The following is a 40,836-nucleotide window of genomic DNA, read 5'->3' as shown; positions in this document are numbered from 1 at the left end:
CGTCGATGGCTGGCAACCGGGCACCCCCACACATGAGCACTGCATGGCCGAGACATGACACAGCAGCGGCACGGCCGACCGCCGTTGCGATCATTCCTCTCGACACCGGGGTGAGAGGCTCGATGCCAGAAACTGATCGACCATGATCGACAGAAGACCATTCAAAGCGCGATTTCGATCATCCAAATCAGCGGAAGTGTACGAATCAGCCGCGTCCAGCGGGGCACTCGAGGGCGCGGGCCGGCCCGGGCGACAGCGTTCCGCGCCGCGCGGCGGTCGCCCGGGCGGCCCAGCGCAGCGCGCGAAGGCGCCGGGCGGCTGCGATCTTCGGAGCACACGGCGGTGTACCGCCGTGCCTGGTGTCGAGACCTGGAGGCCCGGATGTGGCAGGCTCCCCCCGCGCCCGCTCCCTCGGACAGCGAGTGGCTGCCGGTGCTGGACATGTCCCCGCCGGGCCCGCAGAACCGGCTCACCGTGCTGGTGCGGATCCTGTTGCTGATCCCGCAGTTCATCGTGGTCTGGGCGCTGTCGGTGGTGGCGTTCTTCGTCACCGTGATCGGCTGGTTCGGTGCGCTGTTCCTCGGCCGGCTACCGGGCTTCGCCGCCGACTACCTGTCGGGGTACGTCCCCTACGAGACCCGGGTGAACGCGTACCTGCTGCTCACCCACGACCGCTACCCGCCCTTCGCGTTCCGGACCCCGGGCTACCCGGTACAGGTCGAACTGCGGCCCGGTGAGCTCAACCGGCTCGCGGTGTTCTTCCGGATCATCCTGGCCATCCCCGCGATGATCATCCAGGCCGTGCTGTACAGCGGCTGGTGGACGGTCGCCTTCATCAGCTGGCTGGTGGTCCTGATCCTGGGCCGGATGCCGCAGGCCCTGTTCGAGGCCACCGCGGCGATCCTGCGCTACCGGATGCGGTACCTGGCGTATCTGCTGATGCTCACCTCCGCCTATCCGAAGCGGCTGTTCGGCGACGAGCCGACCACCGCGCCGAGCGGGCCGGTGTCGGGGACCCACCCCCTGGTGCTGAGCAGCGGCGGGCGCGGCCTGCTGGTGGCGTTCCTCGTGATCGGCGTGCTCTCCTCGGCCGCGGGCTCGATCACGTCGACGTTCACGGACGACGACGATGACACCAAGAGCGTCACCGGCCCTCCGGTGCCGGGCCCACTCGCCCCCGGCCCCGGCTCCCCCGCCGTCCACCACGCCCGGCTCCTTCCCTGACCCGGCCCACGCCGCCGGCCACGTACGGAGAAGCGGCCGGCACGCGGGCGGGCCCGACCAGGGGCCGGCACGACACGCTGCGGCAGTCGGGGCGGGACGGTCCGCGGCCGGGTGCCCTGGACCGGCCCGCTGGGGTCGCCGACCTCGACGAACTCGTTGCCACGGGAGCGCCACCCGCACCGGTGCGTTGCCGGGCCGCGCCCCGCGCATCGCCGCACTGTGGACCTGCAACTGCGATCAGGTGCCGACGAGCGAGCGCCTGACAGATCGACGGAGACATGGGAGACACCGATGATCGCGAGGATCCAGGGCGAGGGCCAGGTGAAGCTGGCGGACAGCGTCTTCACCGAGCTGAACCGGCTGGACGATGAGCTTCTCAACGAGATCGAGAGCGGGGACGACGAGGGATTCCGGCGCGCGCTCGGCGAACTGCTGGACGCTGTACGAAGGCTTGGCACACCGTTGCCGGACGATGCCCTGGAGCCGTCGGAGCTGATCCTGCCCGCTTCCGACGCCTCGATCGACGAAGTGAGGGCGATGCTCTCCGACGACGGCTTCATCCCGGGATAGCACCCCGCCCGGCGGTTTCCTCTTCGGGCCGGGTAGGCGATCGAGGAGTGGCGGGCCGCGGTGGAGGCGACCCCTGGGAAACGGGCAGGGCGGGCCCGGCCTGCCGGCCACCGGCGCCTCCGGCCACTGGCTCTGGACCCTTCGGTCCGCGGCACGGGCCTGAGCGCTACGACGCGCCGCTCGCCCCCAGGTACTCGGCCGCGACCTTCTTCGGGACGACCATCCGCCAGGCCTCGACGACCAGTTCACGCATCTCGGCCGCGTCGACGGCGTCCGTGCGGACCTGCGCCCAGTTGAACCGCTCGTCCGCCGGCTCCGGCATCAGGAACTTCTGCGGCTCGGCCGCGACCAGGGCCGCCCGCTCCTCCTTGGGGAAGGCGAAGCCCATGACCGTCTCGTCCCGCGAGAACGCCAGGTAGACGATCCCCCGGACCCGGAACTTGACCCGGTCCCTGACCAGCGCCTCCTCGGTACGCGGCAGGGACCGGGCCAGGGTGCGCACCTCTTCGACCGTGATCGCCATGCGGCGAGCCTCTCACGCCGCGCTGACAGCGGCCGGGACCACACCGCCGGGACCACACGCCGGCCCAGGTGTCCGGTTCAGGCGCGGGACCGGGCCCGCTGCCAGAGCGCGGGATCCGTGAAGTGCACGTCGTAGCGGTCCTGTTCGGGGAGGAGCCGGTCGAAGGTGTCCAGCCCGGCGGCGACCCGGCCGAGATGGCGGAAGTATCCGAAGCGCTCCACCGCGGGTGCCATCACCACGAGCAGGGCGGCCGTCCGGCCGGGCGCCGCGCCGAACGCGTGCGGCAGCCCGGGTGGGACGACGACGAGGTCGCCCACGGCGGCGATCCTGGACCGGTCACCCAGCAGGAACTCCGCGACGCCGCCGAGCACGTAGAACAGCTCGGAGGACCGCGCGTGGTAGTGCGGCCGGGCGCCGTCCGCCCCCTCCGCCAGGACGAGGCGGTTGACGCCGAACGCACCGCCGCCCGGCGCGTCGGCACCACCGTCGCCGCCGTCGGCCAGCAGGTGGAAGGCGCTGCGCGCGGCCAGGGCGACGCGCTCGGCGTCGGCCGCCCGGACGAGCAGCGGCTCGCGGATCGGTTCGGAGGTGGTGGAGTACGGGGTCGGCATCGGTACGTCCTTCGTGGGTAAGCGACTGATCGGATCCATTCGAACGCGGGAATAGCGGGTGAACCAGGAGCAGTTGGCGATGACACCGATCAGTGATCGTGATCGGTCGGGGACGCGGCGGACGACGACGGACGGGGAGCATGGAACTCCGGCAACTGGCCTACGCGGTGGCGGTGGCCGACGAGGGCGGGTTCGGGCGCGCCGCCGATCGGCTGGGCATCGTGCAGTCGGCCGTCAGCCAGCAGGTCATGCGGCTGGAGCGCGAGCTGGGGGTGATCCTCTTCGACCGTTCGACCCGGCGCGTCCGGCCGACCGCCGCCGGTGAGCGCCTGCTGCCGGAGGCCCGCGCCGTCCTCGCGGCGGCCGACCGCACCCGCCGGGTGGCGGCCGAGATCGCCGCCGGGGCCGAGGGCGTACTCCGGCTCGGCGCCGTCCACGGGCCCGGCGACCGGCTCTACGACGTCCTGTCCGCGCTGTCGGACCTCGCGCCGCAGCTCCGCGTCCGGCTCACCCGGGCCGCCCCGCCGGAACGGCTCGCCCAAGTCCGCTCGGGCACGCTGGACGCCGCCTTCGTACGCGGCCCGGCCGCCGTCCCCGGGCTGGAGCTGCTCCCGCTCTGGAGCGACCCGCTGTACGCCGCCCTGCCGGCCGACCACCCGGCGGCCGCGCTCGATCCGCTCCGCCCGGCCGACCTGCGCGACCTGCCGCTGCGCCTGGCCCCGCGCGCGCGGAACCCGCCCTTCCACGACCTGATCACCGCCGCCTGGCAGGCGGCCGACCTCGGCACACCGGTCACCGGGCCGCCGTTCACCACGCTGCGCGAGACGCTCACCGAGATCGCCGACGACGCGCCCTCGTGGACGGTCCTCTACCGGGTGTCCGGCCTGCCCCCGGTCCCCCGGATCGCCTACCGCCCACTCGCGGGCCTCACCGTCACCACGTCACTCGCGGTCCGCAGCGGCCCGCCTCCCCCGGCACTGCGCCGGCTCCTTGAGGCGGTCCACCGCAGTTCGGCCCCGACGAAGCCGTCAGCCGCCACGAGGACCGGCCGTTAGGCGAAGCCGGACAGGTCCGCCAGCACCACGGCCACCAGCTCGCGGCGACTGCGCACACCGAACTTGTCGAAGACGGCGGTCAGGTGCTCCTGCACGGTGTTGGCGGAGATGTGGAGTTCGTCGACCAGCTGGCGGGTGGACCGCCCCCGGATGACCAGGGCGGCGACCCGGGTCTGGGCGTCGGTGAGTCCGTGGGCGCTGAGCAGGACCGCGCCGAGTTCCGCCGGTCGGGCCGGTTCCACCACCACGCCGATCTGCGCGCCCAGGCGACTGGTGTGCAGGGCGAGCCACCGGCCGGAACGCCCTCGGACGCGGACGGTCGAGGGCACCGGCCCGGCGGCGGCCGCGAGCACGCTGACCGGGAGCAGACCCGCGTCCTGCCGGTCGCCGTCGGGGAAGTCGGTCAGCCACTGCTCGGCCTCGGGGCTCATGGACACCGTCCTGAGCGCGGAGTCGAGCAGGATGAGACCCACCCCGTCCGGGCCGGTGGTGGCGTTCGGAGGCGGTAGCGCGGTCACCGCCGTGCGCAGACCGGCCGCCAGAACCGGCGCGACGCGTCGGACCAGGGCGATCTCCTCGTCGGTGAAGCCCGGGGAGGAGGCCTCCCGGTGCAGGCAGAGCACTCCCCAGCAGCGGTGCCCGGTGACCAGCGCGGCGCGCAGTTCGTCGCCGAGCCCCAGCGGGGCCATGATCTCCCGGTAGCGGGCGCTGTCCGTCCGGCTGCCCTCGGTAGCCCGGTCCAGCGACCCGACCGGATCCGCCGCCCCGGCGAGGCCCGCGAACTTGTTGACGTCCGCCTGCCCGAACTCGTTGTCGAGGAACAGCGCCGTCGCGGGGCCGAGCGGGTCCTCGGCGGTCGCCGAGGTGAACAGCAGCGTCACCGGATCGACGGTCGCGGAGAAGGCCGCCTCCGCCGGCACCACCCGGCGCAGACGGCCGACGATCTCCGAGCCCAGCGCGGCGGTGTCCAGCCCGCTGCGGCACCGTCGCTCGATGTCGGCGAGTCGGCGTTCCACGACCGCGCCTGCCACCACGTACATCAGCGTACGCCGCCCGACTACCCCGGGCCCGGGACGAGCCCGAGCTGGCGCAGCAGCCCCAGCTCGTCGAGCCGGCCCCAGCGCTCGACGATGCGGCCCTCCCGGAGCCGGAAGATGTTGATCCCCCGCAGCGTGACGGTACGGCCGGTGGGCGGCGCGCCGAAGATCTCGCCGCGCTGGGTGCCACTGGCGCTGAAGTGCTCCACGACCATGTCACCCTCGGCGACGAGGAAGTCGGGCATGGCGTGCCAGTCGGGGAACGCGCCGCGGAACAGCACGGCGGCCGCGCGCATGCCCTCACGGCTGGTGTCGGTCCCGACCGGCGGGTCGTGGTTGAGGAAGTCCTCGGCGAGGTACTCGTCGACCGCCGCGAGGTCGCCCTGGGTGAACAGTGCGTCGATGAAGGCACGCACGATCTCCCGGTTGTCGGTGATTCGGGTCTGCTCGATGGTGTCCATAGCCACAGTCTTGGACGCCGCCAAGGCCCCCGGTACCCCAAGAACCTGGGGTTTCACCCCGACCGGGATGCGGCCGAGACCGAAACCGGCCTCGTCCTCCCCCTGCGCAGCATCCTCGCCACCGACTACACCGACGCCCGACTCCTCCCCGAAGCCATCGACTTCGTCTACTGGGGCGGCCGCCTCACCCGCGCCCAACAAGCCACCACCACCCACCACCGCCCCCCGGCACCACATCAGCGGCCTCCACGTCATCCACACCGACCACCTCGCCGACACCATGGGCCCCGACCAGCACCACCGCGCCACCCACGCCCTCGACGCCCTCACCCGCGGCGCCCACCTCCCCTTCCTCCTCCGCGGCATCCCCGCCGAACAGCAACCGCCGAATCAGGCCCCGGCGACTAGCGACTGGAGCACGGGTCCCGGTAGGAGACTTCGGGCACGTACTTCTCCCACTGCGAGCGGCTGATGGCGCCCGTGCTGTAGGAGCAGAGCCGGGCGGCGAGTTCGGCGGGGTCGGTGTCGAGCAGCGAGACGCGTTGGTTGGAGGCGACCAGGAGTGTCGGGCCGGCCGCCACCAGCGCGACCGCACGGATCGATCCGCCGCTCGGGTTGGCGACGGGAGCCGTCAGGACGGGAGCGGTGGGGTCTCGGACGTCCCAGAGTTCGAGGGCCGTGCTGTTCCAGACGGTCATGAGCTCGCCGTTCTCGGCGAACTCGATGCCCTCGACGTCCTGCAGTGTCTGGACGGAGGTCCGGGGTCGGGGGTGCTGCGGATCGGTGATGTCCCAGAGGGTGACCGTGCTGCCGCTGTTACCGGCCGCGGCGAGCAACCGGTTGTCCCTGCTCAGGCCGAGCGCGTTGCCGAAGGCCCCGGGCAGGGTGACCCGTGAGGCCGGTTCGCCTCCCCCGGTGAACCGGAACAGTTCCAGGGAGGAGCACTTGCAGGTGAGGTCCGGGGTGCTCGTGACGGCCATGACCGCCCCGGCCGCGGTGCCCCGGGACACCGCGGAGCCCATGTTCCACCCGTCGCCGGAGTCGCCCGCGGCGTCCGGCGGCTTGATCGTCGAGGAGCCGGCGCGCCTCGGCTTCGCCGGGTCGCCGATGTCCCACCATTCGAACCCGCTCTTGCTCGCCAGGTAGGCCGTGCGTCCGTGGTCCAGGACGCCGGCGTCGTAGCCCCCGGAGTCGGGGGCGGGGATCGAACCGACCTCCACCGCGTCGAGCGCGTCGCCGACCCGCCACAGGTGGAGGGCCCCGCCGCCGATCACCGCCATGACGGCGCCCGGGGCGGACCAGGTGACTCCGACCGTCAGGATCATTCCCAAGGAGGTAGCGGGGAACTCGGCGGTGCCCAGGGAGCCGGCCTTGACCGGATGGTGCGGATCGCTCACGTTCCAGAGCTGGACCTCGCCCTCCCACCCGATGGTCAACAGTCCGCGCTCACGGATGAACGCGGTGCCCCGCGCCGAGACCGGCAGGGTCGCGACGAGGGCGGGGCCCTCTGAGTCGGAGATGTCCCAGATCCCGACGGACTGCGTCTGCAGGGGCGGCATCTGCATGGGGGGCTGCTGGGGCGCGGCCATCAGGTGTCCGTCCGGACTGAACGACCAGGAGTCGGGGCCGCCGGGCTGCCGGGCCTGGTCGACCTGCCGCCCCGGTGAACGCCACCGGCGCACCACACCGTCGGCGCCGGCGGTCAGCAGCCCGCCCGCCCCGCCGGTGGCCATGGCGTAGACGCCGAAGGCGGTCTTGGTGCAACTCGACTTCGTGGAACCCAGGTCCCTGTCCTGCGGGGACAGGGAGGCGAAGCAGAGGTCCCCCTTGGGATCCTTGACGTCCGTCCCGCCGTAGGCGAGGAGGTCGCTGTCCCGGCCGAAGGCCACCCCGCTGACGTTCGCGGAGCCGTCCATGCCGACCCTGATCGGATCGGGAGCGCTCGGATCCGTTACTCGCCAGAGACCGACCTCCCGCTGGCTGCCGGCGGCCAGCAGGGTGCCGTCGGGGCTGAACGCGATCGACTTGTACCCGGTCTCCAGGGCGGAGAGGCCGGCCGGGGCCGCCGGGTCCGCGAGGCCCCAGACCTGGGTCCTGCCGCCCTGGACGGTGGAGGCGAGCAGGTTGCCCCGCGGTGCGAAGGCGACGGCCGCGAGGGCGGTCGTCCCCTCCTCGGTGGGATTGCGCAGCCGGGTGAGCCCCTTGGGGGCGGAGCGGTCGGCGATCGACCAGAGCAGGGTGTCGCCGTTCCCGCCGGCCGCCGCCAGCAGAGTGCCGTCCGCGCTGGTGGCCATGGCCGGGACGGTCACCCGCTGGTCCGACGGGTCGAACAGCCTGGGCAGCCGGGCCACGATCACGGGCTTGCCGAGGTCGGTGAGGCTCCACAGGCACAGGCCCTCGCCGCCGCAGCCGCCCGCCAGGTGGGACCCGTCCGGGGTGAGGGCGATGCCCACCATGCCGGTGTCGACGGTCGACCGGAGGGCCGGGGCGGACGGATCGGCGAGGTCCCAGATCCGCACCGCTCCGTCCTCGTTCAGCGCGGCGGCCAGCGTCCCGTGCAGGGCGGTCGCCAGGATGAGGACCGGGCCGCCGGCCTCGCCGACGACACTGTTCAGCAGGCTGCCGCTCAGGTCGAACAGCTGGGCGGAGGCCTCCGGCGTGGGGGAGGCGCGGTAGGCGGCGACCGCGAGCTGGGCGGCCAGCCCGGGATCGGTGCTGCCGAGCGTCTGCGCGCGTGCTGCCAGGCCCTTGGAATGGACGATCGCGGCCTGCCGGGCGGCGGCGTCCGACTGCCGCTCGGCCAGCACTCCCCCGGCCGTGGCGGCCACCAGCAGGACGCACAGCAGCGCGGCCGTCCACCGCCACCGCCGTTTGCGCGACCGCCGGTGGACCCGCCCGCGTTCCAGGTAGTCCCGTTCGGCCTCGTTCAGGTACCCGGGCCGGCCGCGCAGCCACGGCTGGGCGCCCGCCAGTGCCGTCGTGGTCGGCAGCAGGTCGCGGGGCCGCCCGCTGCGCTCCCAGCGGTCCCGGTCGTGCCGCAGGACCTCCCGCCAGGCGAGGAAGGCCCGGTCCTCCTCGACCCAGCCCCGGAGCTTGTCCCAGGCGTTGATCAACGCCTCGTGCGCGAGTTCCACCGTCTCGACGCCCTCGGCGCTGCGGCCGGTGACCAGCAGGCGGTCGGCGGCGAGGGCCTGGGCGATGCGCCACTCGTCCTCGCCGAGGTCGGTGCGAAGCGCGGTCCGCCGGGTGGCCGACACGGCGCCCATCGGCACCCGGACGAGCTGGGTGAACAGGCGGCGGGCCACCTGCTCGTCCGCCGGGGGCACCTCCCGCCGGAGGACGCCGGCGGCGTAGCCGCCCAGGGCGCCCTTCACCCCGCCGAGCCCCTCGTACGCCTCGTGGGTCAGCAGTCCGGCGCTCTGGTCGCGCCAGAGCAGGTCCAGGGTGAAGCCCAGCAGCGGCAGGGCGCCCGGCTCGGCTCCGGTGTCGTCGAGCAGGCGCTCGGCCAGGTTCGGCGCGTAGCGGACCCCCGGGACGGCCTCGACCGGAGCGGTGACGACCTCGGAGAGCTGCTCGCGGCTCATCGGCCCCAGTGCGTAGACCTGCCGGCTGATCACCGGGCCGAGCCGCGGATGGGCGAGGGCCGCCTCCAGGAAGTCGGCCCGCAGGGTCGTCAGGATCCGGACGGTGCCCGGCAGGGCGTCGGTGAACAGCGCTGCGGCCAGGTCGTCGACGGCGGCCCGGTCGAACGCCAGGAGTTCCTCGAACTGGTCGAGCACCAGCAGCAGTTGGCGGGCACCGTGCCGTTCCAGGAGCCGGGGCGCGAGATCGGCGATGCCCTGGGGCCGGGCCAGCACGGCGGCCAGGTCGGGGATCCGCAGCAGGCGCTCCGTCTCCGACAGCTCCGGCTCCAGCAGCGGCAGCAGCGCGGCGGCGAGCGCCGTCAGCGGGGTGCTGCCGGAGTCCGGCCGCAGGATCACCGCCAGCGCGCCGGCGGCACGACGACGGGGCACCACGCCGGCCATGGCCAGCGACGACTTCCCGGAGCCGGACGGGCCGACCACGGTGACCCAGCGCTCGCGGGCCGACAGGAGGGCCACCTCCTCGCTCTCGGCCCGCCGGCCGTGGAACACGTGCGCGTCCGACTCCCTGAACGAGGTCAGGCTGCGGAACGGCGACGGCGCCAGCGCGACGGCCCGCAGTTCCGGCCAGGCCGCGATCAGGCCGTCGGTGGGGATCAGGTAGCTCGCCGCAGGGTCCCCCGCCTCGGCCACCACCACCATGCCGACCACTCCGCCGAGCCGGTCGTCCCACACCGGGCTCCCGCTGAACCCTCCGGAGACCCGGTAGCCGCCCGCGGCGAGGTCGACCTGCATCAACCCGCCGCCCTGCCGGTCCCGCAGCACGCCCGAGTGCCAGACCCCGTCCGACCGGCCGACCGGGAACCCGAACACCCGCACCGGGTTGCCCCAGACGTCCTCGGACCTGGTCTCCACCGGCCGGACCGGACGGGCGCCGGCCAACGGGGCGGCCAGGCGCAGCAGTGCGACGTCCCCGCTGCCGTCCGAGGCGCGCGGCACCCAGTGCACGACGACCGCCATCGCTCCCGCCACGGCGGGCCCGTCGGGGCCCTCCGGGCCGGGGGAACCGTCCGGGCCGGGCGACCCGGGCGGGCCGTCCGACCTGGGCGACCCGTCCGGCGCGGGCCTCGCCGGTGACCTGGGCAGCAGCGGCAGGTCCACGAAGACCCAGGATCCGACACCCGCCTCCACGCCCTGACCGGCGAGCGCCGCCGAGACCACGTGCGCGCAGGTGAGCGCCAGCTCGGGGGTGACCAGGAAGCCCGCACCGACCGGTCGGGCCAGCGCGTCGTGCACCCGCAGCACCGCCGCGTCCAGCGCCTTCGCCCCGCTCCCCGGTCCCGTTCGCTTTCCCGGTCCCGTGCCCGGCACCGGTCCCGTTCCCGGTCCCGTTCCTCCGACGGGGCCGGTGCCCGGCCCGGGGCCCGGCCCGGTCACGACGCGGGCTCCGCCGCCGGCTCGACACCCCCGCCCGGTTCGTCGACCGGGGACCGGTGCCAGGTCAGCGAGACCTTGAAGTTGGCCTGGGCCGAGGTACTGGAGATGATCACGTCCGCCTCGGCGGACAACGACAGTCCGAACTCGATGCCGATCTCGTCCGGCGCGTGGACCATGCCCCGGAACCCGTCGACGAAGTCCTGCGCCACCGGCCGCACCCCGGCCAGCAGCTCGCCCAGGGACCGGGTGGCACGGGCCACCACCTGCCCCGGCCGGGCGACCTGCACCAGGCCCTCCGCGGCCTGCTCGATCTCGACCTTCACGATGTCCGACCGGCCGTCCGCCGCACCGACCGGCAGCTCGACGAGATATGCCATGTCTCCCCCTCGGGACCTCGGCGGCCCCCACGCGTGGCTGTCCCCCACCCGGTCTACCCCGCCCCGCTCCGGCTGACCCGGCATCCACCGAATCCGCCCGAACCGCACCGGCCCGGGGGTCCGGGCACGGGCACCCGGCACGGCAAGGGCGGGCGGTTCACCCGGCGCCGCACCCCCGCCGCGGGCTCCTCGTCCCGGCCACTGCGGGCTCCTCGCGCACACACCGGCGGGCGGGGGGATGATGTGCTTCAGGATGCGCGAGGAGGTTCCGGCCCATGGACATCTCGCTGACCACCGACCGGCTGATCATCCGGGACTGGTCCCCGGACGACGCCGAGGCCGCTCTGGCGATCTACGGCTCGCCGGACGTCGCCCACTGGCTGACCCCGGCGATGGACCGCGTCGCCGATGTGGCGGCGATGCGGTCGGTGCTGCAGGCCTGGCAGGAGGCGCAGCCGAACCTGCCGCCCCCTCGGGGCCGGTGGGCCGTGCAGCGCAAGGAGGACGGGGCTGTCGTCGGCGGTCTCGGCATCCGGCTGCTGCCGCCGTTCGAGGACGACCTGGAGATGAACTGGCAGCTCGCCCCCGACGCCTGGGGCAAGGGCTACGCCACCGAGGCCGGCCGCGCCCTGATCGCCTGGGCGTTCACGCAGGAGGCCGAGGAACTGTTCGCCGTCGCCCGGCCGAACAACACCCGCGCCATCGCGATGGCGAAGCGGCTGGGCATGGAGTGGGTCGGCGAGACCGGTAAGTACTACGGGCTGAACCTCCAGGTCTACCGCGTCCGCCCGAGCGACTTCCACGACTGACGGGGCGCACCCGACGCCCGGAGGATCGCCCGCCTGACCGTCTGCCTACCCGTCCGCCCCCTCGCCCGCCTACCCGCCCGTCGTGGCCGGGCCCGTCGTGGCCGGGCCGGTCGTCGTCGGGCCGGGCGTCGTCGGGCCCGCCGTGGCCGGACCGGCCGACGTCGGGATCGGCGGGGCGGCCGGGGCCGGGCCGAGGGTCGTGGTGCCCGGGGCGGCGCGGTGGCCGAGGCCGGTCCGGTAGACGTCCAGGGCGCGCTCCACCCGGCCGGTGCGGCGCAGCAGGTCGCCCAGGAGGCGGCAGAGGTCGGCGAGGTCGCCCGCCGCGCCCGCCCGTTCGAGCAGGGCGAGGGCGTCGACGTAGTGCCGCTCGGCGGTGTCCGGGTCGTCCCGGTCCTCGGCGATGAGTCCGAGCAGCCGGTGCGCCCCGGCGGCGTGGACGGTGCCGCGGTCCGGGCCGATCCGGTCGAGGAGGCTGCGCAGCAGGTCGTCGGCCTGCTCGTGCCGGCCGCGGCGGCGCAGGACGTCGGCGAGTTCGACGTCCACCTGGTGCGTGAACAGCTCCGCCTGCCGGGAGGCCAGCATGGCGCGGGCGGTGCGCAGTTCGTCCTCCGCGCGGGCCAGGTCGCCGGCCTGGGCGTGCACGTAGCCGCGCATCCAGTGGCACTTGGCCAGGTCGGAGGTGAGGCGCAGGCGCTGGTAGAGCGCCTGCGCCTTGGCGAGGGAGGCGTCGGCCTCGGCCGCCCGGCCGTCGGCGATCAGGGTGCGGGCCACGCTGCGGTGCAGCCCGGCGACCAGTGCGGGGTCGGTGGCGTCGGGGGCCAGCGCGAGGGCGAGTTCGGCGGCCTGGGCGGCGCGGGCGTGGGCGCCCATGTCCATGTAGGGGCCGATGGCGGCCGAGTACAGCAGGAGCAGCGCGTCCGGGTCGTGCAGGCCGCCGGCGTTGAGCCGGTCGATGGCGGTCTCCAGCAGGTAGCAGGCGTACCGCAGTTCGCCGGCCAGCAGGTGGGCGACGGCCCGGCCGCGGATCGCGGCGGCGCGGCGCGGCAGCGGCTCGTCGGCCAGGAGGCGCTCGGCCTGCTCGAAGTGCTCCCTGGCGTCGTCGAGGCGGCCGGCCTCCAGTGCGCAGTCGCCGAGGCCGAGCAGGGCGGCGGGGCGGACGGACTCGACGCCGTAGTGGTCGGCGCGGTCCCGGACGGCGGTGAAGCGGCGGGCCGCCTCGGCGGTGTCGCCGTCGGCCAGGGCGCTCTGGGCGTCCGCCAGGGCGATGCCCAGCTCGGTGGCCAGGTGGGCCGGCCGGCCGGTGGCGAGTTCGTCGAAGGTGACGCCGAGGCGCTCGGCCAGATGGCGCAGCGCCGCCTCCGAGGGGTGTACCCGGCCGGCCTCGACGGTGGAGACGTAGGCGGCGGTGTAGGCGGGCTCGGCGAGCATGCGCTGTGTCAAGTGCCGTTCCCTGCGCAGTTGTCGGACGCGTCGGCCGATGTCGGCCGGGTCCTGTTCCGAGGTCATGTGCGCCCCTTCCGTCGGGTGTCGGCCGGTTCTCGTCCCGCCCTATTGTCGTGGACGTGACAGTGGCTTAGATTAACTCCCTGTTTCAGTCCGATTATCTCGACACTTAAGCACCCCCGCCGGCGTTCCGCCGCACCGTGCCCCAGCACCGCCCACCCCCGCCCCTCCCGGAGGTCCCCGTGCGTCACCGCAGGCTCGCCACCACCGCCCTGGCCGGCGTCACGGCCCTGGCAGCCCTCTGCTCCTGGGCCGTCCCGGCCACCGCCGCCCCGGCCACCCCGCCGGCCACCGGCGCGCCCGTGACCGGCGCGCGACCCGGCGCCCACCAGGTCGAGGCGTTCGCCGAGGACGGCAGCATCAGCCGCGCCCGGGTGCCCGCCGCCTCGCCGTTCGTCGCCCCGCAGTCGCTGGCCGGGCCCCCCGCGGGCGACGGCACCGTCACCCCGCTGGTCAGCAACGGCAGCACCGACAGCAAGCTCGACGTGGTGGTGATCGGTGACGGCTACACGGCCGCCGAACAGCAGAAGTTCCTCGCCGACGCCGCCACCAAGTGGCAGGAGATCACCGGCGTCGAGCCCTACACGACCTACCGCTCACTCTTCAACGTCTGGGCCGTGCAGGCCGTCTCCACCGAGTCCGGCATCACGGGCGACCCGGACCGGGCCACCGTGCGGCAGACCGCCCTCGGCTCCTACTTCTGGTGCGAGGACGTCGAACGCCTGCTCTGCGTCGACACAACCGCCGTCGACCGCTACGCCGCCAAGGCGCCGAAGGCGGACCTCGTCCTCGTGGTCGCCAACAGCGCCAAGTACGGCGGCGCCGGCTACAACGACGTGGTCTCCCCGCTCGGGTACTCCGGCATCGCCACGGTCTCGGGCGGCAACGACCGCTCCGGGCAGGTCGCCGTGCACGAGACCGGCCACTCCCTGGGCCTCCTCGCCGACGAGTACTCCTACGAGGGCCAGGGCAGCTACGAGGGCGACGAACCGACCGAGGCCAACATCACCACGCTGACCGCCGACCAGCTGCGCCGCACCCGCGCCAAGTGGTACCGCTGGCTCGGCCGGACCTCCCCCGACGGCGGCACCGTCGGCGCGTACGAGGGCGGCGGCTACTACCCGACCGGCCTCTACCGGCCCACCGACAACTCGATCATGCGATCGCTCGGCCGCGAGTTCAACCTCCCCGGCCGCGAGGCCATGATCGCCGGATTCTACCGCTACGCGACCACCCTCAGCAGCCCGACCCCCACCACCACCCCGCTCACCCCCGCCGACCGGCTCGCCGTCGAGCTGCCCGCCCCCGGCACCCGGCTGCGCTGGTACCTCGACGGCTTCGAGCTGATCACCTGGCGCGACCGCACCGCGGTCACCCTCGCCGACCTGCCCCTCTTCGGCCCGAAGGGCCTGCGCCACCGGCTCTCCGCCGTCGCCACCGACCCGACGACGGCCGTGATCGACCCCAAGCTCCGGGCCACCCTGACCGACACCCTCTCCTGGGGCGTCCACCGCTGACGCGCCGTACGCCGTGGAGTGGGAAGTCGACCGGGCCGACTTCCCACTCCACGGCCCCTGGGGGCCGCTGCCGTTACGCGGGCCGACGGCCTGCGGCGGCCGGGTGTCGTTGGCACGGGGTTCGATGAGCGCATGACCGTTCATGACGTGGCGCGCCGCCTCCCCGCCGGCGCCGACCTTCGGGACCTGTGCCGTTCGCTGGCGATGCTGGACGCGATCCTCAGCCCGGACTGGGAGGGCCGGTACCACTCCTTCGACGGCGGCTGGGCGGACGGCGAGGAGATGGCCTCGATGCGCGACGGGTCCGGGGACGAGTACTCCATCGTGTTCTCGGCGGCCGGCGTCTACCTGCGCGGCTTCGCCCACGAATCGCCGATGAGCCCGTACGGCAACGACGGCGAGCCCTGGCCGGGAGTGGTCGACGGCGTCCCCGAGCCCTTCGGGCGCTTCGTCGAGGAGCCCGCGTTCACCGACGAGGACGGCGTGCCCGTGGTGACCGCCTGCCTGTGGCGGGGACCGGCGGACGACCGGTGGCACCACGGGTCGATCGACTTCCCCGGGGACACCGCCGATCCCGACGGGTCGACGGGCCTGTTCGCCCTCCTGCTCGACCGTTCGCCGGAGGCCTACCAGCGGTTCGCCGAGGACTACTACGAGACCGCGGTGGACCTGGAGGCGGTGAGCCGGGTGTTCGCGCTGCGACCGCTGAGCCAGGACCTCGTGTCCCTGCTCAACCCCGAGGTCGAGCTGGGCGAGCTGGCCGAGGACATCGCCGAGATCGGGTATCCCCAGCCGGACCACCAGCCCGCCTGAACCCGGTCCGGGACCCGGGCCCCGGACGAGGGCCGTGCGGAACGGGACCTCCCCGTCACCCTCGGAGTGGGAAGTCGGCCGGGCCGACTACCCACTCCGGGGCCGCAGCACGACCGCCGGACGGACCGGACCCGGGCCGCTGTGTCAGAGTGGCCCGTGCCCCGGGGCGGGGCGGGGGCGTAGGACGGTGGGGTCGGTGGACGACGGGCAGGAGCGGTGGCGCGCCGCGCAGGCGGTACAACTGCTGGTCTGGGTCGCCTCGTTGCTGCCACCGGAGGCGCACCGCCGGGCGATCGCCGAACTGGGCGGCGCCGAGCACGTGGCCGCCGAGGCCGCGCGGGTGCGGGGGCCGGGCCACCGTCCGGCCCGCACCGACGGCGGCCCCGTGGCCGCCGGGACGGGCGATCCGACGGCCGGGCTGCGCGCGGCCCGGTCGGTGCTGGAGTGCGACGCGGTGCTGGCCGCCGCCCCCGTGGACTGGCCGGCGCTCGCCGCCGCCCATCGCCGGGAGCCGTTCGAGCGCCGCCAGCGGCGCGCCCTGATCGCGCGCCGGGACTGCCCCGACGCGTTCACCGCCGAGCTGCTCACCCCCTGGGAGCCGGCGGTGGCGAACCGTCTGGTGGCCCGGCAGCAGGAACTGCCACCCTGGGCCTGGCGACCGGGGCTCGCCCGGATCGGCGAGCTGCGGCCGTCACTGCTGCGCCACGTGCTGACCGGGGAGAACGCGGCCGACCTGCTGCACGCCACCCCGAGGGTCGACCTGCTGGTCGCGGCCGTCGACGGCTACGACCACAACCACTGGCAGGTCCACGGCTTCTGGGAGGCCGTCGGCGCGGCGCTGCGGGCCGGGACCGGCGCCGATCCCGGGGCCTGGCGCACCGCCGCGGAGCGGTTCCCCGGCCACCGCGGCAGCCTGCGCGGCCTGCTCCGGGGCCTCGGCCGCCCGGCAGTCGGGGCCACCGGGCGGCCCGACCTGCGGGTTCTCGTGCAGGCGCCGCCGGAGGTGCTGGCCGCGCTGGTCGGGCAGCTCGGCGACGACGAACTGGCCGCGATGGCCGAGCACCCGTTGCGCCGGCTCCGGACCAGGGAGTACTTCGCCCGGACCGTCCTCGACCGGCTCCACCGGGCGGGAGTGCCGCCCCGGGCGCTCTTCGCCCGCTGGGCCCTGGGCGTGTACGGCGACGGGGACGCGACCGCGATCCGGGCCTGGCTCCACGGCCTGGACGACCGGTTGGACCAGTTCATCGACCATCTCGCCCACACGGACGCCGAGTTGCGCCGCCTGCTGGCCGAGCGCCGGCCGCCGGAGCCACCCGCCGCGGACCTGCCGGCCCGGCTCCGGCGGTGCGCCGGGCCGGTCGAGGCACAGGCGGTGCTGGACGGCAGCCGCCACGCCTGCGGCGGCCCGCCGTGGGCGGAACTGGTGCGGGCCCACGCGCGGACCCCGCTGCCCGAGCCGGTGCTGTGCGTGCTCGCCGACCGCACCGGGTTCCCCGACGAACTGGCCCGTGCCCTGCCCCGCGAGCGGCTGACCCGACTGGCCCCGCACGGGCCCGCGACCGCCCGGGCCGCACTCGCCGACCTGCGGACGACCTCCACCGCGTCGGACCTGATCGAACGCGTCCGCCGGGCGGCGGTGCTCGACGACCGTGAACTGCTCGCCGCGATCCGGCCCGCGCGGGAAGCCCTGCGCCACGGCCACCACCTCCCCCGGCGGGCCCCCGGACGCGACGCCTGGGCCACTCGCTGCGCCGAACTGGTCGGGCAGGCCGCCGAAGCGGCGGGCCCCGGTTTCTGGCGGGCGGCGGCCGAGCTTCTGCCCGGCCACGACGGGTCGCTCCCCGAGTTCCTCGCCGCTGTGGGATCACTGCCGCGCACCTGATGCGCGCCGCCGGAGAGTCAACTGCTCGACGGTTCAACGTTTGAGACCGCAGTCCTTGCCCGCGGGCGGTATCCCCCGGGGGCCACCCCGTCTGTGGCAGAGTGGAAGGGTCGGGAGACCGACCTGGTCGTGGGTGGCCTCCTGGCGGAGCCGGTGACGAGGTGTCCCATGGCTGAGCTGAGCGAGGTCCTCTCCATCGCGCCGGCGGCCCTGGCGGCCGCGGGTCTGATGGGTGGGGAGGGTGCGGGCCCGACCGGCGGAGCACTCGGGGCGCTCGGCGTGCCGGAGCGGGGGCCGTGGGCGTGGCGACTGCCGCCTGGGATCCGCACCCGGATCGCCGGGGATACCGGGCTCCAGGACGAGCTGACCCGCGCCTGGGACGAGGCCGTCGCGGGCACCGCCCCCGTCCGGCTGGCCCTGCACGACGTACCGCCCAGCCACCGGCGCCCGCTCGTCGAACGGTTATCCGCCCTGCGCCCCGCCGTCGGCGCGGTATACGTCGCGGACGTGAGCCTGGCACCGGATCCGCCCTGGCACCGGCCCCTACGGGTCGGCGCCGTGGGGGCCGACCCGGCCGAGGAAATCTTCGACGGCCTGAGTTCCGATCCGAGAATCGCGGACACCTACACCCCCGGTGAGCCGGACGACCTCCTGGTGGTCTCCGGTGCGACCGGGCTCACCCTGCTGGAGCAGCACCGCGACGGCGTTCGCGCCACCTGCGTGCTGTGGTACGCCCCCCAGCCGCCCGGGCAGGCCGAACTGGTCCGGCTCGACGGCGCGGCGCGCGGGCTCGGGGCCTCCGGCTGGATCGTCGCCGACCTCGCCGGGACCGGTGCCGCCGACTGGCTCCGCCTGCTGGTCCACGGGCTGCTCGACGACCGCCCACTGGACGAGGCAGCGGCCCGGGCGGGCTCCTGGCTGACGGTGGCCCGCCCCGGGCTGGTCGAGCGCCGCGCGCTGTCCGACGCACTGCCATACCGGGCCGGGTCCGGGGGAGCCAGTGAGGCGGTCTACCAGGCAGACAACATCCCACTACCCTCGCTGCCCGCACCGGCGGAGCGGGTGACGATCCGCCCTGTCACGCGGGCCGGCGCCCTCCGACACCTCGGAGGCCGGTTCAAGCGCGCCGTCACCCCCGGCCTGCGGGTGCCCCGCCGGGCCGGGCCGGCACCCGTCCGGCCCGATGCCCGCTTCCTCCAGGCGCTCGTCGCCGTCCGAGCGACGGGCGAACCGCGCCGGCAGGCGTTCCTGCCCGGCGCCGTGCACGACATCCACCTCCGCGTCGGGCCCGGCAGCCCCGAATGGCACGCGGCCGCCGAGGAGTTCCCGGAGGAGGGGCTGTCGTTCCGAGGAACCGGGGCGCGTCTCGTCGTCGAGTTCTACGAGGAGCGGAGCAGCGCGAGCCGCCACACCTCCAAGGCAATCGTCCTGCCGGACCGGGGTGCGTCCAGCGAGGCCGTGTTCCCGGTCGCGGTGGGGCCGGACGAGCGGGAGATCCGCTGCGGCGCCCGCGTCTACCACCGGGACCGGCTGTTGCAGCGGCTGGAGCTGACCGGTCCGGTCGGCGCGGCCGACCGACCCGTCGCCGGTCGGGAGATCACCGTGCACGGCGAGGTGTTCAGCTCCCTCAGCGACAACTCCGACAGCACTGACAGCACCGACAGCTCCGACAGCACCGACACCGCAGACACCGCCGGTTCCGCGGGCACCGGTGACCGCCGGGCGGCGGTCATCCGCATCGACAGCGACGACCGGGCCGACATCCGCCTGAACGGGACGAGCACCCCCGTCCGGCTCGCCGACCTCGACCGGTTCAGGGCTCTGATCCAGCAGCTCCTCACCGACGACCTCGACCGGCAGCTCGGCGCGCCGGCGACGGAACTCCCGCCGCCGGACGCCCTGCTGCGCGGCCTCGCCCAGCAGGGCAGCACCCTGTTCGACCAGTTGGCGACGCTCGGCCTGGGGAGCCTGAAGGACGTCACCTTCCTCCAGGTGGTCTCGGCCGAGGCGGCCGAACTGTGGCCGGTGGAGTTCGTCTACGACTACGGCTACCCGCGGGACGGCGCCACGCTCTGCGCCCACTGGCGCGAGGCCCTGGCGGCCGGCACCTGCTCCTGTCGCCGCGGCGCCGGCAGTACCGACGGCACCGGCCGCCGGACGATCTGCCCCCTCGGGTTCTGGGGCCTGCGCATGGAGATCGAGCGGCGGGTGGAGCGGGACCGGCTCACCGGCACGGTCGTCGAGCCGGACGCCACGGGGCGCGGCCGGGCGCTGCGGCCGGTCGACAGCGTGCTCTTCGCGGCGAGCGACAAGGTCCGGGCGCAGGACCGCACGGCCACGGCGGCGGTGCTCCGCACCTCGTTCGGCGCCGACGGGCTGCACACGGCGACGAGTTGGCGGGCCTGGCGGCAGGTGGTCAGGGCCCAGGGCCCGCCCCTGCTGGTGGCCCTGCCGCACAACGCGAGCGACGAGGGCAGCACCGCCGTGCTGGAGATCGGCAAGACGAACCGGCCGAGCAGGCTCGCCGCCGTGCTGATCGACCGCCGGTACATCCTGTCCGACCGGCACGACGGCGGCACCGGCCCGGTCGTCATGCTGCTCGGCTGCACCATGGCACAGGCCGAGGTGCGCTGGCAGAACGTCGCGGCGAAGTTCCTCCAGGAGAGCGCCCCCGTGGTGGTCGCGACCCTCGTACCGACCCTGGGCCGGCAGGCCGCCGTGATGGCGGGCATCGGGGCCGCGACGCTCGCCGACCGGGCCAGCGACGGGAAGAGCATCGGCGAGCTGGTGCGTGACATCCGCCGGCTGCTGCTCGCCCGGGGGTTCACCCTCGCCATGTCGATCGTGGCCTTCGGCGACGCCCGCTGGCTCGTCGAGAGCCCGGCCGGGAACACGGCCATCAGCACGACCGCGAACGCGAACGCGGCCGGAACCCCTGTGGGAGGCACGCCGTGATCACCGTGCAACTGCTGCCCGCCGCACACGGCGACGCGCTGTGGATCGAGTGGCCCGGGCCGGGCGGCGAGGTCCACCGGATGCTCGTCGACGGCGGACCGAACACCACCTACCGGGCCGTCTTCGACCGCGTCTCGGCGCTGCCGAAGCCGGACCGGCACCTGGACGTGCTGGTGGTGACGCACGTGGACGCCGACCACATCGAGGGCGTCGTACGCCTCCTCCAGGACCGGACCGCGCTCGGCCTGTCGATCGGCGACGTCTGGTTCAACGGCTGGCCGCAGCTCACCCAGGACGCCGACCTGCTCGGCGCGGACCAGGGCGAGATGCTCCAGGCCCTGATCGGCAGCCAGCACCTCGCCTGGAACGCGGCGTTCCGCACGGCCCGGGTGGAGGCGCCCGCCGTCCGGGTCCCGGCCCGCGGGCCGCTGCCCTCGGCCGTGCTGCCGGGCGGCGCCCGCGTCACCGTGGTGTCCCCGGGCGGGGCGGAGCTGCTCGCGCTGCGCAAGGAATGGACCAAGGTCCTCAAGGGCCTCGGGGTGACCCCCGGACGCCCCGGGGAGGCGCTGGAACGGCTGGCCCGCCGCAAGGATCTGCGCGGCCTGGCCGACGACCTCCTCGGCGGCGAGCGGGTGGACGGCTCGGTCCCCAACGGATCGAGCATCGCGTTCCTGCTGGAGGTCGGCGACCACCGCGTCCTGCTCACCGGCGACGGCCACGGCGACGTCCTGGCGCGCGGTCTGACCCGGCTCCTGGCGGAGCGCGGTCCGGAGCGCGGTCCGGAGCCCGGCATGGACCGGCTGGCGGTGGACGCCCTCAAGGTGCCGCACCACGGCAGCGCCGCCAACACCACGGACGAGCTGCTGGCGCTGCTCGCCACCCGCCGCTTCCTGATCTCGACGAACGGCGACAAGTTCAAGCACCCGGACCGGGCCGCCGTGCTGCGCCTGATCGGCACCCCGGAGCGGACCCCGGGGCCGCCGGAGCTGGTGTTCAACTACCGCAGCCCCACGACGGATCCGTGGGCCGACCCCGACCGGCAGCGGACGCTCGGCTACACCGCCGTCTACCCGCCGGGCCCGCCGGGCCCGCCGACCCCGGCAGGCCCGGGAGGCCCGGCAGGCCCGGCGACGCCGGCAGCTCCGGCGGCGGGCACGACCGTGGAGGTCTGACATGGCGAAGATCGGTGTGGCCCTCTCCGGTGGCGGCTACCGCGCCACCATGTGGGGCATCGGAGCCCTCATCTACCTGGCCGACGTCGGCCGGCACCGCGAGGTGGTGGCGATCTCCTCGGTGTCCGGCGGCTCGGTCGCGAACGGCGTGGTCGCCCACGAGACCGACTACCGCGACGGCCCCGGCGCGGAGTTCGCCGACCGCGTCCGCCCGTTGATCCGCCACTGCGCCCACACCGGCCTGTTCTTCTGGGGCCCGTCGACCAACGCGTACGTGCGCTCGCTGTTCGTGCTCGGCGGCGCGGCCGCCGCGGTCACGCTCACCGGGGTGGTCGTCGCGGCGGTCGACGGCGTCCGGCTCCTCTCCGGCCTCCTGCTGGTGGCCGGTCTGCTGCTGTCCGCCGGTGCGCTGCTGTTCTTCGAACGGCGCAGCGCCGTCGTGGACACGGCCCTGGCGCGCGAGTTGTTCAACCGGGACGGCGTCGCCACCGGGCTGCGCGACGTGCGGCGCTCGGTCGACCACGTCTTCTGCGCCACGGAACTGCAGAGCGGCGACCACTTCTACCTCTCGCCCGCCTTCACCTACGGGTACCGCTTCGGCACCGGCGGCCCGGGCGACCTCGCGCTGTCCACCGCGGTGCAGGTCTCGGCCTGCCTGCCGGGCGCCTTCGCCGTCCGGCGTCTCCCCGCCGCCCGGCACTACGCGGCGGCCGGTCCGAACGGGTCCGCCGCCGGTCCGGGCGGCGGCGATCCCGCCGCGACCGCCGCCGAGCTGGTGCTGACGGACGGCGGGGTCTACGACAACATGGCCGACCAGTGGCTCACCGCGCTCGCGGACCGGGCCCGGCGCGCCGACCGGCCGCCCGCGCAGTACGAGGTCGACGAGATCGTCGTGGTCAACGCCTCCGCCGGGATGACCTGGCGCCCGCTCCCCCGGTCCCGGATCCCGCTGGTCGGCGAACTGGCCGCCCTGCTGCGGATCAAGAGCGTGCTGTACGACGTCACCACCAGCCATCGGCGCAACACCCTGGTGCGGTGGTCCGAGCGCCCCGCACCCGAGGGCGCCCCGGTGAGCGCGCTGGTCCACATCGCGCAGTCCCCGTACCGGGTGGCCGACGCGTACGCCGCCGCCGGGGACCGCTGGCCGGAGCGCGCCACCCGCGCCAAGGAGGTGCTGGACGCCCTCGGCGACGACCCGCGGAGCCGGGCCGCCTGGCAGGACCTGGCCCGCCGCAGCAGCGGCACCCCGACCGTCCTGCGCAAGCTGGGCGCCGACACCACCACGGACCTGCTCTTCCACGCCTACACCCTCGCCGCGTGCAACCTGCACGTCCTGCTCGGCCACCCGCTGCCCCCGGCCCTGCGGGACCGCCAGTACTTCGCCGACCTCGTCGGCCGCCGCGCCGGGCCGTGACCGGACGCCCAGCCGCCCGACCGAGCGCCCGGCAGATCGGCGGCGGGCCCGCACGAGGGGTTGCGGGCCCACCGCCGGGCGCGGAGGGCAGCGAGTGCGCGGAGGGTCAGCAGCCGCCGGCCGGCCGGTCGCGGACCACCAGGTCGCTGCGGCCGGCGGTGGCGTCCACCCAGACCACCCGGGTGGCCGACGCGTACGCCGCCGCCGGGGACCGCTGGCCGGAGCGCGCCACCCGCGCCAAGGAGGTGCTGGATGCCCTCGGCGACGACCCGCGGAGCCGGGCCGCCTGGCAGGACCTGGCCCGCCGCAGCAGCGGCACCCCGACCGTCCTGCGCAAGCTGGGCGCCGACACCACCACGGACCTGCTCTTCCACGCCTACACCCTCGCCGCGTGCAACCTGCACGTCCTGCTCGGCCACCCGCTGCCCCCGGCCCTGCGGGACCGCCAGTACTTCGCCGACCTCGTCGGCCGCCGCGCCGGGCCGTGACCGGCCCAGCCGCCCGACCGAGCGCCCGGCAGATCGGCGGCGGGCCCGCACGAGGGGTGCGGGCCCGCCGGGCGCGGAGGGCAGCGAGTGCGCGGAGGGTCAGCAGCCGCCGGCCGGCCGGTCGCGGACCACCAGGTCGCTGCGGCCGGCGGTGGCGTCCACCCAGACCACCCGGGTGCCCTGCTCGGCGGCGGGCCGGTACTGGCCGCCGCGGTTGCAGGAGACCCGCTCGGGCGTGCCGCCGGCGAGCGGCACCTGCCAGAGCTTGGGCAGCGCGGCGTTGCTCCACTCGCCCCGCTGCTCGTCCGTGCCCACCTGGTAGGTGACGGCCCGGTCGGAGGCGGTGAGGGTCCCGTTCGACGGGGCGTTCGGCCCGTCACCGGACACCACGTCGGTCACCCCGGAGCCGTCCACCGCGCCGGAGCGGATCGAGGTGCGCCTGCCGCCGTCGCCGGAGGCCTCCGTCCAGACCAGCCGCCCGCCCGTGAGCAGGGCCGGTCCGACCTTCGCCTTCGAGGCCGGCACCACGTACTGGGCGGTGACCTTGCCGAGCGCGATCGAGTAGACGGTCGGCGCGTAGACGTCGGTTCCCTGGTCGCCCACCCAGCGCTCGGTCCAGCCGAGGACGCCGTCCTTGAGCGTCACGCTCAGCACGTCGTGGCCGGCGGGCAGCGGCAGCGGCACCGCCGGTCCGCCGTCGTGGGAGAGGAACACCCGGTTCAGGTTGACGCTCGGGTCGCTCGCCCGGAACGCGATGTCGCCGCCGGACACCCTGACGTCGGCGGGGAGCCGCGACGGGGAGGAGTAGAGGGTACGGACCGGGCCGCCGGCCAGCGAGCGGGTCAGCACCTCCATCTTCCAGCTGTCCTGGCCCTGGCCGCCGAGCGAGATCCACGCGGCGGACGTGCCGTCGGTGGCGGGGTAGCCGTGCGCGCGCCCGTCCTCCGGGCTGAGCCGGGTCGGGCTGCCGCCTCCGGTGATCGGGCCCGTGTACAGCGCCTCGGTGGCACCGGGCCGCTCGGCGCTGGCCATCACCCAGCGGCCGGCCGCCACCGCCGGGGCGCCCGTCCCGGTGATGCCGCGCAGCAGCGTGCGGCTGTCCGTGCCGATCCGGCTCTGCCAGCCGGCCCGGATCCCGTGGGCGTCGAACGCCCCGGCCACCGTCCGCAGTTGGGCCCGGCTGAGCCCGAGGTCCTGGCCCGCGGCGAGGACGGCGTTGCGTCCCGCGACGAAGTCGTCCAGCGGGGTGAGGTAGGCGGCGAGCGCGCGGTAGACCACCCGGTCGGCGGTGAGCGGGTCCAGGGTGCGCCGGATGTCCCAGAGCGCGCCGCTGAAGATGGTGGAGTTGAGGTGCACCCCGCCGCTGTCGACGTCGGTCGGCACGCCGAGGTAGTCGTCGACGGTGGTCCGGTGGTTGTCCAGCCGCCGGTTCCCCGCGCAGGCCTCCGGGGTACCGGTCCGGCAGAGGTTCTCGCCGAGCAGGCCCGCCTTCGGGTCGGTCATCGGGATGCCCCGGGCGGTCACCTCGATGGCGTTGCCGAAGTAGTCCGCCAGCGCCTCGTCCATGGCGCCGGTCTGGCCGGCCATCAGCAGCCCGGCGGTGTTCTCGACGACACCGTGGGTCATCTCGTGGCCGACCACGTCGAGCGCGACGGAGAACGGGCGGAACTTGTCGTTGCCACCGCCGTAGACCATCTTGGTGCCGTCCCAGGACGCGTTGGCGAGCGGCTCGCCCCACGCGGTCGCGTTGACCACCGAGATGATCGGTCCGGCCTTGCCGTCCAGCCCGTCCCGGCCGAGCCGGTCGCGGTAGAAGTCGTAGACGATACCGGCGTTGACGTGCGCGTCGGTGGCGCCGACGGTGCCGGTGGCGGCGGGGAAGTCCGGACCGGGCGCGTGGACCACGGCGAGGTCGGTGGGCAGGCCCGGCCCGACCCCCTCGCCGGCCGCGTCGTAGGTGGTGACGGCGGCCGGCCGGGTGAGGTCGCTGAACTGGTAACTCCCGTCCGGGAGGCGGCCGATGCCCACCTTGACCGGGCGGCCGAAGAAGTCCGGCGCGGTGCCGGTGGCGGGCTCGACCCCGGCCGCCGCCCCGGTGGCGGCGCCCTGGGCGGCGCCGCTACCCGGGGTGCCCGCCGGGGCCGAGGAGCGGGAGTCGTGGACGAGGGCGACCACCCCGAGGTTCGCGTCCACGTAGATCTCGCGGGCCTGCCCGCCGCCCGCCGGGTCCGCGGCCCGCACGGTGAAGTGCTGGGCCAGCCGGCCGGTGCCACCGGGCACGACCACCGCGCCGTGGTCCTCCACGGTGGCACCGGCCCGGGCACCCTGGTCCTTGATCTCGCCGAGCGCCAGGTCGCGCAGCACGGCGGCCGGGACGGTGGCCGTCGTCGGCGCGGTGAGCCCGGTGAAGTACTTGCCGCCCACGGACTCGACCCGCTGGCCGGCGCCGTCACCGGTCAGGCGGACCAGGTACTGCGCGCCCAGCACGGGCACACCGCCGTGGTACTGCTGGAACCTGACGGTGCTCCGGCCGTCGGCGCCGCGCTCGGCGGCGACCTCGGTGAGCTGCCCCGGGTCGATCCGGTAGCGCTCCGGGTGCGCCGCGAGGTGGGCCCGGGCGGCGTCGGCCGGGCTGCCCGGCGCCGGCTCATGGAGACCGGTGACCAGTTGCGGGGTGGCGGTCTCCTGGCCGTCCACCAGGGTGGGGACGGGATCGGTGTCGGCGGCCGGCGCGGCCGGAACGGCCAGCGCGGCCGGTGCGGCGAGGCCGAGGCTCAGAACGGCGGCCAGGCCGGCGCCGAGCGCCTTGGGCGTGCGAGAGCGTTGGTGCACTGCGGTCCTCCCGTGAACAGCGGAACGGATGCCCGTGACACCTACGCGTGCCACGGCCGATGACGGCTCGTCAGTCGCCCACGGACTGTTCGCCGTCGCAGAGTTGACGGCAGGTCGGAGGGCGCGCGGGTCACGCGGACCGCGCGGCTGACGATCACCACGAGAACCATAAGTCGCCGGACGCGATATGTCGATAGACGGTATATGCAGTCCTCCAGAGGGACGCGTACGCATTCGCGTTCACCCCGCTGTTCCTGGCGGTGCCATCGGCGGGGAGCCCTCGATCGATCCCGCCCAGGTCCTCTCCGACCGGGCGTACCGGCTCTGGCCGCAGGCCCGGCACCGCTCCCGCGTGCCCGAGCTCGAACCCCGGAAGTCGCTGGGCGTGCACTTCGCCACCATCGACCACGACACCGCGGCCCTCACCGGCTGGGTCGGCGACCGCTTCGACGAGGCCTGACGCCGGCCGCCCGGGGTCAGCCCCGCCGGAGCACGCCGCGGACGAAGGCCGCCTGGCCGATGTGCTGGAGGTCGTCGGAGATGACGCTGACCAGGCGCACGCCCAGGGTCACGGGCGGGCTCCAGGCCTCGTCCACGACCCGGTCCAGCGCGGGGCCGGTCAGACCGCGGACGAAGGACAGCGTCCGCTCGTGCACCGCGTCGTGGTAGCCGGTGAGCAGCTCCGGGGAGTCCACGCGGACGGCCGCGACATCGCGGGCGCGGTGACCGTAGCCGGTGGCGGCGGCGGGGAAGCCGAGGGCGAAGCGGTCGAACCAGCCGTCCGCGGTCCAGATCTGTTCGGTCCCGGCGGCATCGGCGATGTGGTCGTCCTGGATGCGGGTCAGGTGCCAGACCAGCCAGACGATCGAGTTGGCCTTCGGGTCGACGCGCTCGGCCAACTCGTCGGCGGTGAGGCCGTCCACCACGTCGTGGACGGCCTCGTGGATCCGGCCGAAGGCATCGGCGAGCAGATCGGCGCTCTTCATGGGGCTCCCCCGTCCGGGCGCACCGCCCGTCGGCATCGGTGAATGCCAGCATTGTGGACCAGCGGAGTCCGCCCGGCCCGGACCGACAGGCCCGGGGCGGGCGCGTGCGGCCTCGGGCGCGGGGCGGGCGCGGGGCGGCGGAGCACGGACGGCGGGTGCGCGGCCCGGGCCGGTGCTTACCGAAGCATGACGCGATGCCCTGCCTCGCTCCCCCGGCCGTCACCGGCCGGTAGCGTCGCCGGGCATGAGGATTCTGGTCACCGGCGGCGCCGGGTTCATCGGTTCGGCCGTGGCGCGAGCCCTGGTCACGGCGGGTCACGAGGTCCGCGTGCTGGACGCGTTGCTGCCCGCCGTCCATCCGTCGGGGGCCGCGCCCGACCTGCCGGCCGGCGTGGAGTTCCGCCACGGTGACGTCCGCGACGCGTCGACGGTCGAACGGGCGCTGGCCGGGGTGGACGCGGTCTGCCACCAGGCGGCGATGGTCGGTCTCGGCCTCGACCTCGACGACGCGCCCGAGTACGTCGGCTGCAACGACCTCGGCACCGCCGTCCTGCTCTCCGCGATGGCCCGGGCCGGCCTGCGGCGCCTGGTCCTGGCCGGGTCGATGGTGGTCTACGGCGAGGGCCGGTACACGTGTCCGGCGCACGGCGAGGTGGCACCCGGCCCACGGCGGCCGGAGGACCTCGACGCCGGCCGGTTCGAACCGCCGTGCCCGGTGTGCGGCGCCGCGCTGCGGCCGGGCCTGGTCACCGAGGACGCGCCGGGCGACCCGCGCAACGTGTACGCCGTCACCAAGCTCGCCCAGGAGCAGCTGGCCGCCGCCTGGGCCCGCGCGAGCGGCGGGTCGGTGCTGGCGCTGCGCTACCACAACGTCTACGGCCCGGGCATGCCGCGGAACACCCCGTACGCCGGGGTGGCCTCGCTGTTCCGTTCCGCGCTCGCCCGGGGCGAGGCTCCCCGGGTCTTCGAGGACGGCGGCCAGCGCCGGGACTTCGTCCATGTCGACGATGTCGCGGCGGCCAATCTGGCGGCCCTCGGGTCCGTCGGCGACCGCCCGCCGGGCAGTACCCGGGCGTACAACGTCGGCAGCGGCGAGGTGCGCACGGTCGGCGAGACGGCCCGGGCACTGGCCGACGCCCACGGCGGCCCGGCGCCGGTGGTAACCGGCCAGTACCGGCTCGGGGACGTCCGGCACATCACCGCCGACTCCTCCCGGCTCCGGGCCGAGCTGGGCTGGCGGGCCCGGGTGCCGTTCCGGGCGGGCATGGCCGAGTTCGCGGCGGCGCCCCTGCGGGTCTGACCGGGTCTGCCCCGGACCTGCCCGACCGGCCCGACCGGGCCGTTCGGGGCCCCCCGAGAACGGCGCCGAGAACGGCCCGGCCCGGGCGGTCAGCCGCGCGCCGCCGGGAGCGCGATCTCGAAGCAGCAGCCCCCGGTGACGTTGTGCACCCGGGCCCGGCCGGCGTGCGCCTCGACGATGCCGCGGACGATGGCCAGCCCCAGTCCGGCGCCGCTGTCCCCGCCCTCGCCGCCCTCACCGCGATCGCGCCGCGGCGTGCGGGCGGCGCTGCCGCGCCAGCCGGTCTCGAAGACCCGCGAGAGGTCCTGCTCCGGGATGCCGCCGCAGCCGTCGGTGACCGAGAGCACCACCTCGTCCACCTCGCGGCGGGCGGAGACGGCGACCACACCGTCCTCGGGCGTCGAGCGGATCGCGTTGACCAGCAGGTTGCCGAGCACCCGGGTGATCTCACCGCTGTCCACCTCGACCGGCTCGGCGGCGACCTGCCGGCCCTCCAGGCGGACGCCGCGCTGCCGGGCCAGCGGGTGGGCGCCGGCCAGCGCGTCGTCGACCAGGTCGTAGACCGACACCCGGGCGAGCGACAGGGACAGCGCGCCGGCCTGGATCCGGGAGAGTTCGAAGAGGTCGTCGACCATCCCGGTGAGCCGCTCGACCTCGGAGCGGATCCGCTTGAGGTACTGGTCCGGCCTTTCGGCCACGCCGTCCTCCAGCGCCTCGGCCATGGCGCGCAGCCCGGCCAGCGGGGTGCGCAGGTCGTGGGAGATCCAGGCGATCAGCTCGCGCCGCGAGGCGTCCAGCGCCTGCGCCCGGGCGCGCGACTCCGGCGAGCCGGGCGCTGGTGGCGGCGAGTTCCTCGCTGAGCTGGGCCAGTTCGAGGCCGAGCGGGTGCGCCGGCGCGGTGAAGCCGGCGTCGCTCCCGACGGTGCGGGCGGCTTCGGTGAGCGCCCGGCTGCCGGCCACCACCTGGCGGCCGAGCAGCGCGGCCGTGAGCAGTGAGACCACGGAGGCCATCCCGAGGACGGTGATCACCACCCCGAGGTCGTGTCCGGAGAGGAACATCGCCTGGGCGACGGCGAACGTCCCGGAGGTGACCGCGAGGACGGTGACGACGGCGACGCAGAAGAGCGAGAGCGCCATCGAGCGGCGGCGCAGCAGTCGCACCGCCACCCAGCCGAGCAGACCGGCACCGGTGGCGCCGAGCCCCGCGAACAGGGCGATCAGCAGCAGGTCCTTCACTCCGAGCCGTCCTCGCGGTCCGTGCCGTGTTCCGTCGTCGCCCCTGGCGCGTCCGCCGTCACCGGGTCGTAGCGGTAGCCGACGCCCCAGACGGTGGTGATCAGGGTCGGTGCGGCGGGGTCGTCCTCGATCTTCTCGCGCAGCCGGCGGACGTGGACGGTGACGGTGGACAGGTCGCCGAAGTCCCAGCCCCAGACCCGCTGCATCAGCTCCTGCCGGGCGAAGACCGTCCGGGGGTGCCGGAGGAGGAACGCGAGCAGGTCGAACTCCCGGAGTGTGAGGAGGAGTTCACTCCCCCTGCGGTGGGCGCGGCGGGCCTGCGGGTCGAGCGTGATGTCCCCGGACACCAGCGGCCCGGGGGCCGTGAGGGCGGGCGCGGCGGCCCGGGAGCGGCGCAGCACGGACTGGACCCGCAGCACGAGTTCACGCGGGCTGAACGGCTTGGTGACGTAGTCGTCCGCGCCCAGTTCCAGACCGAGGATGCGGTCCGCCTCGTCGCCCTTGGCGGTGAGCATGACCACCGGCAGGTCGGCGCCGGCCTCGGTGGCGCGCAGCCTGCGCAGCAGTTCGAGGCCGTCGATCCCGGGCAGCATGAGGTCCAGGACCAGCAGGTCGGGGCGGTGCCGGCGCGCCAGGTCGAGGCCCTGGTTCCCGTCGCTCGCCCGGTCGACCCGGTGGCCGGCCCGGGTGAGGTAGCCGGCGACGACCTCGGCCACGGTGAGGTCGTCGTCGATCACCAGGATGCGGGCGGGGTCGGGTGGTCCGCCGGAGGCGGGGCTCTCGTTCACCTCGCCGAGGATACGAGCTGCGGGCGGGGCCGGACGGGTCGCGCCGGCGCACGTTCGGGTTCCGTAAGATCGCGGGCGCGGCCGGGCCGGGGCGGTGCCCGCCGTTGGACTTTCGTAAGGGCGCGGTTCGGCCGCCGCCGGGCTGCCCGCCCTTAGCGTGGCCGACGTGATCTCTCCGACTCCCCCCGTACCGTCCGCCGGACCACCGTCCGCCGATGTGATCCTGCCCTGCCTCGACGAGGCCGCGGCGCTGCCCTGGGTGCTGGGTCGGATCCCCGCGGGCTGGCGGGCGATCGTCGTCGACAACGGCTCCCGCGACGGCTCCGCCGACCTGGCGCGCTCGCTGGGCGCGACCGTCGTCGAGGAGCCGCGGCGCGGCTTCGGCGCCGCCTGCCACGCCGGACTGCTCGCCGCCACCGCCGAGCTGGTCTGCTTCCTGGACTGTGACGGTTCGCTGGATCCCGCCCAGCTGCCGCGGGTCGCCGCGCCGGTCCTGGACGGTTCGGCGGACCTCGTGCTGGGCCGGCGCGTCCCGGCGGCCGCCGGGGCCTGGCCGCCGCACGCCCGGCTGGCCAACGCCGTGCTGGCCCGCCGGCTGCGGGCGCGGACGGGGGCGCCGCTGCACGACCTCGGGCCGATGCGGGCCGCCCGCCGTGAGCGGCTGCTGGCGCTGGGCCTGGGCGACCGCCGCTCCGGCTACCCGCTGGAGATGGTGCTCGCCGCCTCGGCGGCGGGGATGCGGATCGCCGAGACGCCCGTCGACTACCTGCCGCGCACCGGTCGCTCCAAGGTCACCGGTACCGTGCGCGGCACCCGGCAGGCCGTCCGCGACATGCGGGCCGTGCTGGCCGCGCCGCCGGCCACCCTGCTGGTGATCGCCAAGTCGCCCGTCCCGGGGCGGGTGAAGACCCGGCTCACCCCGCCCTGCACACCCGAGCAGGCCGCGGCGCTGGCCGAGGCCGCGCTCGCCGACACCCTGGCCACCCTCGGCCGGGTGCCGGCCGGGCGGCGGCTGCTCGTGCTGGACGGCGAGGCCGGGCGCTGGCTCCCGCCCGGCTGGCAGGTCGTGCCGCAGCGGGGCGGCGGGCTGGACGAACGGCTGGCGGCCGCCTTCACGCACGCCGCCGAGGCCGCCCCGGAGGCGCCGGCGCTGCTGGTCGGCATGGACACCCCGCAGGTGGACGCGGCGCTGCTCGCGGAGCCGCTGTCGCCCGCCCGGCGCGGGGGCGCCGACGCCTGGTACGGGCCGGCCGCCGACGGCGGGTTCTGGGCGCTCGGGCTGGCCCGGCCGACCGGGGAGCTGGCCCGGCGGCTGCTGCTGGGGCTGCCGATGTCCACCCCGGAGACCGGGCGCGCCCTGCTCGACCGTCTGACCGCCGAGCGGCTCGCCGTCCACCACCTCCCGGTGCTCACCGACGTGGACACCGTCGCCGACGCGCGGCTGGTCGCCGCCGAGGCTCCGCACAGCGGCTTCGCGGCCCGCCTGCGCGCGATGAGGCTCCCCGACGCGGTCGAGGCCCACGACGCGGTCGAGGCGGCCGGCGCGCTCGGGACCGGCAGCCCGGAGCAGGCCGACGGCGCGCTCGGGACCACCTCGGAGGTGACGCGATGACCGTCGCCGCCGGAGCGTGGGTGGACGACCCGTTCGCCGAGGCCGTCCGCGCCGGGCGGGGCCCGCTCTGGCTGCGCGGCGAGGACGGCCACCGGATCCCGCTCGACGTCGAGCGCTGGTGCGCACCCGCCGCCGGGGCGGACCACGGGCTGCTGGAGCGCTGCCGCCGGCTGACCGCGCCGGTGGTGGACCTCGGCTGCGGACCCGGCCGGCTGGTCGCGGCCCTGCTGGAGCTGGGAGTGCCGGCGCTCGGCGTCGACATCACCGGAGCGGCGGTGGACCGCACCCGGCGCCTCGGCGGCCCGGCCCTGTGCCGCTCGGTGTTCGACCGGCTGCCCGCCGAGGGCCGCTGGGGCGGGGCGCTCCTCGCCGACGGCAACCTCGGCATCGGCGGCGACCCGGGGCTGCTGCTGCGCCGCGGCGCCGAACTCCTCGCACCGGGAGGCGTGCTGCTGGTCGAGGTGGATCCGCGGGAGATCGACGAACGGATCACCGTTCGGGTGGAGGGCTACGACGGGCGGCTCGGGCCGCCGTTCGCCTGGGCCCGCTGCGGCGCGGCGGCCACCGCCCGCCGGGCCGAGCGCGCCGGGCTGGCCGAGACCGAGCGCTGGTCCGCCCTCGGCCGCCGGTTCCTCGCCTTCAGGAGGGCGGACCGTCCCCGCTGACGGGCACCGCTTCGGCGTCCGCCGCCGGGCGCTCCGCCGGCCACAGCGGGTGCTCGCGCTCGGCCCAGCGCCGGTCGACCAGCCCGGTCCGCATGCCGCGCCGGGCCTCCGGATCCCGGACGGCCATCCAGACGTGCCCGGCGGTCACCACGGCGATGGCCGCCGCGAGCCAGTCGTGGACGAAGGTCGCGCCGGTCCGCCAGGCCGTCGGCGCCAGGTGGGTGAGCCACATCAGCAGGCCCGTCCCGAGGATCACCAGCATCGCGCCCAGCGTCCACTGGGCGTAGAGCTTCTGCCCGGCGTTGAACTTCCCCGCCGGGCGGTACGAGGCGCGGGCCCGGGTCGCCCGGAGCCAGACCCAGTCCACCGGGTGGAAGCGGCTCAGCCTCGACACGTCCGCCCGCACCGCCCGGAAGGCGAGCCCGAGCAGCAGCGGTACCGGCAGGGCCAGTCCGCACCAGACGTGCACGGTGACCACTAGGCGCCGGCGGCCGACCAGTTCGGCCAGCGGCGGCAGGTAGAGGCAGGCGGCGGTGGCCAGGCAGACCAGCATCAGGGCCGCGGTGGTGCGGTGCACCCAGCGCTCGGCGCGGGCGAAGCGGAGCAGGAGGTCAGGCGGTCGGGGCATCGTCACGTCCGTTCGAGCGGCCGACCCAGGCGTCGACGTCGTAGCCGTTGCGCTCCCAGTACCCGGGCTCCACGGTGTCGGTCACGGTGATGCCCGACAGCCACTTGGCCGACTTGTAGAAGTACATCGGCGCCACGTACAGGCGCACCGGTCCGCCGTGGGAGTGGGAGATCGGGGCGTCCTGGAGCTTGAGCGCGACCACCACGTCGTCCCGCCGGGCCTGCTCCAGGGTGAGGCTCTCGGTGTACTCGCCGTCGAAGCAGCTGAACCGGACCGCCCGGGCGCCCGCCGAGACGCCGGCGGCGTCCAGCAGGTGTGCCAGCGGCACTCCCTCGAACGGGGTGTTCGGCACCCGCCAGCCGGTCACGCACTGCACGTCGCGCACGATCCGGCGCTGCGGCATCGCCTGGAGGTCGGCCAGCCGGTAGCTGCCGGGGCGCTCCACCAGGCCGTCCACCGTGAGGCTGTAGGTGTCGGGGCCCCGGGAGGGCACCGAGGCCACCACGGAGTAGTACCGGAAGCCGCCGCCGCCCGGCAGCAGGCCGGTGAGCCCGGTCGGGTCCTGGCCGGCCAGGGCGTCCTGGGCGCGTTGGAGAAAGGGTCCGGCCGCCACGCCGGCGGCGCCGAGGCCGACCAGGCCGAGCACCACCCGCCGGCCCACCGGGGTGCCCCGGGATCGCTTCGCTCTACTGTCCACGGCTCGATTGGAACAGCCGGCCCGTACCCGCGACCAGCCCCGACGCCGAGCCGTCAGGCTTTCGTCATCTCCCGCGCGCCCGCCGAGGCCCGTTCCCCGGCCGCGCACCGCCGGGCGCGCAGGAGCCCGCGCACCGCCGGCACCCCGAGCACGCAGGCCAGCGCGGCCCCGTACGCGGCCTGCTGCGCCGGCCCGCCGCCGACCAGGTAGAGCACCTGCCCGGCAGCCGGGACGGCCAGCCACTCCCAGCCGCCGTCGAGCGCGACCAGGGCCACCACCAGCAGGCCGTACCAGGGGTAGGCCGGCGCGACGAGCAGCAGGGCCGTGCCGGTCACCAGCAGCGCGCCCCGCCACGGGCGGCGGGGGTCGCCGTGCCGCAGCACCCGCCACACCACCGCCGCCAGCACCAGGGCCGCCGCCCACGGCGCCCAGCGGTCGGGCACCGCCAGGCGCAGCAGCCCGAACCGGTCCAGGTGCCCCTGCTCGTAGCCCTCCTCCCGCAGGTAGCCCGGCAGGTACCCGAGCACCGCCGGGCCCGAGACGGCGACGTGGGGCAGGTACGCCAGCGCGAACGCCCCGAGCGCCGCGCCGAGGACGGCGACGTCCCGGCGGGTCGGCCGGCGGGCGAGCGCCCCCGACAGTGCCCCCGACAGCGCCCCGGGCAGGGCGAGGGCCGGCAGCAGCTTGGTGGCGACCGCGGCGCCGAGCAGCACGCCCCCGGTACCGGGCCGGCGGCCGGCCACGCAGCCCAGCCCGACGGTCATCAGCAGCGCGCCGAGGGTGTCGACGTGCGCGTCGTTGACCGCCCACACGGTGATGCCGGGGCACCACCCCCAGAGCGCCGCCCGCCGGCTGCCCCGCCCGACCACCAGCAGCGCGCCCGTGGTCGCGACCGCCAGCAGCGCGCCGCCCACCTGCACCCCGCGCACCCCGCCCCCGAAGGGGTGCACGGCGAGGAACCAGACCTGCGCGACCGGCGGGTAGATGGTGCGCACGGCGGGCCGGTTGATCCGGGTGCAGTCGCCCGCCGCCGTCCGCCGCTCGTCCCACTCCGTGCAGCCGTCCGTCGCCGGGAACAGGCCCGGGTCGCGCAGCCGGGCCAGCGCCGGGTCGTCCGGGGCGTGCGCGTAGGGGGAGATGCCGGCCGCCTGCACCCGGCCGTCCCAGACGTACCGGTAGGCGTCGTCGCTGGTCCGGGGCGGTGCGAGCAGTCCGACGGCGGCGACCGCCACGCTCCCGGCCAGCACCAGCGGCGCCACCCGGCGGGCCGGCACCCGCCGCAGGAGCAGCAGCGCCAGCACGAACAGGCCCGCGTCGAGGGCGTACCAGCCGTGGAGCGGGCCGCGGTCGGCGAGCGTGCCGCCGCCGGTCACGGTCGCCGCCAGGGCCGCCACCAGGGCGGCGAGGACGAGCGTGCAGGGCAGAAGGGTCCGAGTGGCCACCCGCTCACCCTGCCACCGTGGCGGCGCCGCGAACGGCCGCGGCGGCCCCCGTTCGACTTCCGTAAGCACGTCGCACCCGCCGCGCGGGGCCGGATGGCGCTTCGATGAGGGCGTGGATTCCAAGCACCCCGGCGCCCGGCGCCGCCCCCGCCTCGCCCTCCCGCCGCCGCCCGCGTCCCTGCGCCGCGGCCCGTTCCGGGACGGCGTCTTCCGCTCGGCCCTGCACGAGCCGCGCACCGCCGTCGTCCTCGGCCGGTGGCTGGGCGCCGCGCTGGTGCTCTGCTTCCTGACCGGTCTCCTCAGCCACCTGCTCCAGGACCCGACGGGCCGGCTCGCGGGCCTGCTGCCCGCGCGCCCGGTGAACGGCTACCGCGTCACCCAGGGGCTGCACGTCGTCAGCGGGATCGCCGCCGTCCCGCTGCTCGGGGCCAAGCTCTGGACGGTGTACCCGCGGCTGTTCGAGTGGCCGCCGGCCCGGAGCGCGGCGCACGCGCTGGAGCGGCTGGGCATCGCCGTCCTGGTGGCCGCCCTGCTGCTGGAACTGTTCACCGGCCTGCTGAACACCCTCCAGTGGTACCCGTGGCCGTTCCCGTTCCGGCAGACCCACTTCTGGGTCGGCTGGCTGGCCACCGGCGGTCTGCTGGTCCACCTCGCGGCCAAGGCGCCGCTGATCGCCCGGAACTGGCGCCGGCCCCGGCTCACCGTCCCCGGGCGGCGCGCCTTCCTGACCTCGGTCGCCGCGGCGGTCGGCGCGGTGACGCTCACCACGGCCGGGCAGAGCGTGCCCTGGCTGCGCCCGCTGAACCTGCTGGCGCCGCGCCGGCCCGACCTGGGCCCGCAGGGGCTCCCGGTGAACCGCACCGCCGCGCAGGCCGGGACGGTGGAGGTGCCCGCCGGCTGGCGGCTGCGGGTGGACGGCCCCCGGCCGTACGAGATCGGTCTCGACGAACTGGCCCGGCTCCCCCAGCACGAGGCGGTCCTGCCGATCGCCTGTGTGGAGGGCTGGAGCGCGAGCGCCCGCTGGGGCGGCGTCCGGGTCGCCGAGCTGATGGCCCGGGCCGGTGCGCCGGCCGGCTCCGCCGTGCGGGTCACCTCGCTGGAGGAGGAGGGCCCCTACCGGGTGATGGAGATGCCCGCGCAGTACGTCGACGACCCGCTCACCCTGCTCGCCCTCCGGGTCGACGGCGAGACGCTGGACGCCGACCACGGCTTCCCGGCGCGCGTCATCGCGCCGAACCGCCCCGGCGTGCTGCAGACCAAGTGGGTCGCCCGGCTGGAGGTGTCCCGATGACCGGCTGGCTCCGCGGCACCACCCTCGCCGCCGGTCTCGCCCTGATCGGCTACGGCCTCTACGGCCTGCTGACCGACGTCTACCTCACCGACCCGGCGCAGGTCCTGGTCTGGGGGATCGGGGCGCTGGTCCTGCACGACGGGGTCTGGCTCCCGCTGCTCTGCCTGGTCGGCGCCCACCTGGCCCGCGGACCGGTGCTGCGCGGCTGGCTGGTCGTGGCCGCCGCCGTGACCGCCGTCGGACTCCCGGCCGTACTGCGCGCCGACGACGACCACGGCAACCCCTCGCTGCTGCCGCTGCCCTACCTGCGCAACTGGCTCGCCGTCCTGGCCGCCACCGCCGCACTCGCCCTGCTGATCGGGCTCGTCCGGCGGTGGCGCCGGCCCCGGCCGGTCAGTCGCCCGGCACGCCGGGAAGACCTGTCGTGAGGCCGTCCAGTGCGTGACCGCACGGGCAGGCGCGCTCGGTGGGCAGCAGGCCGATCGTCTTGAACAGCACCGTGCGCAGCCGCTCGACATTGCGCGCGAAGACGGCGAGCACCTCCGCGTGGGTGACCCCCTCGCCGCTCTCCACCCCCGCGTCGAGGTCGGTGACCAGGGCCACGGAGGTGTAGCAGAGGCCGAGTTCGCGCGCCAGGGCGGCCTCCGGGTGGCCGGTCATCCCGACCACCGACCAGCCGTTGGCGGTGAACCACCGGGACTCGGCGCGGGTCGAGAAGCGGGGGCCCTCGATCACCACCAGGGTGCCGCCGTCCACGGGCTCCCAGGCGGCGCCGGCCGCCGCCGAGAGCGTGGCCCGGCGCCCCTGCGGGCAGTACGGGTCCGCCATCGACACGTGCACCACCTCGGGCACCGAGCCGTCCGGCAGCGGCAGTCCGTCGTAGTAGGTCTGCGCCCGGCCGCTGGTCCGGTCCACGAACTGGTCCGGCACCAGCAGCGTCCCCGGTCCGTACTCGGGCCGCAGCCCGCCCACCGCGCAGGGCCCGAGCACCTGGCGGACGCCGAGCGAGCGCAGCGCCCAGAGGTTGGCCCGGTAGTTGATCCGGTGCGGCGGGAGGCGGTGGCCGCGGCCGTGCCGGGGCAGGAAGGCGACCCGGCGGCCGGCCACCTCGCCGACGAACAGCGCGTCGCTCGGCTCGCCGTACGGGGTCCGGATCCGCACCTCGACCATGTCGTCCAGCAGCTCGTAGAGCCCGGAGCCGCCGATCACCCCCACATCCGCGCGGGGCAGGATGATCTGATCGTCCGTCACTGAATCCACCTCTCTCACCTGACTGTGCCGCCACTGTAGGAGCCGGCGCCGGGAGATCCCGCGCGTACGGCCTTACGATCCGCGAACGGCTGCCGGGCGGCGGGCGTGCGTGGCGTCGCCGCCCGGAAAGGGCGCGCCTCCTCGGGCCCGCTACAGGCGGCTACCGCTCCCTCCCGTCCTGCGCCCTCCTGCCCTGGCACCGGGCCCCCAGGAAACCTCAGCCCATATGATCAACTTCTCGGGGCGCCGGTCGAGGGCCGCCGCCCGCGCATCGAACACAGGGGGATGATCACATGATCGAACTGTCCACCAGACCGATGACCTGGGTGATGGCCGGCGACAGCATCACCCAGGCCGTCCTGCACACGCACGGCGCCCGCGGCTGGGTGGAGCACGTGCACGAACGCGTTGGCTGGCAGCTCGACCGGCTGACCGACATCGTGGTCAACACCGGGGTGTCCGGCTGGCGCGCCACCGACGTCCTCGGCGCGTACGACCACCTCATCGGCCGGTTCGCCCCCGACGTGCTGTCCATCTCGCTGGGCACCAACGACGCCCGCGCCGGGCTCGACGGACTCGCCGAGTTCCACGCGTCGATGCGCGCGATCATCGCCAGGACCGACGGGGCCCAGATCGTGCTGCACACGCCCCTCGTGGTCAGCCGGGCCGGACGCGCCGCCCGCGCCGAACTGCCCGCCTACTGCCAGGCGGTGCGCGAGATCGCCGCGGACACCGGAGCCCTGCTGGTCGACCACGAGGCCTACTGGCTCGCCCACTTCCCCGACAGCGACCCGATCGCCTGGCTCGACGACCCCGCGCACCCCAACGCCGTCGGCCACCGGCACATGGCCGACCTCACGCTCCGCACCCTGGGCCTGGGCGAACTCACCGAGCTGTGACGGCCCCGGGCGACCGGGCGGCCGGTCACGGCCGGCGGGCGAGCAGCCCGACCGTCCCGGCGCGCCGGTTCCAGGCGATGACGGCCAGCGGCACCATGAAGACGAACGGCGTCCCGGCGTTCTCGCCGTGCATCGCGGTGAGCTGGGTGACGAACGCGAACGCCAGGAAGACGATCAGCCCGATGGCGGCCGGCCCGGCCAGGCGGCGGACCAGCAGGCCGACCGCGCCGGCCAGTTCCACCAGCCCGGTCAGGTACATGAACCAGTGGCCCGCCCCGATCGCGTCGAAGACCTCCGTCGCGGCGGGCAGTGCGAGCAGCTTCGGGAGCGCGCTGGCCAGGGCGAAGAAGAGGGCGAGCAGCACCCGCGACGCCAGGACCACACCGGCCACGGCCCTGCCGGACCTCGCGGTGGTCGTCACGTCAGGGGCGGTGAGGGTGGTGATGTCGGACATGTCAGGTCTCCTCGGGTAGCGGGCGATGCTTTCCCAGGTTTGACCGCCGCCACCACCCGAACTCATCGGTCCCGGAAGAACTGTTTCGTCCGCCGCCCCGGCAGCCCGCCCAGCGTCCTTCAGGCCCTGACGACGGGGACGACCTCCGGCTCCGTGCGGTGCGCGCCCGGGCCGTGCGCGTCGCCGGAGTGCCGGTCAGACGAACGGGAAGTACCGCGTGAAGGCCTGCGGAGTGACGGCGAGGAAGCCGTCGAAGGGCGCGTCGAGCTGCTGGATCAGCAGGATGGTGAAGGCGATCAGCCCGGTCAGACCCATCACCATCACCACGTGGGTGGCGCTGCGCTTGATGCCGAACAGGAACATGAACGCCACCGTGAGGGTGCCGCCGATGACCAGCCCGACCCAGAGCACCGTGGAGAGGCTGCTCATCGCCGACGCCTCCCGGCCCCGGCGGGCGTCGTCGAGGGTGGTGAGGACGGCGAGCATCTCCTGCGAGGCGTTCTGCTGCGTGGGGGTGTCGTCCTGTGAGGAGGTCTGACTGACCGTCCGCAGCTGGTTCAGCAGCCCCCAGCCGTCCGGGCCGAGCGGCTCGCGCGCCGCCATCCGCGGCCACTCGGCGTGCACGACCTGGACGGCGTAGGCGGTGGCCGTGGTGCGCAGCGCGTCGCGGCGGTCCGGCGGCAGGAGGTCGGCGAGCAGGTAGGTCTGGTGGAGGGCGCCGGCCTCGTCCTGGGAGTGGTTGAGGGCGCCGCTGTGGATCTCCCAGACCGAGACCATCGAGAGGCCGAGCACCAGCGCGTACAGGACGCCGACCATCATCGCGATGTACTCGGCGACGTCCTCGCGCGGCTCGGCGTCCTCGGGGACGGGGAAGAAGCGCCCCTTCAGCAGGACGATGGCGGCGGCCACCAGGGCGACGCCCAGGACGACGGCGAGTGTCTGCAGCAGGTTCGACACGGTGGTTCCCGGGGTTTCAGCGGCGGAAGCGGGAGAGCGCCGTGACCGCGGCGGCGGCGGGCAGCAGGACGACCAGCAGGACGGAGGCGACCGGCAGGGCGTCCGGCGAGCGGCCGCCCGGGCGCGGGGTGCGACCGGACCCGGCGGCGTGGTGCGGGCCGACCGGGGTGGCGGCGGCGGTGGGGGTGGCGACCTCCACCGAGGGGTTGCCGGCGACCGCGGGCGACGGGGACGGCTCCGGGGAGGGGGCGGGGACGGTCGGAGCGGAGGGCGCGGGGGTCGCCGCGAGCGCCGCAGGCACCGGGACATCGGCGGGCAGGACGGGTGGGGCGGGCACCGCAGGCACGGCGGGCGGCTCGGGGGGTGGCG

The 40,836-nt window shown here is 75.4% G+C and carries 33 protein-coding genes and 3 pseudogenes; 18 read left to right on the top strand and 18 right to left on the bottom strand.

Annotated features, from left to right (window positions below; all coding sequences use genetic code 11):
* Window positions 1-381: 381 nt before the first annotated feature.
* A complete protein-coding gene (locus ACFWA9_RS03980) occupies window positions 382-1,224 on the top strand; it encodes a DUF4389 domain-containing protein (protein ID WP_359811167.1) in 843 nt (280 codons plus the stop codon).
* A 291-nt stretch (window positions 1,225-1,515) separates the two neighbouring features.
* The gene (locus ACFWA9_RS03975; protein WP_359839869.1) at window positions 1,516-1,794 is read left to right on the top strand and encodes a hypothetical protein; all 279 of its coding nucleotides are present in this window, start codon (window positions 1,516-1,518) and stop codon (window positions 1,792-1,794) included.
* A 166-nt stretch (window positions 1,795-1,960) separates the two neighbouring features.
* Here the strand turns inward: ACFWA9_RS03975 and ACFWA9_RS03970 are convergent, their stop codons facing one another.
* Together ACFWA9_RS03970 and ACFWA9_RS03965 are read right to left on the bottom strand one after the other, a co-directional pair.
* The gene (locus ACFWA9_RS03970; RefSeq protein ID WP_380382855.1) at window positions 1,961-2,317 is read right to left on the bottom strand and encodes an MmcQ/YjbR family DNA-binding protein; all 357 of its coding nucleotides are present in this window, start codon (window positions 2,315-2,317) and stop codon (window positions 1,961-1,963) included.
* Between the two features lie 77 nt (window positions 2,318-2,394).
* Entirely contained in the window at window positions 2,395-2,928 is a 534-nt protein-coding gene (locus tag ACFWA9_RS03965) for a cupin domain-containing protein (protein WP_380382853.1), read from the bottom strand.
* Between the two features lie 140 nt (window positions 2,929-3,068).
* Here ACFWA9_RS03965 and ACFWA9_RS03960 point away from each other — a divergent pair, with 140 nt between their 5' ends.
* Window positions 3,069-3,983, top strand: a complete 915-nt coding sequence (locus ACFWA9_RS03960) for a LysR family transcriptional regulator (RefSeq protein WP_352296796.1) — start codon at window positions 3,069-3,071, stop codon at window positions 3,981-3,983.
* Here the strand turns inward: ACFWA9_RS03960 and ACFWA9_RS03955 are convergent.
* The 4 genes from ACFWA9_RS03955 to ACFWA9_RS03940 all read right to left on the bottom strand — a co-directional run bounded on the left by ACFWA9_RS03955 (window position 3,980) and on the right by ACFWA9_RS03940 (window position 10,876).
* Window positions 3,980-5,017, bottom strand: coding sequence for a LuxR C-terminal-related transcriptional regulator (locus tag ACFWA9_RS03955; protein ID WP_380382851.1), 1,038 nt, complete (start codon window positions 5,015-5,017; stop codon window positions 3,980-3,982). The genes ACFWA9_RS03960 and ACFWA9_RS03955 overlap by 4 nt on opposite strands.
* A 23-nt stretch (window positions 5,018-5,040) precedes the next feature.
* On the bottom strand, window positions 5,041-5,481 hold the full coding sequence (locus tag ACFWA9_RS03950; protein WP_380382850.1) for an ester cyclase: 441 nt from the start codon (window positions 5,479-5,481) through the stop codon (window positions 5,041-5,043).
* Window positions 5,482-5,885: 404 nt separating this feature from the next.
* Complete coding sequence (locus ACFWA9_RS03945) at window positions 5,886-10,433, bottom strand: trypsin-like peptidase domain-containing protein (protein ID WP_380382848.1); 4,548 nt, start codon at window positions 10,431-10,433, stop codon at window positions 5,886-5,888.
* A gap of 62 nt (window positions 10,434-10,495) precedes the next feature.
* A complete protein-coding gene (locus ACFWA9_RS03940; RefSeq protein ID WP_380382846.1) occupies window positions 10,496-10,876 on the bottom strand; it encodes a CU044_2847 family protein in 381 nt (126 codons plus the stop codon).
* 275 nt (window positions 10,877-11,151) lie between these two features.
* Between ACFWA9_RS03940 and ACFWA9_RS03935 the strand changes: the two genes are divergently transcribed.
* On the top strand, window positions 11,152-11,685 hold the full coding sequence (locus tag ACFWA9_RS03935; RefSeq protein ID WP_352298526.1) for a GNAT family N-acetyltransferase: 534 nt from the start codon (window positions 11,152-11,154) through the stop codon (window positions 11,683-11,685).
* Between the two features lie 69 nt (window positions 11,686-11,754).
* On the opposite strand, the gene ACFWA9_RS03930 is transcribed toward ACFWA9_RS03935, so the two are convergent.
* A complete protein-coding gene (locus tag ACFWA9_RS03930; protein ID WP_380382844.1) occupies window positions 11,755-13,191 on the bottom strand; it encodes a tetratricopeptide repeat protein in 1,437 nt (478 codons plus the stop codon).
* A 179-nt stretch (window positions 13,192-13,370) separates the two neighbouring features.
* On the opposite strand from ACFWA9_RS03930, the gene ACFWA9_RS03925 reads away from it, so the two are divergent.
* The 7 genes from ACFWA9_RS03925 (at window position 13,371) to ACFWA9_RS03895 (ending at window position 23,429) form a co-directional block, all read left to right on the top strand.
* Window positions 13,371-14,705 carry a M64 family metallopeptidase gene (locus ACFWA9_RS03925; RefSeq protein WP_380382842.1) on the top strand — a complete coding sequence of 445 codons (1,335 nt, stop codon included), beginning with the start codon at window positions 13,371-13,373 and terminating at the stop codon, window positions 14,703-14,705.
* Between the two features lie 132 nt (window positions 14,706-14,837).
* Window positions 14,838-15,518 carry a hypothetical protein gene (locus ACFWA9_RS03920; RefSeq protein WP_380382840.1) on the top strand — a complete coding sequence of 227 codons (681 nt, stop codon included), beginning with the start codon at window positions 14,838-14,840 and terminating at the stop codon, window positions 15,516-15,518.
* Between the two features lie 196 nt (window positions 15,519-15,714).
* Window positions 15,715-17,400: a hypothetical protein gene (locus ACFWA9_RS03915; RefSeq protein WP_380382838.1), complete on the top strand. Its 1,686-nt coding sequence runs from the start codon at window positions 15,715-15,717 to the stop codon at window positions 17,398-17,400.
* A 168-nt stretch (window positions 17,401-17,568) separates the two neighbouring features.
* Entirely contained in the window at window positions 17,569-20,355 is a 2,787-nt protein-coding gene (locus tag ACFWA9_RS03910) for a hypothetical protein (RefSeq protein ID WP_380382836.1), read from the top strand.
* Window positions 20,352-21,527, top strand: a complete 1,176-nt coding sequence (locus ACFWA9_RS03905; protein ID WP_380382834.1) for a ComEC/Rec2 family competence protein — start codon at window positions 20,352-20,354, stop codon at window positions 21,525-21,527. Before ACFWA9_RS03910 ends, ACFWA9_RS03905 begins: the two co-directional genes overlap by 4 nt.
* Window position 21,528: 1 nt before the next feature.
* On the top strand, window positions 21,529-22,941 hold the full coding sequence (locus tag ACFWA9_RS03900) for a hypothetical protein (protein WP_380382832.1): 1,413 nt from the start codon (window positions 21,529-21,531) through the stop codon (window positions 22,939-22,941).
* Window positions 22,942-23,099: 158 nt separating this feature from the next.
* Window positions 23,100-23,429: a hypothetical protein gene (locus tag ACFWA9_RS03895; RefSeq protein ID WP_380382830.1), complete on the top strand. Its 330-nt coding sequence runs from the start codon at window positions 23,100-23,102 to the stop codon at window positions 23,427-23,429.
* Between the two features lie 99 nt (window positions 23,430-23,528).
* On the opposite strand, the gene ACFWA9_RS03890 is transcribed toward ACFWA9_RS03895, so the two are convergent.
* Together ACFWA9_RS03890 and ACFWA9_RS03885 are read right to left on the bottom strand one after the other, a co-directional pair.
* On the bottom strand, window positions 23,529-26,261 hold the full coding sequence (locus ACFWA9_RS03890; protein WP_380382828.1) for a M4 family metallopeptidase: 2,733 nt from the start codon (window positions 26,259-26,261) through the stop codon (window positions 23,529-23,531).
* A gap of 476 nt (window positions 26,262-26,737) precedes the next feature.
* Window positions 26,738-27,247, bottom strand: coding sequence for a DinB family protein (locus ACFWA9_RS03885; RefSeq protein WP_352298064.1), 510 nt, complete (start codon window positions 27,245-27,247; stop codon window positions 26,738-26,740).
* Window positions 27,248-27,491: 244 nt separating this feature from the next.
* Between ACFWA9_RS03885 and ACFWA9_RS03880 the strand changes: the two genes are divergently transcribed.
* Window positions 27,492-28,547: an NAD-dependent epimerase/dehydratase family protein gene (locus ACFWA9_RS03880; protein ID WP_380382826.1), complete on the top strand. Its 1,056-nt coding sequence runs from the start codon at window positions 27,492-27,494 to the stop codon at window positions 28,545-28,547.
* Between the two features lie 89 nt (window positions 28,548-28,636).
* On the opposite strand, the pseudogene ACFWA9_RS03875 reads toward ACFWA9_RS03880, so the two are convergent.
* Both ACFWA9_RS03875 and ACFWA9_RS03870 read right to left on the bottom strand, forming a co-directional pair.
* Window positions 28,637-29,783, bottom strand: a pseudogene (locus ACFWA9_RS03875) (sensor histidine kinase).
* The gene (locus ACFWA9_RS03870; RefSeq protein WP_380382824.1) at window positions 29,780-30,571 is read right to left on the bottom strand and encodes a response regulator transcription factor; all 792 of its coding nucleotides are present in this window, start codon (window positions 30,569-30,571) and stop codon (window positions 29,780-29,782) included. Before ACFWA9_RS03870 ends, ACFWA9_RS03875 begins: the two are co-directional and overlap by 4 nt.
* Before the next feature lie 166 nt (window positions 30,572-30,737).
* On the opposite strand from ACFWA9_RS03870, the pseudogene ACFWA9_RS03865 reads away from it, so the two are divergent.
* From ACFWA9_RS03865 to ACFWA9_RS03855, 3 genes and pseudogenes are all read left to right on the top strand, one after another.
* Window positions 30,738-31,466: pseudogene (locus ACFWA9_RS03865) on the top strand (glycosyltransferase family 2 protein); the annotation flags it as partial.
* Window positions 31,443-32,183: a DUF2064 domain-containing protein gene (locus tag ACFWA9_RS03860; protein WP_380382924.1), complete on the top strand. Its 741-nt coding sequence runs from the start codon at window positions 31,443-31,445 to the stop codon at window positions 32,181-32,183. The pseudogene ACFWA9_RS03865 and the gene ACFWA9_RS03860, both read left to right, overlap by 24 nt.
* Window positions 32,180-32,848 (top strand): class I SAM-dependent methyltransferase, encoded by a 669-nt coding sequence (locus tag ACFWA9_RS03855; RefSeq protein WP_359804565.1) that lies wholly within the window; start codon window positions 32,180-32,182, stop codon window positions 32,846-32,848. Before ACFWA9_RS03860 ends, ACFWA9_RS03855 begins: the two co-directional genes overlap by 4 nt.
* Here ACFWA9_RS03855 and ACFWA9_RS03850 read toward each other — a convergent pair.
* From ACFWA9_RS03850 to ACFWA9_RS03840, 3 genes are read right to left on the bottom strand one after another with little or no spacing between them, the layout of a single operon-like run.
* Window positions 32,823-33,476, bottom strand: a complete 654-nt coding sequence (locus ACFWA9_RS03850) for a cytochrome b/b6 domain-containing protein (RefSeq protein ID WP_380382822.1) — start codon at window positions 33,474-33,476, stop codon at window positions 32,823-32,825. The two genes, ACFWA9_RS03855 and ACFWA9_RS03850, sit on opposite strands and share 26 nt — an antisense overlap.
* Window positions 33,460-34,173 carry a molybdopterin-dependent oxidoreductase gene (locus ACFWA9_RS03845; protein WP_329485856.1) on the bottom strand — a complete coding sequence of 238 codons (714 nt, stop codon included), beginning with the start codon at window positions 34,171-34,173 and terminating at the stop codon, window positions 33,460-33,462. The genes ACFWA9_RS03850 and ACFWA9_RS03845 overlap by 17 nt, the downstream gene beginning before the upstream one ends.
* 53 nt (window positions 34,174-34,226) lie before the next feature.
* Window positions 34,227-35,615 (bottom strand): hypothetical protein, encoded by a 1,389-nt coding sequence (locus ACFWA9_RS03840; RefSeq protein WP_380382820.1) that lies wholly within the window; start codon window positions 35,613-35,615, stop codon window positions 34,227-34,229.
* Window positions 35,616-35,727: 112 nt separating this feature from the next.
* Here ACFWA9_RS03840 and ACFWA9_RS03835 point away from each other — a divergent pair, with 112 nt between their 5' ends.
* Together ACFWA9_RS03835 and ACFWA9_RS03830 are read left to right on the top strand one after the other, a co-directional pair.
* Window positions 35,728-36,906, top strand: a complete 1,179-nt coding sequence (locus ACFWA9_RS03835) for a molybdopterin-dependent oxidoreductase (RefSeq protein WP_380382818.1) — start codon at window positions 35,728-35,730, stop codon at window positions 36,904-36,906.
* A complete protein-coding gene (locus ACFWA9_RS03830; protein WP_380382816.1) occupies window positions 36,903-37,334 on the top strand; it encodes a hypothetical protein in 432 nt (143 codons plus the stop codon). Before ACFWA9_RS03835 ends, ACFWA9_RS03830 begins: the two co-directional genes overlap by 4 nt.
* Here ACFWA9_RS03830 and ACFWA9_RS03825 read toward each other — a convergent pair.
* A complete protein-coding gene (locus tag ACFWA9_RS03825) occupies window positions 37,300-38,136 on the bottom strand; it encodes an S-methyl-5'-thioadenosine phosphorylase (protein ID WP_380382922.1) in 837 nt (278 codons plus the stop codon). The two genes, ACFWA9_RS03830 and ACFWA9_RS03825, sit on opposite strands and share 35 nt — an antisense overlap.
* Before the next feature lie 314 nt (window positions 38,137-38,450).
* Here ACFWA9_RS03825 and ACFWA9_RS03820 point away from each other — a divergent pair, with 314 nt between their 5' ends.
* Entirely contained in the window at window positions 38,451-39,056 is a 606-nt protein-coding gene (locus ACFWA9_RS03820) for a GDSL-type esterase/lipase family protein (RefSeq protein ID WP_352298109.1), read from the top strand.
* A 25-nt stretch (window positions 39,057-39,081) separates the two neighbouring features.
* Here ACFWA9_RS03820 and ACFWA9_RS03815 read toward each other — a convergent pair whose 3' ends face one another.
* From ACFWA9_RS03815 to ACFWA9_RS03805, 3 genes and pseudogenes are all read right to left on the bottom strand, one after another.
* Window positions 39,082-39,510 carry a DoxX family protein gene (locus tag ACFWA9_RS03815; RefSeq protein WP_380382814.1) on the bottom strand — a complete coding sequence of 143 codons (429 nt, stop codon included), beginning with the start codon at window positions 39,508-39,510 and terminating at the stop codon, window positions 39,082-39,084.
* Window positions 39,511-39,705: 195 nt separating this feature from the next.
* Entirely contained in the window at window positions 39,706-40,467 is a 762-nt protein-coding gene (locus tag ACFWA9_RS03810) for a hypothetical protein (RefSeq protein ID WP_380382812.1), read from the bottom strand.
* A 16-nt stretch (window positions 40,468-40,483) separates the two neighbouring features.
* A pseudogene (locus ACFWA9_RS03805) lies at window positions 40,484-40,836 on the bottom strand (hypothetical protein); the annotation flags it as partial.

Origin of the sequence: Kitasatospora sp. NPDC059973 (assembly GCF_042737525.1) — a bacterium.
GTDB lineage: Bacteria > Actinomycetota > Actinomycetes > Streptomycetales > Streptomycetaceae > Kitasatospora.
This window is presented reverse-complemented; position numbering and strand designations above follow the sequence as displayed.

Coding starts and splice junctions, on each gene's coding strand:
- ACFWA9_RS03980 (WP_359811167.1), top strand. CDS start 382: ATGTGGCAGGCTCCCCCCGCGCCCGCTCCCTCGGACAGCGAGTGGCTG.
- ACFWA9_RS03975 (WP_359839869.1), top strand. CDS start 1,516: ATGATCGCGAGGATCCAGGGCGAGGGCCAGGTGAAGCTGGCGGACAGC.
- ACFWA9_RS03970 (WP_380382855.1), bottom strand. CDS start 2,317: ATGGCGATCACGGTCGAAGAGGTGCGCACCCTGGCCCGGTCCCTGCCG.
- ACFWA9_RS03965 (WP_380382853.1), bottom strand. CDS start 2,928: ATGCCGACCCCGTACTCCACCACCTCCGAACCGATCCGCGAGCCGCTG.
- ACFWA9_RS03960 (WP_352296796.1), top strand. CDS start 3,069: ATGGAACTCCGGCAACTGGCCTACGCGGTGGCGGTGGCCGACGAGGGC.
- ACFWA9_RS03950 (WP_380382850.1), bottom strand. CDS start 5,481: ATGGACACCATCGAGCAGACCCGAATCACCGACAACCGGGAGATCGTG.
- ACFWA9_RS03940 (WP_380382846.1), bottom strand. CDS start 10,876: ATGGCATATCTCGTCGAGCTGCCGGTCGGTGCGGCGGACGGCCGGTCG.
- ACFWA9_RS03935 (WP_352298526.1), top strand. CDS start 11,152: ATGGACATCTCGCTGACCACCGACCGGCTGATCATCCGGGACTGGTCC.
- ACFWA9_RS03930 (WP_380382844.1), bottom strand. CDS start 13,191: ATGACCTCGGAACAGGACCCGGCCGACATCGGCCGACGCGTCCGACAA.
- ACFWA9_RS03920 (WP_380382840.1), top strand. CDS start 14,838: ATGACCGTTCATGACGTGGCGCGCCGCCTCCCCGCCGGCGCCGACCTT.
- ACFWA9_RS03910 (WP_380382836.1), top strand. CDS start 17,569: ATGGCTGAGCTGAGCGAGGTCCTCTCCATCGCGCCGGCGGCCCTGGCG.
- ACFWA9_RS03900 (WP_380382832.1), top strand. CDS start 21,529: ATGGCGAAGATCGGTGTGGCCCTCTCCGGTGGCGGCTACCGCGCCACC.
- ACFWA9_RS03885 (WP_352298064.1), bottom strand. CDS start 27,247: ATGAAGAGCGCCGATCTGCTCGCCGATGCCTTCGGCCGGATCCACGAG.
- ACFWA9_RS03880 (WP_380382826.1), top strand. CDS start 27,492: ATGAGGATTCTGGTCACCGGCGGCGCCGGGTTCATCGGTTCGGCCGTG.
- ACFWA9_RS03855 (WP_359804565.1), top strand. CDS start 32,180: ATGACCGTCGCCGCCGGAGCGTGGGTGGACGACCCGTTCGCCGAGGCC.
- ACFWA9_RS03850 (WP_380382822.1), bottom strand. CDS start 33,476: ATGCCCCGACCGCCTGACCTCCTGCTCCGCTTCGCCCGCGCCGAGCGC.
- ACFWA9_RS03830 (WP_380382816.1), top strand. CDS start 36,903: ATGACCGGCTGGCTCCGCGGCACCACCCTCGCCGCCGGTCTCGCCCTG.
- ACFWA9_RS03820 (WP_352298109.1), top strand. CDS start 38,451: ATGATCGAACTGTCCACCAGACCGATGACCTGGGTGATGGCCGGCGAC.
- ACFWA9_RS03815 (WP_380382814.1), bottom strand. CDS start 39,510: ATGTCCGACATCACCACCCTCACCGCCCCTGACGTGACGACCACCGCG.